The sequence below is a fragment of the Shewanella holmiensis genome, assembly GCF_025370255.1.
Classification (GTDB): Bacteria; Pseudomonadota; Gammaproteobacteria; order Enterobacterales; family Shewanellaceae; genus Shewanella; species Shewanella holmiensis.
The window spans coordinates 57,672-100,897 of sequence record NZ_JAMTCD010000017.1 but is presented as its reverse complement, the minus strand read 5'-3'; the positions used below and the strand labels follow the sequence as shown (position 1 = coordinate 100,897).

The 43,226-nt window shown below is 41.3% G+C and carries 35 protein-coding genes and 1 tRNA gene (1 of these 36 only partly in view); 13 read left to right on the top strand and 23 right to left on the bottom strand.

The annotated features are described in order from the left end of the window. Positions 1-339 precede the first annotated feature (339 nt). Positions 340-1,125, bottom strand: coding sequence for a CDP-diacylglycerol--serine O-phosphatidyltransferase (pssA, locus tag NE535_RS13315; RefSeq protein ID WP_261299114.1), 786 nt, complete (start codon positions 1,123-1,125; stop codon positions 340-342). A 108-nt stretch (positions 1,126-1,233) separates the two neighbouring features. Here pssA and NE535_RS13310 point away from each other — a divergent pair, with 108 nt between their 5' ends. Then, positions 1,234-1,668, top strand: a complete 435-nt coding sequence (locus NE535_RS13310; protein WP_261299113.1) for a DUF4124 domain-containing protein — start codon at positions 1,234-1,236, stop codon at positions 1,666-1,668. 79 nt (positions 1,669-1,747) lie between these two features. Here the strand turns inward: NE535_RS13310 and clpB are convergent, their stop codons facing one another. The 3 genes from clpB to rluD form a co-directional block, all read right to left on the bottom strand. Next, on the bottom strand, positions 1,748-4,321 hold the full coding sequence (gene clpB / locus NE535_RS13305) for an ATP-dependent chaperone ClpB (protein ID WP_261299112.1): 2,574 nt from the start codon (positions 4,319-4,321) through the stop codon (positions 1,748-1,750). Between the two features lie 146 nt (positions 4,322-4,467). After that, entirely contained in the window at positions 4,468-5,217 is a 750-nt protein-coding gene (gene pgeF, locus NE535_RS13300; protein ID WP_261299111.1) for a peptidoglycan editing factor PgeF, read from the bottom strand. Beyond that, positions 5,218-6,192 (bottom strand): 23S rRNA pseudouridine(1911/1915/1917) synthase RluD, encoded by a 975-nt coding sequence (gene rluD, locus NE535_RS13295; RefSeq protein ID WP_261299110.1) that lies wholly within the window; start codon positions 6,190-6,192, stop codon positions 5,218-5,220. It lies immediately after the preceding gene. Between the two features lie 124 nt (positions 6,193-6,316). Between rluD and NE535_RS13290 the strand changes: the two genes are divergently transcribed. Both NE535_RS13290 and NE535_RS13285 read left to right on the top strand, forming a co-directional pair. Beyond that, entirely contained in the window at positions 6,317-7,078 is a 762-nt protein-coding gene (locus NE535_RS13290; protein ID WP_261299109.1) for an outer membrane protein assembly factor BamD, read from the top strand. A gap of 512 nt (positions 7,079-7,590) precedes the next feature. Beyond that, a tRNA-Phe gene (locus NE535_RS13285) sits at positions 7,591-7,666 on the top strand. A 135-nt stretch (positions 7,667-7,801) separates the two neighbouring features. On the opposite strand, the gene recJ is transcribed toward NE535_RS13285, so the two are convergent. The 4 genes from recJ to brnQ all read right to left on the bottom strand — a co-directional run bounded on the left by recJ (position 7,802) and on the right by brnQ (position 12,948). Next, on the bottom strand, positions 7,802-9,526 hold the full coding sequence (gene recJ, locus NE535_RS13280; RefSeq protein ID WP_261299108.1) for a single-stranded-DNA-specific exonuclease RecJ: 1,725 nt from the start codon (positions 9,524-9,526) through the stop codon (positions 7,802-7,804). 250 nt (positions 9,527-9,776) lie between these two features. Beyond that, positions 9,777-10,499 carry a bifunctional protein-disulfide isomerase/oxidoreductase DsbC gene (gene dsbC / locus NE535_RS13275; RefSeq protein ID WP_261299107.1) on the bottom strand — a complete coding sequence of 241 codons (723 nt, stop codon included), beginning with the start codon at positions 10,497-10,499 and terminating at the stop codon, positions 9,777-9,779. A 124-nt stretch (positions 10,500-10,623) separates the two neighbouring features. Beyond that, positions 10,624-11,499 (bottom strand): site-specific tyrosine recombinase XerD, encoded by an 876-nt coding sequence (gene xerD, locus NE535_RS13270; RefSeq protein ID WP_261299116.1) that lies wholly within the window; start codon positions 11,497-11,499, stop codon positions 10,624-10,626. 117 nt (positions 11,500-11,616) lie between these two features. Further along, positions 11,617-12,948, bottom strand: a complete 1,332-nt coding sequence (brnQ, locus tag NE535_RS13265; protein WP_261299106.1) for a branched-chain amino acid transport system II carrier protein — start codon at positions 12,946-12,948, stop codon at positions 11,617-11,619. A 504-nt stretch (positions 12,949-13,452) separates the two neighbouring features. Between brnQ and NE535_RS13260 the strand changes: the two genes are divergently transcribed. The 6 genes from NE535_RS13260 (at position 13,453) to NE535_RS13235 (ending at position 23,342) form a co-directional block, all read left to right on the top strand. After that, complete coding sequence (locus NE535_RS13260; RefSeq protein WP_261299105.1) at positions 13,453-14,178, top strand: tRNA1(Val) (adenine(37)-N6)-methyltransferase; 726 nt, start codon at positions 13,453-13,455, stop codon at positions 14,176-14,178. Positions 14,179-14,233: 55 nt separating this feature from the next. Next, entirely contained in the window at positions 14,234-15,457 is a 1,224-nt protein-coding gene (gene srmB / locus NE535_RS13255) for an ATP-dependent RNA helicase SrmB (RefSeq protein ID WP_261299104.1), read from the top strand. 410 nt (positions 15,458-15,867) lie between these two features. After that, a complete protein-coding gene (locus NE535_RS13250; protein WP_261299103.1) occupies positions 15,868-17,070 on the top strand; it encodes an efflux RND transporter periplasmic adaptor subunit in 1,203 nt (400 codons plus the stop codon). Beyond that, the gene (locus tag NE535_RS13245) at positions 17,070-20,201 is read left to right on the top strand and encodes an efflux RND transporter permease subunit (RefSeq protein WP_261299102.1); all 3,132 of its coding nucleotides are present in this window, start codon (positions 17,070-17,072) and stop codon (positions 20,199-20,201) included. Before NE535_RS13250 ends, NE535_RS13245 begins: the two co-directional genes overlap by 1 nt. A gap of 129 nt (positions 20,202-20,330) precedes the next feature. Further along, on the top strand, positions 20,331-20,960 hold the full coding sequence (locus NE535_RS13240; RefSeq protein ID WP_261299101.1) for a TatD family nuclease-associated radical SAM protein: 630 nt from the start codon (positions 20,331-20,333) through the stop codon (positions 20,958-20,960). A gap of 129 nt (positions 20,961-21,089) precedes the next feature. Then, on the top strand, positions 21,090-23,342 hold the full coding sequence (locus NE535_RS13235) for a nucleotidyl cyclase domain-containing protein (protein ID WP_261299100.1): 2,253 nt from the start codon (positions 21,090-21,092) through the stop codon (positions 23,340-23,342). Between the two features lie 7 nt (positions 23,343-23,349). On the opposite strand, the gene NE535_RS13230 is transcribed toward NE535_RS13235, so the two are convergent. From NE535_RS13230 to NE535_RS13220, 3 genes are all read right to left on the bottom strand, one after another. Further along, a complete protein-coding gene (locus tag NE535_RS13230) occupies positions 23,350-24,750 on the bottom strand; it encodes a hypothetical protein (RefSeq protein ID WP_261299099.1) in 1,401 nt (466 codons plus the stop codon). A 110-nt stretch (positions 24,751-24,860) separates the two neighbouring features. After that, the gene (locus tag NE535_RS13225) at positions 24,861-25,277 is read right to left on the bottom strand and encodes a hypothetical protein (protein WP_261299098.1); all 417 of its coding nucleotides are present in this window, start codon (positions 25,275-25,277) and stop codon (positions 24,861-24,863) included. A 103-nt stretch (positions 25,278-25,380) separates the two neighbouring features. Further along, a complete protein-coding gene (locus tag NE535_RS13220) occupies positions 25,381-26,106 on the bottom strand; it encodes a hypothetical protein (RefSeq protein ID WP_261299097.1) in 726 nt (241 codons plus the stop codon). A 298-nt stretch (positions 26,107-26,404) separates the two neighbouring features. On the opposite strand from NE535_RS13220, the gene NE535_RS13215 reads away from it, so the two are divergent. Then, entirely contained in the window at positions 26,405-27,070 is a 666-nt protein-coding gene (locus NE535_RS13215) for a response regulator (RefSeq protein ID WP_261299096.1), read from the top strand. A gap of 100 nt (positions 27,071-27,170) precedes the next feature. Here NE535_RS13215 and NE535_RS13210 read toward each other — a convergent pair whose 3' ends face one another. The 6 genes from NE535_RS13210 to tkt all read right to left on the bottom strand — a co-directional run bounded on the left by NE535_RS13210 (position 27,171) and on the right by tkt (position 35,307). Further along, positions 27,171-27,911, bottom strand: a complete 741-nt coding sequence (locus NE535_RS13210) for a DUF481 domain-containing protein (protein ID WP_261299095.1) — start codon at positions 27,909-27,911, stop codon at positions 27,171-27,173. Positions 27,912-28,023: 112 nt separating this feature from the next. Continuing rightward, positions 28,024-29,373, bottom strand: coding sequence for an MATE family efflux transporter (locus NE535_RS13205; protein ID WP_261299094.1), 1,350 nt, complete (start codon positions 29,371-29,373; stop codon positions 28,024-28,026). 276 nt (positions 29,374-29,649) lie between these two features. Next, positions 29,650-30,717, bottom strand: coding sequence for a class II fructose-bisphosphate aldolase (gene fba / locus NE535_RS13200; RefSeq protein WP_261299093.1), 1,068 nt, complete (start codon positions 30,715-30,717; stop codon positions 29,650-29,652). Between the two features lie 132 nt (positions 30,718-30,849). Continuing rightward, positions 30,850-32,028, bottom strand: a complete 1,179-nt coding sequence (locus tag NE535_RS13195; protein WP_261299092.1) for a phosphoglycerate kinase — start codon at positions 32,026-32,028, stop codon at positions 30,850-30,852. Between the two features lie 122 nt (positions 32,029-32,150). Further along, positions 32,151-33,173 carry an erythrose-4-phosphate dehydrogenase gene (gene epd, locus NE535_RS13190; RefSeq protein ID WP_261299091.1) on the bottom strand — a complete coding sequence of 341 codons (1,023 nt, stop codon included), beginning with the start codon at positions 33,171-33,173 and terminating at the stop codon, positions 32,151-32,153. A 139-nt stretch (positions 33,174-33,312) separates the two neighbouring features. Further along, entirely contained in the window at positions 33,313-35,307 is a 1,995-nt protein-coding gene (gene tkt / locus NE535_RS13185) for a transketolase (RefSeq protein ID WP_261299090.1), read from the bottom strand. A 483-nt stretch (positions 35,308-35,790) separates the two neighbouring features. Here tkt and metK point away from each other — a divergent pair, with 483 nt between their 5' ends. Next, positions 35,791-36,942: a methionine adenosyltransferase gene (gene metK, locus NE535_RS13180; RefSeq protein WP_261299089.1), complete on the top strand. Its 1,152-nt coding sequence runs from the start codon at positions 35,791-35,793 to the stop codon at positions 36,940-36,942. 116 nt (positions 36,943-37,058) lie between these two features. On the opposite strand, the gene NE535_RS13175 is transcribed toward metK, so the two are convergent. Genes NE535_RS13175 through NE535_RS13165 form a run of 3 tightly spaced genes read right to left on the bottom strand, consistent with a single transcriptional unit; the run spans position 37,059 to position 38,272 of the window. Beyond that, complete coding sequence (locus NE535_RS13175) at positions 37,059-37,412, bottom strand: hypothetical protein (protein WP_261299088.1); 354 nt, start codon at positions 37,410-37,412, stop codon at positions 37,059-37,061. Between the two features lie 21 nt (positions 37,413-37,433). After that, on the bottom strand, positions 37,434-37,988 hold the full coding sequence (locus NE535_RS13170; RefSeq protein ID WP_261299087.1) for a GNAT family N-acetyltransferase: 555 nt from the start codon (positions 37,986-37,988) through the stop codon (positions 37,434-37,436). Beyond that, on the bottom strand, positions 37,985-38,272 hold the full coding sequence (locus NE535_RS13165; RefSeq protein WP_280925444.1) for a hypothetical protein: 288 nt from the start codon (positions 38,270-38,272) through the stop codon (positions 37,985-37,987). The genes NE535_RS13170 and NE535_RS13165 overlap by 4 nt, the downstream gene beginning before the upstream one ends. Positions 38,273-38,373: 101 nt before the next feature. Between NE535_RS13165 and NE535_RS13160 the strand changes: the two genes are divergently transcribed. Continuing rightward, entirely contained in the window at positions 38,374-38,787 is a 414-nt protein-coding gene (locus tag NE535_RS13160) for an META domain-containing protein (protein WP_261299086.1), read from the top strand. Between the two features lie 137 nt (positions 38,788-38,924). Beyond that, positions 38,925-39,395 carry a transcriptional regulator ArgR gene (gene argR / locus NE535_RS13155; protein ID WP_188840763.1) on the top strand — a complete coding sequence of 157 codons (471 nt, stop codon included), beginning with the start codon at positions 38,925-38,927 and terminating at the stop codon, positions 39,393-39,395. A gap of 130 nt (positions 39,396-39,525) precedes the next feature. On the opposite strand, the gene NE535_RS13150 is transcribed toward argR, so the two are convergent. The 3 genes from NE535_RS13150 to NE535_RS13140 form a co-directional block, all read right to left on the bottom strand. Continuing rightward, complete coding sequence (locus NE535_RS13150) at positions 39,526-40,464, bottom strand: Dyp-type peroxidase (RefSeq protein WP_261299085.1); 939 nt, start codon at positions 40,462-40,464, stop codon at positions 39,526-39,528. Between the two features lie 121 nt (positions 40,465-40,585). Further along, positions 40,586-41,614, bottom strand: a complete 1,029-nt coding sequence (locus tag NE535_RS13145) for an ABC transporter ATP-binding protein (RefSeq protein WP_261299084.1) — start codon at positions 41,612-41,614, stop codon at positions 40,586-40,588. A gap of 1 nt (position 41,615) precedes the next feature. Then, positions 41,616-43,226, bottom strand: partial view of an ABC transporter permease gene (locus NE535_RS13140; protein WP_261299083.1) — the 3' portion only. 21 nt of this gene lie beyond the right edge of the window; 1,611 of the gene's 1,632 nt are visible here — the last part of the coding sequence; its start codon lies off the right edge, out of view; the stop codon is at positions 41,616-41,618.

The window sequence follows — 43,226 nt, the reverse complement described above, 5'->3', positions numbered from 1 at the left end:
TTCAAATCAACCTGACTTCCTAAGTGATTAACTTCGGATGGCGCTTTGCTTTCGCGCTGTGCCGTGTCAGTGGATGCGCATTATAGGGAGCTAAGATTTTTGTGCAAGTGGCAATTTGCACTTTTTATAAAAAAGAGGTTTGTTCGATTACGAATTCATCAATTCGCTTTTATTTCGCGCAGCTTTAATGGTTTCATCTTAGATAATGGCATTTTTTAGTGAATTGGCAGCACTAAAACGACTTATATAGAGGGTCACTTTAACCCTAAATACCTTAAAATATTTAAGGGCTGCATATTATCCTTGCTTAAGGACGGATATTTAAGGTGATCTTGTTGGTTATTTTTTCTCATCAACGGTGGGGTCATCTGAAGGATCATCTCCCACAATATGGCCGACCTTTATCTTATCGACACTTTTTAAGGTAATGAAAGGACCTGATAATGCGTATAGATAGAAACCTATACAAAGGATAATTACTGGTTCAACCGATATAATGGCAAATACTGCAACAACTAGGATCATAACTAAAAAGTTAACCTTACCTTTCCAGTCTACATCTTTAAAAGAGTGATATTTAAAGTTACTAACCATCAGCAAACCAACAAGAGCTGTAATAAATGCTGCTAAGTAGCTTATTTTAGTAGGATCAACACCATAAGTTGAACCGCTCCAAATACTACCTGCAATAACGGCTGCGGCTGCTGGACTTGCTAACCCTTGGAAAAAGCGTTTATCGGCTGAACCTACTTGAGTATTAAATCTAGCAAGTCGTAGCGCTGCGGCTGCGCAGTAAATAAACGCAGCCATCCAACCTATTTTGCCTAAATCACTTAATGCCCAATTATAAGCAAGAATAGCTGGCGCCATTCCAAATGACACCATATCTGCCATGCTGTCATATTCGGCACCAAAATCACTTTGTGTATTTGTCATCCGTGCAACTCTACCATCCAAGCCATCACATATCATGGCAACAAAGATGGCAATCGCTGCAGATTCGAAATGCCCATTCATGGAAGATATGACCGCATAAAAGCCTGAAAACAGGCCAGCTGTGGTAAATAGGTTAGGTAATAAGTAGATACCTTTGTTTTTTGTTGTTTGATTTGCTGAATTTTGCATACACTAATGACTTAATGATAAATATAAGTTGGATTTTACCTAAAGATAACATATTTTTGTTTCATCAAGGATAGTCGTTTATTCCAGCTTTATACTTTGGATGCTTATATGAAACCGTTTCTTTTATTGGTAGCAAGCCTGTTTATTTTTCCATCGGCTTTGGCCACGACAATTTATACCTGGACCGACGGTGATGGTTTAGTGCATTACAGCCAGCAAGCGCCGATAGGTGTCGATGCGAAACAAATTAGCAGTGATGATATTGAACCCAGAAAAATTGGAACGGCTTCGGCTGTTCGCAAAACTGCAGAAAAAGAGCCAGAATCTGATTTAGCTAAGTCAGCTAAATTTATTAAAGAGAAAGATGCTAAGCAAGCTGAATCGATCTGCGAAAATGCCAAACACAGCATGAGCTTACTGGATACCTATAATAGGCTTACCAGAAAAGACCCTGTTACAGGTGAAGACGTCGCAATGACAGAAGAAGATAAGCAAGCTGCGCGAGCTGAAAATGCTGAACGAGTGAAACTGTTTTGTAATTAGTCGCGTTAATTATAGAACAACTCACTTGTTTAAAATTAAAAGGAGCCTTAGCTCCCTTTAATTCAACCTTAATTAAAGGTTATTGCAAAAACACCAACTGCCCCTCTTCAACATCCACTCGTATCGTTTGGCCAGGAATTAACTGCCCACGCAGTAATTTTTGCGCTAACGGATTTTCCACTTCCTGTTGTAATGCTCGTTTTAGCGGTCTTGCGCCATAGACGGGATCAAATCCTGCTTCTGCAATTAACGACAGTGCTTGGTCTGATACATATAGGTCGAAATCCTTCTCAGCTAAACGCTTGCGCAGCAATTCGATTTGGATACTGGCAATATGCTTGATGTTATTTGCATCCAGAGGATGAAAGACAACAGACTCATCAACCCGGTTTAAAAATTCAGGGCGGAAGTTTTGCATCACAACTTCCATGACACTTTGCTTCATTTCATCATAACTCACCATGCCGAAGCTTTCTTGAATACGATCTGAACCTAAGTTAGATGTCATGATGATGACTGTATTTTTGAAATCTACGGTACGACCTTGGCCATCGGTTAAGCGTCCGTCATCTAATACCTGCAGTAAAATATTAAAGACATCAGGATGTGCTTTCTCAACCTCATCTAATAGGATGACGGAGTATGGCTTACGGCGCACGGCTTCGGTTAAATAACCGCCCTCTTCATAACCAACATATCCTGGAGGGGCACCGACAAGTCTTGATACTGTATGTTTCTCCATGAACTCTGACATATCGATACGCACTAATGCTGACTCAGTATCAAACAAAAACTTAGCTAATGATTTACATAGCTCGGTTTTACCTACACCCGTTGGCCCTAGGAATAAAAACGAACCAATAGGACGCTGCGGATCGGCAAGTCCTGCTCTGCTTCTACGGATGGCATTTGACACAGCATCGACGGCTTCATTTTGCCCGATCACACGCTCATGTAATGCCTGCTCCATGTGCAACAGTTTTTCTCGCTCACCTTCAAGCATTTTTGACACAGGAATGCCTGTCGCTTTGGATAATACCTCGGCGATTTCAACATCGGTTACTTTATTGCGTAACAAGGTCATATCTTGCATTTCTGCTTGTGAGGCTAAATCTAACTGTTTTTCAAGCTCTGGAATTCGACCATATTGAAGCTCAGACATACGCGTTAAATCGCCTGCGCGGCGAGCAACATCCATATCCATTCTGGCTTGCTCTAAATCAGCTTTAATATGTTGAGTACCTGCTAAGGCAGCTTTTTCAGTGTGCCAAATTTCGTTTAGCTCTGATGCTTTTGACTCTACGTCTTTAAGTTCAAGCTGCAAATGGTCTAAACGTTTGCGGCTAGCATCATCGGTTTCTTTAGACAGAGCTTGCTCTTCAAGTTTTAATTGAATGGCACGGCGCTCAAGTCGGTCTAACGATTCAGGTTTTGAATCTATTTGCATACGGATGCTTGATGCGGCTTCATCAATTAAGTCGATGGCTTTATCAGGCAACTTTCGATCTGAAATATATCGATGCGACATGCTGGCGGCAGCGACAATTGCAGGGTCGGTAATTTCAACGTGGTGATGCAGTTCATAACGTTCTTTTAAACCACGTAAAATAGCAATGGTATCTTCAACGCTAGGCTCATCCACCAGCACCTTTTGAAAACGGCGCTCAAGCGCTGCATCTTTCTCAATATACTGACGATATTCATCTAAAGTGGTTGCACCAACGCAATGTAAATCACCACGGGCTAAGGCAGGCTTTAACATATTACCCGCATCCATAGCGCCTTCGCCTTTACCGGCACCAACCATAGTGTGTAATTCATCAATAAACAGAATAACCTGGCCTTCTTCTTGGGATAATTCGTTCAAAACAGCTTTTAAGCGCTCTTCGAATTCACCACGATATTTTGCTCCCGCGATTAATGAGCCCATATCTAAAGAAAGCACACGCTTGTTTTTGATCCCCTCAGGGACTTCACCATTCACAATACGTTGGGCCAAACCTTCCACAATTGCCGTTTTACCAACACCAGGCTCGCCAATTAGCACTGGATTGTTTTTACTCCGGCGTTGTAAAACCTGAATAGTGCGACGAATTTCATCATCTCGGCCAATTACAGGATCTAATTTTCCCTGCTCTGCTCGCTCAGTTAAATCAACCGTAAATTTCTTCAATGCCTGGCGTTGGTCTTCAGCATTTGGATCATCTACTTTTTGGCCACCACGAACTTGTTCGATGGTTTTATCCATCAACTCTTTTGATGCACCAGCATCTTTTAATGCTTTGGCTAGAGGGTCGTTCCCTTCGAGGGCTGCAAGGATAAATAATTCTGATGAAATGTATTTATCTTTGCGCTTTTGAGCCAACTTGTCACATAAGTTTAGTAGGCGAATAAGACCTTGCGATAATTGCACGTCACCGCCGGTGCCATCTACTTGTGGAAAACGCTCAAGCTCTTGACTTAATGACGAGCGCAACGCGCTGACACGAATACCCGCTTGGGTTAATAAAGGGTGAATTGAACCAGAATCTTGATTAAGCAGTGCCATCATTAAATGGATAGGTTCAATAAATTGATGATCCCGTCCTAATGCTAATGACTGCGCATCAGAAATGGCAATTTGAAACTTATTAGTCATACGATCGAGTCTCATACAACCTCCTACATCTGATACATAAAATGGATATCCATTATGGATATTCTGTTACCTAAAAGATGGGGGCGTTAGAAGACAATTTCAAGCGTATGAACCATTAACTCGTATAAAAAGTGCAACTTTTTTATACAATAAAAGCACAGTTAGGATTTAAGCCAGATTAATGAGGCCATTCTGCCGGTTTGTTTGTCTCGGCGATATGAAAAGTAATCGTGATTAGACATGGTGCATTGATCAACACTGTATATGCAACTGACACCAAGCCTTGCTAAACGCAATTTTGCTAAGCCAACAATGTCAGCTAAATATTTATCATCAGCACCTGCTTGTGCAATAAAACAGTTTGATGCCGTAAGTTGTTGCGCGACAAATGCGCTTTTCACTTCGCTACCAACTTCAAACATACTAGGGCCAATGGTCGGTCCAAGATAGGCTATTAACTCTGATGCTGGTACAGAGAAACGCTTAACCGCTTGTTCGATTATGCCTGCGCATAAGCCACGCCATCCAGCATGTACCGCAGCCACTTGTTGTCCTTGTTTATCACACAACAAAATTGGCAAGCAGTCTGCAGTCATTACCGCGCACACTTGCCCATATTGATTAGCATAACTCCCATCAGCAATTGGCACTTGTTGATCATTTTTAGGGATCTGATCAGTGTCTGAAAACGACACCACCTCAACACCATGCACCTGTTCTAACCATAATGGCTCGCTAGGTAAATTTAGCACTGAAACAAGTTTATCCCGATTTGCCTTTACCCTTAAAGGATCATCCCCTACGTGTTGCCCGAGGTTTAAACTGTCAAAAGGTGGCAAACTACAACCACCATGACGGTCAGTAAACGCAATAGCAACATTATTAGGTAAAGGCCAATCGGGTTTTAGCACCTATAGATACTCAACTGGATTTAACTCAGTATCAATGCGTAACGCCTTGGTTAACAATGCCATATCTTCAGGAATAGGCGCTTGCCAGCTCATGATTTCACAGGTAATGGGATGCGCAAGTTCTAAACGTACCGCATGTAGTGCTTGGCGTTTAAAGTTTTTCAATAGTTCGAAAAACTCTGGGCTTGCCGCTTTAGGTGGACGAGGACGACCGCCATAAACCGGATCACCAACCAATACATGACCAATATGCGCCATATGCACACGAATTTGGTGAGTACGACCAGTTTCAAGACGCAAGCGAAGACGTGTATGTGCACGGAATTTTTCCGCAACACGGTAATGGGTAACGGAAGGACGACCACCGTTAATCACTGCCATTTGAACGCGTTTAGTTGGATGGCGATCAATAGGTTCATCAACTGAGCCACCTGCGGTCATAGTGCCTTGTACGATAGCTTCATACTCGCGAACAATATCACGGGCTTGAAGCGCTGCAACTAAATGCGTTTGCGCTTCAACGGTTTTAGCTACCACCATTAAACCTGTCGTGTCTTTATCTAAACGGTGAATAATACCCGCTCTTGGTACGTGTTCAATATCTGGACAATGATGCAGTAATGCGTTCATAAGTGTGCCATCGGCATTACCCGCACCAGGATGAACAACTAACCCCGCAGGCTTGTTAATTACGATAATGTAGTCATCTTCGTAAACAATATTTAAATCGATGTCTTGAGCTAATGCGCGAACTTCTTCTTCAAGCGTTGCATTAATTTCAATTAGCTGAGATTCAAAAACCTTTTCCCGAGGCTTGTCGACTATGATACCGTCTACGGTAACTGCACCGGATAAAATCCATTCTTTGATGCGTGTGCGCGAGTAATCAGGAAAAAGAATCGCCAATGCTTGGTCAATTCTTTGCCCTGTTTGGGTTGCTGTTATCTCGCTTTTTAGATTAATCTCTTGTGTCATAGGAACCGTACCCCTTTTTTGGGGTCCAAAGTGAATGTAGTATCTGTTACAATCGGATGTTTTCTATTTTACCGTGAAATGGAAAAATTCTTAACCACAACTTATAAAAGAATTGAATTCAAGTATGTATAAATTAGCCAAAGGCGCCGCCCTAGTATTACTTTCAGTAGCCATAACGGCTTGTAGCAGCAGTCCCGAAGATGACGAGTTTACGAGTAAAGCTTCTCCAGAAGTACTTTATTCACAAGCTAGAACATCAATGGAGTTAGGAAACTACTCTAAAGCAGTTCGTACTTTAGAAGCGCTAGATTCGCGTTATCCTTTTGGCCCACATAAAACTCAAACTCAATTAGATCTGATTTTTGCTTATTACAAAATGGATGATGTCGCTTCTGGTTTAGCCAATATCGACCGTTTTTTACGTTTAAACCCAACTCACCCCAATGTTGATTACGTGTATTATATGCGTGGTTTAACAAATATGCAGGCAGATAGTTATTTATTTCACGATATGATGAATATTGATCGCACAGATCGTGATCCTAAAAACGCTGAAGATGCATTTAAAGACTTTGATCGCTTACTAAAAAGCTATCCAAATAGCAAATACGCGGCAGATGCTCAGCAACGTATGCAGTACCTAAAAAACCGTTTAGCGCGTTATTCAATTAATGTAGCAAGATACTATATCAAAATGAATGCTTGGAGTGCTGCTGCCGTCCGAGCACAAACGGTATTAGAAAAATTCCCAGGAACTCCTGAAGCTGAGTCAGCCCTTGAAATTATGGCAATAGCTTATGAAGAATTAGGTCAAGAACAGTTAAGAGCCAATACCTTAACCGTGATGAAAGCTAACTTTCCAAATAATGAATTAGTGAGTAACTAATCACTTCACTCGTTATTTTTATTGTAAAAGGTCTCTTTATGAGGCCTTTTTTGTACCTAATCTGCAGTCTGGTTACGAGTAAGCTATCTTGGTAAACCATGTGCTAAATAACAGATGAAGTGATTATTACTGTAAATTGTTGCACGGCTGCAAAAACGAATGTAGCCATAGCAACACACATCGTAAATCAAGTATTCCTTTATTATCGATGTAAATGCATAGCGATAGAAAAGCTAATGCACAAGCCTAATACTCAACAATCTGCTTCAGCGTAAATGAAAGTAAGCAGGATGCAATATTAAGGTGTATTTACAGACCCAAAAATATCTCCTCAGCTAAGTGGTAATAAACTCTTTATTATTTCTATAACCCAAGCATGACAATATTTACTCTCACAAATGTCGATTTGTTAGCCGAAACGTTGTTTTATCCAGCACACGCGTTCAAATATGAATTATTTTTGAAAAAATCGGTTGACTCAAACAACAGAAAACCTTAAATTGCATCCCGTCGCCCGAATAGCTCAGTCGGTAGAGCAGAGGATTGAAAATCCTCGTGTCCCTGGTTCGATTCCGGGTTCGGGCACCATATTTACATTGGTGGCTTGAAGCGACTAATAAAGTGATTGACAAAAAAGCCTCGCATTGCGAGGCTTTTTTGTTAATCACATTTATCATTTACTGAATCTAAGTACTTTGCTTAGGGCCTCAAATACCCATTAGGTTACATAGGTTCGATATGCTCCACCATCAGTTGCACCGTTTGATTCCCCCTAAATTCATTCACATCTAACTTGTAAACCACCCGAGCCTGTTTAATGGTCGCATCTGGCCAAGTTTGCATATCAACATTAAACGCAATGCCATCTAACATTAATTGACCACATTCAGTTTCAAGTAAAAGCTTAAGATGCTTTTCACCCACAATTCGTTGCTGAACTACATTAAAAAAACCATCGAACAAGGGCTCTTCAAATGATTGGCCCCAAGGCCCTGCATTGCGTAACATGAAGGCTGTATCTAATGTCATGTTAGCGGCAACTAACTCACCATCTGACATTAACTCTCCTGTAAGCTGCTCATAGTCTAAAATATCACGCACTACATCATCATAAACTTGTTTGAACGTATCTAAAGCACCAGCTTTTAATGACAATCCCGCCGCCATTGCATGGCCGCCAAACTTGATGATCATACCTGGATGCATAGTATTAATTCTCTCTAATACATCCCGCATGTGCAGACCTTTAATCGACCGTGCTGAACCTTTTATTTCTCCATTACCAGCATCGGCAAAAGCAATGACGGGGCGATGATATCGGTCTTTTATTCTTGATGCTAAAATACCGATAACACCTTGATGCCAGTCTGGCTGAAACAAGGCTAATCCCCAGGGCAATGTAGCTTCATCAAGCGCAATAGTTTGTAAACTTTTTAATGCTTCTTGTTGCATACCGGCTTCAATATCGCGTCGGTCTTGATTTAAACCGTCTAATTCAGCCGCCATTCGCCTTGCGCGCATGATGTCATCACACAATAAGGTTTCGACACCTAATGCCATTTCATCAAGACGCCCCGCAGCATTTAGTCTAGGTCCCACGGCAAAACCAAAATCTGCAGCCACAATTTTACTTGGATCACGCTTAGCCACTTCTAATAACGCCGTTATTCCTGGACGGCATCGCCCTGCACGCACTCGTTGAAGTCCGGCTTGTACTAAAATGCGATTATTCGGGTCTAAAGAGACAACGTCAGCCACTGTCCCTAGGGCGACAATATCTAACAACACCGCTAAGTTAGGCTGTTCTATACCTTGTAATTCATACCAATTACGCTGGCGGAGTTCAGCTCGAATGGCGGTCATTAGATAAAATGCTACCCCTACCCCTGCAATGGATTTACTGGCAAATTGGCAATCTGGTTGATTAGGGTTAACGATCGCGTCAGCATTAGGCAAAATGTGTCCAGGTAAGTGATGATCCGTAACCACCACTTGCATACCACAAGCCTTTGCCGCATTGACACCATCGATAGATGAAATGCCATTATCAACGGTGATAAGCAATTGTGCTTGTTTACTGTGAGCCACGGCAACAATTTCAGGACTTAAGCCATAACCATAATCAAAACGGTTAGGAATAAGATAATCAACCCGCGTAGCCCCCATCATTTTTAACGCTAGTAAACACACACTGGTTGAGGTGGCACCATCGGCATCAAAATCCCCGACGATTAGGATCTGATGCTGGTTCTGCATTGCATCTGCAACGATTTTGGCGGCAATGTCTAACCCTTTCATCGTATCTGGACGCAACAATTTTGCGAGTACCAGTTCACAATCATCCTGTCCCACTCCACGTCGAGCATACAACTGCTTCAATAGCGGTGGTAATGAAGATGGTAGATGTGAATCATCTACGTGAGGGCGACGAATAATTTTATGCGACAAAACGAACCTTAGATCCTATGAGGATGATTTGATAGAAAAGAAAGTAATAAAAAGGTGAGCCAGTGCTCACCTCGTATCCTTTAAACAACGAATGTTCACCTGCTTTTAGTCAAACTAATTTGCCTAAAAGCAAAGCAAATTTTCGCCCCAATAACTTACCAATGATAAGCCTTCACATATAAAGGAAACCGCAGCAAATATAAAGGGACGTTTCATTTGCATAGCTCTTAAGCTGAAGTAATTGAGCTTACTATTTAGATTCGATAGCCTGCAATAAATTTTCTGGAGGCTGATAACCCGGGATCATACTACCATCTTCCAGTATGATTGCTGGCGTCCCATTAATCCCAAAAGACATGCCTAAACGGTACTGCTTTGCGATATCAATATCACAGGAAGCCGCTTTAATATTCTTACCCGCTTTAGCATCTGTCATAGCTTGTAATGGATCTTTTGCACACCACACAGCTTGCATTTCATCAGCATTAGCAGACGGAATACCGGCACGAGGGTAAGCTAAATAACGCACGGTAATACCTAAATCATTATACTCTGCCATTTGATTATGTAACTTACGACAGTAACCACAATCAACGTCAGTAAACACAGTTACCACATGCTTTTCATTTTTTGCTTTATACACCAACATGTCTTTTTCAAGTGGCTTCAACATCTCGATACGAGGACCTGCTAATGCCGCTTCGGTTAAGTTTTTCATGCGATTATTTAAATCATAAACATTACCGTGAATAAGCTTAGAGCCATCTTCAGTGATATACAGTACACCACGGTCTGTTAGCACTTGCTGTAAACCGCTAATCGGTGAAGGCTGAATAGTGCTGACTTCAACACCTAACATATCGGATATTTTTTGTTTCAACTCATTGTCTATATTGTCAGAGCTTGATGCTGCTTGCGCCATTGCGGGCACAAGTAAACTGGCGACAAGAATGAATGCTTTTGATAACTTCATGATAATTCCTAATTACACGGGTGACATAACTAGACCCGATTTTAAGTGCAAAACTTACAGATTTACTCAGATTAACGCAACTATGAGATAGACTTTTTAATGTAACCAAAAACTACCTAGTAGATTAACCTCTTGGATGATGCTGTTGGTGCAACTGTTGTAACCTTGCTTTGGCTACATGGGTATATATTTGTGTGGTCGATAAATCACTGTGTCCTAATAACAACTGCACCACTCTTAAGTCTGCGCCATGGTTTAATAAATGGGTCGCAAACGCATGTCTTAACGTGTGCGGTGACAAATGTACGCTGATGCCCGCTCTGGAGGCATACAATTTAATTCGGTGCCAAAATGTTTGTCGAGTCATCATCTGAGCACGTTTAGATGGGAACAACACATCTGACTGTTTCATGTGCAGTAATTCTGGCCGGGCTGTTTTCAAATATTGCTCAATCTCATCAATTGCCAGCTCGCCTAATGGCACTAACCTTTCTTTGCCGCCCTTACCCATCACCCTTATCACGCCCTGACGTAAACTGATTTGGTCCATGGTTAAACTCACTAACTCTGTCACCCTTAGCCCTGTTGCATATAGCAGCTCTAACATGGCTTTATCACGGCTCTCTATAGGATCATCTGTATTGGGTTCACCAAGCAAGATATCTACTTGCGCTTCTGATAACGCATCAGGGAGTTTTCTTACCAGTTTGGGAGATTTAATTAATGCTGTCGGATCAACGCTGATTCGTTTAGTTATCACTAAAAATCCATAAAAACGTCTCAGGCTACTCATTAATCTTGCGGTACTGGTTTTGGCATACTTTTGTTCAAAGCGATAGGCGAGGTAATCTTTTAGCAGCAAGCCATCAGCTTCAAGCAATGAGGATTTTTGACTAAGGACAAAACGTTCAAAATGGGCTAAATCAGTGCGATAAGAAGCTAAGGTATTATCGCTTAACCCTTTAGTTGACCATAAGTCGTCAAGAAACTGATCAATCATAGGATCTGGAGAATAGTTGATAGAATTCAAGTCATACTCAGTTTAACACGCCGGATATACTGGCTGTAGATTAGCATATCCAGCGGTTAAATATCAGCTTACTCGGCGCTAAGCCTCTTAAGCAACTGAATCAGATTGTGAGCTTTTAGGTAAAAACAAACACACTAGGGTTACGATAGCCGTAGGTAATAGCCATGCCATACCTTCAGCGTGCAAAGGTAAAAGGTTAAACGCTGACATATCAACACCTGCGGTTTTCAAACCATCAAGAATACCAAAAGCTAACGCCACACTCAGTACTAACCGTTGCGAAAACTCTGGACGAGCAAACTTAGGCGTAATTAAAGTAATCAAAACCAGTGCGATGGCGACAGGATAAATCGTCATCAGCACCGGAATACTAATAGAAATTAATTGCGATAACCCAACGTTAGCTACGATGGCACAAACCACACTGAAAAAAACCACAAAACGTTGATATGAAATCTTTGGTAGCAGTTCATTAAAAAATTCAGAACACGCTGTTACTAAACCAATTGCAGTGGTTAGACACGCTAAGCCAACAACAGTCGACAACATTACAATGCCTAACGTGCCGAAGTGGTAATCAACATAATTTGTTAAGATTGCCCCGCCATTGGATGCACCTGTGGCTAAATCACCTGCTGAAGCACCTAAAAAGAACAGTGAAATGTACACAAAGGCTAAACCTGATGCAGCAATGATCCCTGCGCGAATAAGATACTTAGTTTGAACAGCCGCATTTTCAATGCCTTTTTTACGAAGCAAATCAATAATCAACATACCGAACATAATCGACGCCAACGTATCCATAGTGTTATACCCTTCAATAATGCCTTTCGATAAAGGGCTAGAGAGGTATTCACCGGTCGGCGCACCGACTTCAGAACCGGATAAAAATAACACACTCATTGCTAAGGCAACTAACAACGAGATTAAAATAGGAGTTAACACCTTACCGACGTTGTCTAATAATTTGCCTGGGAAGAGTGACATAAACATCACTATGGCAAAAAATACTAACGTAAAGATAAGCTGGGCAATATTGACTGACTGGCCTGCAATCATCACAACCGCATCAGCGTTAGCAATAAAAGGGAGAGCACCGATTTCAAATGCAACTAAGCTGGTTCTTGGGGCAGCAAACGCTGGGCCAATAATAATATAAATGGCAATAGCCAATGCCGTAGCGGCAAATGACGGCAAGTAAGCCATAATTTTACCGTTAGCTTTAGCAACCGCAATTAATCCGATCAGTGGCATGCCGACCGCGGTTAAAAGAAACCCAAACATCGCAAGCGACATGTTTTCGCCCGCTAAAAAGCCTGCAAAAGGCGGGAATATTAGGTTTCCGGCGCCTAAAAAGAATGCGAAAGCCATAAATCCTAGGCCAAAGGTATCGATAATCGATAATTTAGTTGTTTGCACTATGAGGTCTCATTTTATTGTATTTGTTTCTTACCAACTTAAGTGATCAAATTCTATTTAGCTACTGCTAATCTATAACAAAACACAAGCTGTAAAAATATATGTACACATTTATCGAGTAAAACCTACCAAAATCAGTATAGAAAAAGTACTTTCTTGGCTACGATGCTTGCTCAAAGGCCATTTAAAACCCTTAAAACAAATAGAACCGCTGTTTTACTATGACAAAACAGGCTGAAACTAATATCAAAGAACACTTCAGTACACAATAGCGGAGTAAGATAAACTGCAATTTTACATTTTTATGCTTAAACAACTCGCAAAATCACTAAACATAACTAAAACAGGCAACAAAAAACGATAACAATATTTAACAATTAAGTAATTAGAAACTAACCGTACAGTGCTCCCTATATTATTTAAAGCCGCCAGAAAAGACGTAGCAAATTAACAAAGCCAAATATTTTGCTACAATGCACCTTCTGCCCCTTATCCGTATACCGCATGCCATTTACATTTAAACAATTTCATATTGATGACAGCCGTTGTGGTATGTCCGTCAGCACCGATGGTGTGTTATTAGGTGCTTGGGCACCATTGGCCGAAGCTAAAAACATTCTGGATATTGGCGCGGGCAGTGGATTATTGAGTTTAATGGCGGCTCAACGTAGCCATTTTGATGCAAAGGTAACCGCCATTGAACTGGATTCCGCCGCGAGTGATGACTGCCAAGCAAATATTGATAGCAGCCCATGGCCAACAAAAGTCACTCTGTTACACACTAGCATTCAAAATTACTGCTTATCATTTTTACAGCATCCACAAGCACATTTTGACCATATTATTTGTAACCCTCCCTATTTTACTAATGGGCCACAAACGCAAAATGTTGCCAGAGCGACAGCAAGGCATACTGATCAACTCAGCTTTATTGAATTACTCAACGCAATTGCGCAGCTTTTACATTCACACGGCACAGCAAGCCTGATTATTCCAACTCAAAGCTGGTCTCAATTCCAACAGGCTTTGGCACAAGCACCATTACACATTTGTGAATATGTTGACGTCAGTAGTGTTGAGGGAAAACCTGCAAACCGCTTATTATTAGCAGTGAAACATGGCAAAGCTCTGCTGCCTATTGTTAATAGGCAGATGCATATTCGTAATAAACAGGGGCATTACTCCGCCCAAATGATAGATTTCTGTCGAGATTTCTACTTAAAACTTTAGCCTATGTGATTCGTCAGTTATAATGTTCGGCTACTTTTAAGCGAGACCCACGCGCATGTTATTTGAAGATTTCGATTTAGACCCAAGGTTATTAGATTCGTTGAAAGCCATGGGCCATAAAAGCCCAACCACAGTCCAGCAAGAAGCTATTCCTATGGCGATGGAGCAACGGGATATTCTTGCGCGTGCACCAACAGGAACGGGCAAAACAGCCAGTTTCTTATTACCAGCATTACAACACCTTATTGATTTTCCGCGTCGATTTGAAGGTCAAGCGCGTATATTAGTGTTAACGCCAACACGTGAGCTTGCTAGTCAAATTCACCGTTATGCTTGCCATTTAGCAACGGATTTGGATCTCGACATCGCCATTATTACCGGTGGTGTACCTTACGGCCCTCAAGAAGAAGCACTTGAAGGAAATGTAGACATTTTAATCGCCACTCCAGGTCGATTAATGGAATACCTAGATAAAAGAAAATTCGATGCTACTGAAGTTGATATTCTGATTATTGATGAAGCTGACCGCATGCTTGATATGGGTTTCTCTTCAGTCGTTCAAGCGATTGCAATTGAAGCACAGGGCCGTAAACAAAACATGCTATTTTCTGCCACATTAGAAGGTAGTGGTGTTGAGCGCTTTGCACGGGATCTGTTAAAAGACCCAATCACTATCGATGTTGAAGCACCGCGCAGCGAAAAAGCCAAGATACATCAATGGGCACATTTAGCTGATGACAAAGAGCATAAATTTGCCCTGCTATGTAATATTTTACGACAAGAGCAAGTCAAACGAACTATCGTGTTCGTCAAAACTCGTGAGGTTGTTGCTAGCCTTGAAGGGTTATTATTAAAAGCCAATATTCCTTGTGCTTTTATGCGTGGAGACATGGAACAGAAAAAACGTTTCCAAGCATTAGGTCGTTTTACTAAAGGCGAGGTCAATGTGTTGCTGGCTACCGATGTGGCCGCGAGAGGTATCGACGTAGATGATATTACCCATGTGATTAACTATGACATGCCACGTTCAGCTGACACCTATGTTCACCGCATTGGTCGAACCGGTCGTGCAGGTGCGAAAGGCACAGCAATCTCTTTAGTTGAAGCTCATGATATTCGTATTGTAGGTAAAATTGAGCGCTATATTGAGCAACCACTAAAGCGCCGGGTAATTGAAGAGCTGCGCCCTAAGCACAAAGAAGCCAAAGTGCCTGGCAAGAAAAAAGCCAACGCAAAAGACGCAAAAAAGCCGTCTAAAAAGTTTAAGAAAAAGAAATAAACCCTGCTTTTATATGATGTTAGCGGTATTCTAATCTAGCGAACCTAACTCTAGCGAACCTAACTCTAGCGAACCTAATCTTGGTTCGCTTTTTTATGCCTGCATCCTGCCATTATCAATGCGGTTCACCCCACTATTAAAATCCACTTACAGTAATAACTAACCCTGCTTTATAACCTTATCCCACTACAGTTCAGCGTTGTTATGATTGAGGTTGTCACAAAAAACCAACCATGTAACAAGCGTGATACACTTTATTTACTTAAAGCTGTTTAGGTAAACCAGAAATTCTGATAGTTTAGGCATAATACTGATAAGCATAAAAAAACAGTTAATTGATTGATGATAAAAACATCAATTACGACTTGCTAATATCATCAGTCACAATTCAGCATGGATACGCAAAAAGAATGATAACTATTTTAAGAAGACTCTCCCCCCTCTTTATCCTGATTGTATTTATTGGATTAGCTATGCTGCTTATGGGGACGCAAGAAACACCCGAGCAGAAAGAGGAAGCGGCAATATTGACCATCGTGGAGGTCATGACCGTTGAACAACAAACGGTGTCGTTAAACCTCCCCTCTTACGGCGTCGTCAACCCAAAATATAAAACCCAATTAGTCACTGAGGTTCAAGGGCGATTGCAAAGTATCGCACCAAACTTTGTCGCAGGCGGCATGGTTAAAAAAGGCGAACAACTTGCGCTAATAGAACCTTCAGATTATGAAGCTGACTTAATGCAAGCCGAGGCAAATGTCGCGCAAGCTACGGCAATGCTTAACGAAGAAATAGCCCGTGGCGAAGTGGCTAAAATTGAGTTTAAAGACTTTGATAACGGCGTCGCACCCGAGCTTGGTTTGCGTATTCCACAACTTAAAAAAGAACAAGCCAATGTTAAATCTGCACAAGCTGGGCTAGCAAGAGCACAACGAAATCTTGAGCGCACCGTAATACGTGCCCCATTTGACGGCATTATAAAAGCAAGAAAAGTCGATTTAGGCCAATACGTGACCCTAGGCACCAACCTAGGTGAGCTTTATGACACCAATACAGCAGAAGTACGTTTACCTCTTACCAATAGCGATTTAGCTTATTTAGAGTCAATCGACAACCCAGATACTCAAGTCACGTTAAATGCATCACTTGCTGGTCAGGATATCTCCTGGGAAGGCAACATTATCCGCAGTGAAAATGTCATCGATGAGCAAAACCGTATGGTGTATTTAGTGGCTGAAGTGACCGACCCTTATCTACTTCAATCAAGTACCTTGAATAAACTGCCATTAAAATACGGTAGTTTTGTTACTGCTGTGATTAAAGGCCGCACCGTAAGCGGAATCGTGTCACTGCCACGCCATGTCGTTAGAAACTCTCAAGTTGCCATCGTTAAGCCTGACAATATCATTGAAATGCGCTCGGTGAATATTGTCAAAAGTGATATCGACAAAGTGTATATCAAAGATAGTTTCACCGATGGTGAACGAATTTCAACCACCAATGTGGTTAATTTATCTGATGGCCAGAAAGTAAAAGTTTTAGGTGAAGGTGAGCAACCTAGCCCTGCTGATGATGTGTCAGATGATGAAATCAGCACAGCAGGAGCAAAATAATGCAAGATCAGTCAGGGATCATCGCTTGGTTTGCCCGTAATAACGTTGCCGCAAACTTATTAATGTTAGTGTTGATTGGCGGTGGCTTATTCAGTGCATTACTTATCAACAAAGAAGTTTTCCCAAGTTTTACCCTTAACCTTATCAACGTGAATGTGGCATACCCAGGTGCGGCGCCACAGGAAATTGAGGAAGGAATTAACATCAAGATTGAAGAAGCCATTCAAGATGTGTCAGGGATAAAAAAAATCACCTCAGTCGCCAGTGACGGCGTGGGCTCAGTGACCATTGAAGTCGATGATGGCTATGATGTTCAATCGGTATTGGATGAATCGAAGCTGCGTATTGATGCTATCGCTACTTTTCCAGACAATATTGAAAAACCGAATATTTTTCAGATAAAACCAGAAAATAATGTTATCTGGGTGTCGGTATACGGTGATATTTCTTTGCATGACATGAAAGAAATTGCCAAATCGATTCGAGAAGATATCACCGATCTTCCAGGGGTGACTCGTGCCAAATTAAACGGGGTACGTGACTACGAAATTGGCATTGAAGTGTCAGAAGATAAACTGCGAGAATACGGATTAAGCTTTAGCCAAGTTGCCCAAGCAGTACAGAACTCTTCAATAGATTTACCGGGGGGGTCTATTCGTGCCAGCGACGGTGATATTTTATTACGCACCAAAGGTCAAGCTTATACTGGTGAAGATTTTGCCAAAATTGCCGTATTAACTAATCCCGACGGCAGTCGAATTATGCTGCCACAGGTGGCAGAAATTAAAGATGACTTTGAAGAACGTCTTGGATATACCCGCTTTAATGGCAAACCCGCCGCCATTATTGAAATCACCAGTATTGATGACCAAAATGCACTGGCCATTTCAGAGCAAGTTAAAACCTATATTGCCGACCGCCAAAGCACCTTGCCGGCCAACGTGCAGTTAGATACCTGGGGAGATTTAACCCACTATCTCAAAGGCCGATTAAACATGATGTTATCTAACATGTTTTATGGCGCATTATTAGTCTTTATCATTCTGGCACTTTTCCTTGATCTTAAACTCGCATTTTGGGTGATGATGGGTCTGCCAGTATGCTTTTTAGGAGCCATGTTGCTCATGCCTATGGTAGGCATGTCAATTAACATGCTTACCCTGTTCGCCTTTATTTTGGTCCTTGGGATTGTCGTCGACGATGCCATTGTGATTGGAGAAAGTGCCTATAGCGAAGTCGAAGAGAATGGTCATTCTTTAAATAACGTCATTACCGGTGTACACAAAGTGGCGATGCCTGCCACCTTTGGTGTATTAACCACTATTGCAGCATTCGTGCCTATGATCATGGTTTCTGGCCCGATGGGGATCATTTGGAAGTCGATCGGCATGATTGTTATTTTATGCCTGGCGTTTTCATTGATTGAATCTAAATTCATTTTACCCGCTCATTTAGCGCACATGAAAGTACGTAAAAAAACCAAGCCAACAAATGTATTTTCGCGTTTCAAACTGGCGTTAAACGACAAGTTACAATTCTTTATTCACCACAAGTATCGTCACTTTTTAGAGGCTTGTATTAAGCAACGCTACAACGTTGTGGCGCTGTTTATTGGGGTATTGATTCTCTCTATCGCCTTAGTGGCAAGTGGTAAAGTGCGCTGGGTGTTTTTTCCTGATATTCCATCAGACTTTATCCAAGTTCAATTAGAGATGGATGAAGGCAGCTCAGAGCTCAACACCTTAACCACAGTGCAACAGGTTGAAGATGCCTTGTACAAAATGAATGTGGTAATGGAAGAGCAATATGGCTCTGCAGTGGTTAAACATAGCTTTGTGTCACTCAACTCTCGTACCTCAGCATTTATCTTCACTGAATTAACCAAAGGTGAAGATCGTGAAGTTGACGGCGTCACTATCGCTGAAGAGTGGCGTAAACAGTTACCTGAACTATTATCGGTCAAAAAACTCAATATTAATGCCAGCACCAATGATACCGGTGGTGATTTATCGTTTCGATTAACATCCAGCGATTTAGACCAATTAGCTGAAGCGTCGAAAGAAATCAAAGCTAAACTGGCCACCTACGAAGGTGTATATGACATTTCAGACAACTTTTCATCAGGTAGTCACGAAATAAGACTGAACATTTTACCTGAAGCTGAAGCTCAGGGGCTTACGCTATCAGATCTCGCTCGACAGGTGCGTTACGGATTTTACGGTTATGAAGCCCAACGTATTTTACGTAATAAAGAAGAAGTGAAGGTCATGGTGCGCTATCCATTAGAGCAGCGACGCACTATTGGTCACCTTGAAAATATGATGATACGCACCAAGAATGGGCAAACGGTTCCCTTCTCCAGTGTCGCGTCAGTTGAATTAGGTGACTCATATGCGTCAATTACTCGGGTTGATGGACGCCGCGCGATTACTATTCGTGCCAATGCGAATAAAAACAAAGTTGAACCGAGCAAAGTGGTTGATGAAGTGCAGTCAGAGTTTATTCCGTATCTAACAGCTAAATACCCGCACGTATCGGCATCACTTGATGGCAGTAGTTTGGATGAGCAAAATGCCATGATAGGCTTAATACAGGGCTTTTTCTTTGCCATGTTTACCATTTATGCATTAATGGCTATCCCGCTAAAATCGTACAGCCAACCATTAATCATCATGTCGGTGATCCCATTTGGTATGATTGGCGCCTTAGTGGGCCACTTTATGCTGGGATTGTCGATGAGCGTATTGAGCTTATGTGGCATCGTAGCGCTTGCCGGGGTGGTAGTGAATGACTCGTTAATCTTAGTTGATTTTGTCAACAAGGCTCGTGAGGAAGGAAAACCAATATTGCAATCGGCAATCGATGCTGGATGTTATCGATTTAGAGCGATTATTTTGACATCCTTAACGACCTTTGTAGGCTTAGCCCCGATCATTATGGAAAAAAGCTTACAGGCGAAGATTGTGATCCCAATGGCCACCTCATTAGCGTTTGGTATCTTATTTTCAACAGTAGTCACGCTGATTTTAGTGCCCGTGCTTTATATCATTTTAGATGACATAAAACGGATCATTAAACGTTTCTATTTGTGGTGGTGGCAACCTAAAAATACCGAAGCAGATTACCACTAACGTTAACTTCAACTTTAAAAACAGCGCTTAATTTAGCGCTGTTTTTGTTTTCAAGTTTTGAGATCTGACCAACATTCAATATACATCAAATACAGTATGATTAATCGTCACCCATTATTCTTGTATCTTATGAAATCGACTCAATCTACAGACTCAATTATTGATAACACCTTAGTGTATGATATTCGTCAAAGCCGCTATATTAACCTGACAAGCCGTTGCACATTACGCTGTCAGTTTTGCCCTAAACATAATGGCAGCAAACAGGTGGCAGAATATGATTTAACCTTGAGTAAAACCATTCATGCTGATGATATTTTACCGTTATTAGGTGATGTAGAGGCATTTGAAGAATACGTATTTTGTGGTTATGGTGAGCCGACACTCAACTTAGATACTTTGCTAACGGTCGCAACTGAGCTTAAGCAACGTGGCGCTAAAGTCAGACTTAACACCGATGGATTAGGCAATTTATTTCATCGACGTAATATTCTACCTGAGCTAGCAAAGTGTATTGATGCCATGTCAATTTCACTTAATGCCGATACAGAAGCGGCCTATATAAAACATTGCCAGCCTAAATTGCCAAACGCTTATGCTGCGGTACGTGACTTTATCAACCTTGCGCCCCAACACATCAAATCAGTCTCTGTGAGTGCAATTAATGGCTTAACTGAAGTCGACATAGAACACTGCCGCCAAATTGCGATGAATGCCGGATGTCACTTTACTGAGCGACAACTTGATGTGGTCGGGTAAACCCAGTTTAATTTGAATAACATCATAAACAAAAGGGGAGTATTATTTAGTTAAACAATTCATGCTAATATTAGCGTCCGCTTCACATAAGTGTAATTTGGCGAAATTTTTACAAACAAAGTTGGCGCAATGTTTAAACGAAAAAACACCATTTCAAGTGCAATACCGCTCATTGCTTCAGTCCAAGATATACATTGGTCTCGCACTCATATTTTATCGCTCGCAAGCCAAATCATATTACTGATTATTGGTCTGTTTATTGCGACTAATATGATTATTAATATGGGAGAGCGTAGACTACAAGAAGACTGGGCAGGTCAGCGTTATAGCGAGCTGCAAACGGTTGCGTCTTTAGCATCTGACAAAATGAGTTTTTTACAGTTTAGAACTCAAACCTTTGCCAACGGTGAATTACTGCGCCAATATTTATCAAGCCCAAGCGAAGAACAGAAACAAAAGCTGTTTCAAAGTTGGGACTCACTCACTAAGCATATTCCTGAACTACTCGGTTTAGCGCTTTACGATCCGCAAGGCAAACTTAAATTTGCTACCTCAAGTAATTTTGAAGGACTGACACTTCCTCCTAAATTATTAAAAGGGAGGAGTGCGATGGGCGGAGGTGAAATTTTCTCTTCTGATATGGCTTTTATTCCTATAGATGGCAAGTTGGAACCTTATATTTTTCAATTGGCCTGGTTAGAGAATCCTGATCAATCGATTAATGGCTATTTGGTCACCTACAACTCTGTTACGCGTTTATTGGACACGATTAAACCAGCGTTTTTTAATCCTAATTCACCGCTTTTACTCTTGGACCATCAAAGCTTTTTGTATGCAGGTGCGAACCAGTCAAATCCGCTCACCAACATGCCTGATACTTTAGGGGCAAGCTTAAAGCAGACTCATCCAGAGCTATGGCAATCAATGGCGATGAATAATTTTGGCCAATATCACAGTAAAAACTCCACTTTTGTATATTTAAAAGTTGAGCTAACAGGTCAAAATGAAACCAAGCGGGAGTATTTCTTCTTGTCGTATATTCGCCATCAAGATATCGCCACGCGTTTTGAACAATGGACCATTGTATTAGTGATCGCCAGCATTTTTATTGCCTTACTCGGGGTGGGATTAATCGTGTTCCGCTATCGCTACTTAATGGAGCGCAAAGCACGGCACAATAGTATTCGTTTATCCAATGGCTTATTCAATACCGAGCTGAGCTACGCGATTACGAACGACAGCGGAAGGATTTTAGGCATTAATGAAAGTGCAGCTAACTCTTTACATTACCAATTAAAAACCTTAACGGACCGCAGTTTACAGCGGGTATTAAATCTTACCGATGATAAATTTAATGAAATTACCAATATTCTCTATGAAAAACAGTGTTGGTCTGGCTGCATAGGCTTAGATGACGACAACCACCAAATTAATATTCATATTCATCGAGAGTCTTTATCGCCGTCTGAACATTACTGGATTGTGGTGTTTAACGACATCAGTGAATTAGTAGCGAGTCGTCAACTGGCATTTTTAAATCAATTGCTCAGTGATGGTGCTATCGCAGCAGCCTTGACAGATGCACAAGGTAAAATGATTAGCTGTAACCATTGTTTTGATGGATTAATGAAATTACATGGCGATCATCAACTTGATATAGTCGCACTACTGGGTCATGAAATTAGCAATGTCTGGGGAAATATCCTAACCCAAGTGACTCTTCAAGGTGAGTGGCAAGGTCAGGTGTCACCTTTTGAAGAAAGCCGATTCAATAAAAACTTAAAAGTCACCATTAACGGCCACCTTTCCTTAGAAGGCGATATTGAATACTTGATTTTTACGGTTGAAACCAACGCCCCAGCGCCTATGCATAGTCCGGCAATCATGTCATCAAAGAGCAATATGGTGATGAGAATGGTTGATTTAGAAAACCATTTTAATAATACCAGTGAAAATATTAAGTTCAGCTCAAGTTTGATGGTGATGGATATCAACCCAGAAGGTATTTTCAATAATATGGGTGATATTAGCCAGTTAGAAAAACGACAACAGGATATTGAAACTCAGTTGTTAATTGATTTGCCACCCAGTTATCAATTAGCCCATTTGCAGCTAGGTAAACTAGTGCTATTTTTACCCAAAACAGATGCCACTCATACACACTTATTTGCTATAAAAACCCTCCAAAATCTAGCCAGTCATCAGTTAGATGAAGGCATCAACATTGGGATTGCGGGTTATTTAGAAAAACAAAGTTTAGAGCAGTATCTAGCTAACGCGGATGTCGCCCTTAAACGTGCTAAGCAATCTGGCGATCAAAATATTTGTCAGGCATTTACCCGAACATCAACCTTCGATTTTGGCAATACAAGTATGTACTAAACGGCTATTAGTCCTGCTCAATCGTGAATGGATTTATGTTGTCGGGTAACTTGCTTTCGGTGATTTCGATAATGCTTGAGCGATTCATAGTCACTTTAAATCGAGCATATTCTGCAGGTGCTTTACCGTCTTTCAGTACCGCGACTAAATTGAGTTGATAGCGACGTTCAACCGACTCATTACTAATTTTCCCATCCGATTCGTGGTAAATCTTTGCTTTGCCACGCTCAAGGTGGCGAGCAAACGGCACAAGGTTAAAGTTAACTTGCTCCTGAATTTGCGAGTACCCCGCCTCAAAGGGTTTATTGGTTACTTTGGTGGCAATACGATAATGCAATACCGTTGTATCCACCTTGTTTTGGCTGTGACGATGTTTCATAATTTCTGCCACATTTTTAGGGATGTCCTGAGGGCGAAGAAACTCAAGCCAAACTAATTGCTTAGCCACTACGGCCTGAGTTGTTGTGTCACGTAAGATCCTGCTCCAACGTGGACGACCGCGCTGAACGATACGCCACATGACATTTCTAATGTCTTCTTTAAAGATTTCACGAAACCCATAAATGACTGCGAGTGTTAGCAATAACGTCAGGGTTAAACCATTAAAAAAGCCCTGAGCTTTGAATATCAAAGCGGATACCACCAACATAACTAAGCCAGTTGCCAAACCAGTAACAAACTTTTTTAAGCCTACACCGAGCGGCTTTAACTCTTCCTTTAACACCACCCCTTGTTGAATTAATCTTCGTAGCAACAGCATTTTATTTGAAATACGATTGGCATCTTGTCTAGTGCTTGTTGAATTGTAGCGTTTTTCCACTTCACGGTAATCATTTTCGCTACGGCATAGCGCAATGACTTTTTCAGAAATATCACTGTGTTCAGCGCTACGCGGTCCATGCGCCAAGGTTTTTAGCAGTTGTTGTTCGCAAAACCAGGACAGATAATTATCCGCATGTTCAAAGTAAGATTTCCACTTTTCTTCACTCGGTTCATTACGGCGGAATTTCTTCAATAACTGTGCGACTTGTTCACTTAAATCATTCAGTGCAGGGTAAAAATCCTGAGACTCTGATTTTTGACGTAACTCTTTAGCATCGGTCTCAATTGCTACTGCAAATTGGTAGGCAAATAAATTAAGGTATAAACGAAACTCTTCTAAAGTGCGTTTATTTAAGCTGGCAAAACGTGATTGCACTAGAGGTAAGTGCAGCCCTTTAGAGTAATATGAACGACGCCCCACAATTCCACTATGGTAATAGGCTTCTTCATCTAACGTCTTACTGTCAATCCACATCTCACTGGGCAAGAAAAAATATAAATCAAAAGAACGTTGATCACCCGTTTCCATTTGGTGACTAAATTTTACTGAAAGCGCTTCTTCCTGTTTAACTTTTACCTTTGCCACAAAGCTACTCTATTGCCAATTACGATAGCCTAATCTTACTATAGTTCTAATAATTCTTTTATAGGATTCAATGAATTTACGTTAACCCGCAACTATCTTCAGCCTGAGTATCAATACAATAAGTTGCAGGCCCACAATTGGTTGCTCGGAGAGAATTTGATCACCAAGAAGTGACGCGCTAAATCGGCATCTAATATTTGAATACTTTGAGGGAATAATTGGCCAATTTTCAAACTGTCTAGATTAAGTTCATGCAAAAGATATTCATTCAAGTGGCTAACGTCTGAAAATTTATAATCTGTCATATTCAAGGTGTAATCATAGGTAAGTGAACCAGTATGTAACGCCAATAATTCTCCTTCAAATACAGCATACTCACGAACATTGTCCTCAAATGCTGAATAATATGTCAAAGACAACCTGCCACCTTCTTCAACAAGATGCAGTAACATATCACCATGCTGTATTTCTGCTGTAGGTTGCTTTGATAAGTTAAATGCACTGGCCTGACATTGAACATCATACATGTGTATTTCCGTAAACCAGGTTAACTTTATCATTAGTAAAGTAAATAAAACTCCCACAATACAGAGTCCGCCTTTAAGACTAAATTGCTTAAATCGGCTGTGTTTAATCACAGATATGCACCTCTTTGAGCCATTCTGCGCTTAGCCACTTTTGATCTAAATATGCGCGGGACAATTTCACATTATGATAAAGCCAAGAAGCATCAGTTTGCTGTTTCATCACGAGACTAAAACTGAGTTTGTCACTGGATAAAGCTAAAGTAATAGATTGCCAAATTATCGCATCACAGCTTTTTATATGTTTGACAATAAAATCAATTTTTTCATTTAGTTTATGCTGCTCATCATCCGCTGCATAAACTAATAACTGGGTTAGTCCCCCCTGTTTTGACAGAATTTGTTCAGAATAATCGGCTTTAATATAACTTGTGGTTGATAAGCCAGAGTAAGCATAAACACAACCCGCTATTACCAATAGCATAACTATTAAATACTTGCTGTAGGACATAGGGCCTAGAGGAGACATCATTAAGCTTGAAGGTTGAGATGTGGCATTTTTATAAAGGATAATCCCCTGTTCGGGAATATACTCTAACAAACTAGCATGCTCTTTACCTAAAAACTGAATGAATGAATCAACAATTTTTATCATGGTAGTACGATTCATACTTGGCAACTCTAGCTGATGAATGGATACAACTTGGCCACGATGCAGAACAAGTTGTTCCAACACCCAATATTCTTGATCATTCAATGGCCACGAGATGTCTTTTGATTGATCAATTAATTGTTTGTTCTGTCGGTCAAACCAACAGCAGCCAATTTGCATATCATGATCTCTAAAAGGGTTAACCAACAAAAGTCAGTTTTTCGGTTATTTAATACAAGTAAAGAGCGCTAGCACACGGTTTAACAATTTCAGAATGACTGCCTTTATCGAATGCGCTCTCCCTTAACGTAAACAACATTGTGCACCTATTTAAAATTAAAAATCGTGAACTTAAGCGCGAAAAATAAATAACTTAAGCAACAAAATGTATCGCTTCTGTCTTATGTTAGCGCGACATTGATAGTTCAATCGTTTTTCTATCTCTTCCCACCTTTTCGCTTAAGGGCACGCAATAACGATGCTTACTCCTAAAGAAGCAAATTGTTTAAAAGCGATATTGGTTGGCTCTATTAACCAACAACGAGCGCTTATTACTAAAAGCAGTAATTTGGATGCAACAGAAGAACTTGAAACCAAGCTTATTACTCGTGTATCTGCCCACAATAAAATAAAAGTAATACTGAATAAATTTCAAAATACTCCGCAGTCAGTGACTATGCCTCGAGTGTTGGTTGTTGATGATGCTGAATCTATGATTGGGATAACCTGCCCCATTTTATCGGAAATGGGGTTTAGAAAAGTCGACAGCGCCAATAGTGCTGAAAAAGCGTTAACGAAACTTATTGAAGCCGCAGATGAGGAATCGCCTTTTCACTTAGTATTAACCGATTGGGAAATGGAAGATGAATCTGGATTAGATTTATTAAAAAACATTCGAATTCATGAAAAGCTGTTAGAAACCGATGTCTTTATTGTCAGCTCTCATGGGGAACAAGCCATTATTCTTAAAGCAATTCAAGCTGGAGTTACAGGCTATATGTTAAAACCTATCAATTACAACGTACTGGCTAAAAAGCTATCGGGATACTTGCCTGAACAAGATGATGCTGCTGACAAGAATAATGACATCACCCCCAAAATTAGTGCATCGGGACAAGCAGTCGTGCCAAGCAAGAGCAAATAACACTTACTCTGCAGTAATTAAGGTGACTATGAAAGTGGCTTGCTGTTGTTAAAACAATAAAACCAGCTTTCGCTGGCTTTATCAATTGACTCAAACCACACTAGAATGAATATAGCAGTGTCATGTTGGTTTCAGTATCAGTGCTTTCTTTGCCTTCTAATGGCTCACTGTTATAACGAACAACCACAGCAAACTTCATTGCCAACGCGCCGACAATACTCGCTGTTAACGAGGTTTCAGAACGCGCATCTAATTTATCACCCCAGTCGGCAACAAAACGCTGTTGAAACTTTGATGAATCACTGATTTTAGTCTCAAAGTTTACCACGCCGTGGGCAACCACGCTGTCGGTAGACTCATAGCCTTCAATCAGGGCGGTTTCAGTGTCTAAACGCTGATAGATATAACCTGGACCGATTTCCGCTTTTAAAGAAGTATCTGCATTATCAATGAATCGATGACCATAACCCGCTGAAGTCGTCGAGGTAAAATCGTAACCCGTAAAAGGATCTAATTCGTAGTTGGTATTAGCAAACAGGTAGCTGCGATCATTAATTTGATAATCACCCTGAACACCAACAAAGAAACGCTTAGCGGTGACTTCATCAGTGTCTTCTTTATAAAGTCCTTCAAATAGGTATTGGTTTTCCCAATTACCTAGCTCATGCTTCATGTCCAAACGCGCTTTATAAGATGAAGTATCCGTATTACCGGTTGTTAAGGTTGCCCCTAATTCAGCATCTGCAGCAAATGTTTTATTACCCTCGACAAAATCAGCACCGGCGAAGGCGGTACATGGCATAACCAATGATATTGCAGCAGTTAATAGCAACTTTCTCATGTTATCTGATCCTTTATTTAACAATTAATCCCCTCAAAATCGCGGTCATGTTAACACTTTAGTGGCCAAAATGAAAAACTCACTACCAAGAAAACGAATATTCTTTAGGGGGTTAAGGATGGTCCAGAACTAAACTTTTAGTTTGCCAACGACCACTGCGCCAACGCCAAAGCATAGCAAGGCCTCTCACCCACTCATCAATAGCTAAAGCAGTCCACACTCCGACGAGTCCGTACTCTAAATGCACCCCTAACCAATATGCTCCCGGAACAGCAATACACCACATGGAAAATACGCCAACAAAAAATGGGAATTTCGCATCACCGCTAGCGCGTAAAGCATTTATTACCACAAGGTTAAAGGTTCTACCGGGCTCCATAAATAAAGTTAAAATGAACAAAGGCGCAACCAGTTGTAGTACGTCTCTCTCGTCAGTAAACCATGATACTAAGTATTCTCCATATATCGCTGCTAACGCCGCAACGGAAGTGGTGACTATCAAGCCAATTTTTAAGGCTCGATATAATTGCGCCTCAGCAGCCTTAATCGCTTTGGCTCCAACTAAATGACCAATGATAATTTCGTTGCCGATCCCGATAGACAAACCAAATAACAAAATGAACATGCAGATTTGAAAATACAAAGATTGCGCGGCTAACGCTTTATCGCCCATCAAACCGACAAAAGAAGTCACCACCAAAAATTGCAACATCCAAGACAAGTTTTCGCCGGCTGCAGGCAGACCAATATGGAACACTTTTTTAAGCATTTTCCATTGAGGCTTAACAATTGAAGGAATATGTAGGCGTATGCTGGTATAGCGAACAAACAAGAATAACATAATGCACATGCCAATAACTCGGCCAGTAACAGTGCTAATAGCCACCCCTGCAACGCCCATTTGAGGTAAACCAAACCAGCCATATAAAAGCAATAAATTTCCACTGAAAGTAATGATATTCATCGCCAATGTAACCCACATAGCCTGCTGCGTATGCCCATGGGCGCGCATCGCTCCTGCAATGCACATAGCAACGGCTTCAGGTACCAAGCACAAGCCAACAATTTGCAAATACAACTTACCGTCGACCAATAGATGCTCAGGTAAATTCATTAAGGACAACATGGTACTTGCGCCGGTAATGATCCCTAATGCAGCAACAACACCCACCCCTAAATTAAATCCAATCGATGAGTAAACTACATCTCTGGCAGCTTGTTTATTCTTAGCCCCTAAGTATTGTGTAATAACCACGCTGGCACCTATGCTGACAAAACTGAATAGGGTAATAGCCAACTCAAATACCATATTACCAACAGATAATGCCGCTACGCCTTGGTAAGACACGTGGCTGATCATAAATGTGTTTAACGCAGCGGTCAGAAAATGCAACGCAAAATCAATGAACAATGGCCATGTAAGGGCAAAAAGTTTGAGGGGTTTATCTGTCGTTGTTTGCATAACAAAGTCACTTTAACGATATAAAAAAGAAATTTAACTACATTGTGCCAAAGCCACTAGCACGATATCACGCCATAACGGTTGAGCGATTAGCCTATTTGGGACGATATTTTGAAGGCGGCGATGATGCGCCATTTTGTATAAAAATACAACAGACTTGGTAGTGAACTTTCATGTAAATTAACCCAACAAAAAGCCCGTTTAACTCACGTTAAACGGGCTTTAACATCAACTAATACTGAGTATATAAACACTTAACCAATCATTAGCTGAAGATTAGTTATTGATTTTTGGGTCTAACTCGCCTGATTGATAGGCTTTATACATAGCTTGTAAAGACTTAGGCTTAATTTTTGAAGCCATACCCGCACAACCAAATGCTTCATAGCGTGTAGTACAGATGTCAGCCATTGCTTCCATAGACGCTTTTAAGAATTTACGAGGGTCAAATTCTGCTGGGTTTTCTGCTAAGAATTTACGCACTGCACCTGTTGATGCTAAGCGTAAATCAGTATCAATGTTCACTTTACGCACGCCATGCTTAATACCCTCAACAATTTCCTCTAAAGGAACACCGTAAGTTTCAGGGATAGCACCACCGTACTGGTTGATAATCTGCAGCCATTCTTGTGGGACCGAAGATGAACCATGCATAACCAAGTGAGTGTTCGGAATGCGCGCATGGATTTCTTTAATGCGGTCAATACGTAATACATCGCCAGTAGGTTTACGGCTGAACTTGTAAGCGCCATGGCTAGTGCCGATTGCAATCGCAAGAGCATCAACATGGGTATCGGCCACAAACCGTGCCGCTTCTTCAGGTGTGGTTAACAGTTGATCATGGCTTAAAATACCTTCTGCACCAACACCATCTTCTTCGCCAGCCATACCTGTTTCTAAGCTACCTAAACAGCCAATTTCACCTTCTACTGACACACCACAAGCATGAGCAAAAGCGACAGTACGACGAGTCACATCAACGTTGTACTCATAAGATGCTGGGGTTTTACCATCTGCCATTAATGAGCCGTCCATCATAACTGATGACATACCCAACTGAATAGAACGCTGACAAATATCGGGATCTGTACCGTGATCTTGGTGAATACACACTGGAATATCTGGATACTGCTCAAGCGCAGCAGCCATCAAATATTTTAAAAACTGAGGGCGAGCATACTTACGCGCACCCGCTGATGCTTGTACGATAACAGGGCTATCTGTCGCTTCAGCAGCTTGCATAATCGCACGCATTTGCTCAAGGTTGTTTACGTTGAAAGCAGGAACACCATAACCATGCTCTGCAGCATGGTCTAGCATTTGTCGTAGAGAGATAAGAGCCATTTTGTTCTCCAATTATAGGGTGATTACTCACCTAGGTCGCTATGTTTTGGATGGATTTTTATATTCCTTAAACTGCAAAATGCAGTTTAAGGAACGGTTTTTTCTAATAATTATTATTTTATCGCTTAACGCTTATTTTGCGCCACGTTGCTCTAGCATTTCAACAGCAGGTAGCTTTTTACCTTCAAGAAACTCAAGGAAAGCGCCACCGCCAGTTGAAATATAGGAAACTTTATCTGCGATATTGTATTTATCCACTGCCGCTAACGTGTCACCGCCGCCTGCAATAGAAAAGGCTTTTGATTCTGCAATCGCCATCGCGATGCGCTCTGTACCTTTACCAAATTGATCAAACTCAAACACGCCAACCGGGCCATTCCACACAATGGTGCCAGCCTGTTCAATAATTTTAGCTAAGGCTTCTGCGCTATCTGGACCAATATCAAAAATCATATCGGTATCAGATACATCACTTACCGCTTTTAGCGTTGCGGTTGCTGTTGGGCTAAACTCACTCGCGACAACGACATCCGTAGGCACAGGAATATCTGCACCACGGCTTTGCGCATTGGCAACCAGACGTTTTGCTTCATCAAGTAAATCGGCTTCGTATAATGATTTACCCACATTGTGACCCGCTGCAGCGATAAAAGTATTAGCAATACCGCCACCGACAACAAGCTGATCAACGATAGTAGATAAACTTTCAAGTACCGTTAACTTAGTGGATACTTTTGAGCCACCAACAATCGCCACTAATGGACGAGCAGGATTATCCATGGCTTTAGCTAATGCATCTAACTCTTGAGCCAATAACGGGCCTGCACATGCGATTGGCGCATATACACCCACACCATGGGTTGAAGCTTGGGCACGATGAGCTGTACCGAAGGCATCCATGACATATACATCACATAAAGCAGCCATTTTCTTTGCTAAGGCTTCGTCGTTTTTCTTTTCCCCAGGATTGAAGCGTACGTTTTCAAAAACAACAACTTCACCTACTTTAGCATCAACACCATCAAGGTATTCATTAGCCAAACGCACTGGGCAATCAAGTGCTTTCACCAGGTAATCCACTACTGGTTGTAATGAAAACTCAGCATTAAACTCGCCTTCAGTTGGGCGACCTAAATGAGACATCACCATTACAGCAGCACCTTTTTCAAGTGCAAGTTTAATTGTTGGTAATGCTGCACGTAAACGAGCATCACTAGTGACTACGCCATCTTTAACGGGTACGTTTAAATCTTCACGAATAAGCACACGCTTATTTTGTAGATCTAAATCCACCATATTGATAATTGCCATAATTAGCCTTTCCTCATAAATGTAAAAATAAAAACAAAATGGGTGTAAACCGCCGATAACTATCCACGGTTAATCAATCGTTGCCGCCTTCACGTTTTAGGCATCAAAATAACTGCAATATGTTATTGCCCTGAATGTTTAGCTTGAATCATCGCCAAGCTGGTGTCGAGCATGCGGTTGGCAAAACCCCACTCGTTGTCACACCATAAGAGTAATTTAACCAAATGACCAGCACTCACACGGGTTTGGGTTCCATCGACAATACTCGAACGCGGATCATGGTTAAAATCACATGATACAAGCGGCTCATCCGTATAGCCTAAAATGCCATTAAAACTGCCGTTAGAGGCCAATGCTAACATGTGATTGACCTGTTCAATATCAACCTTTTTATCCAAGGTAACGGACAAGTCGATGGCGGTCACATTAATGGTGGGCACACGTACTGAAATAGCTTCAAACATATCTTTCATATGTGGCAATATGCGCTCAATTCCTCGGGCAAGCTTGGTATCAACCGGAATAATTGACTGACCCGCTGCGCGAGTACGACGTAAATCATCGTGATAAGCATCAATGACTTGTTGATCGTTCATTGCTGAATGAATAGTAGTAATAGCACCACTTTTAACACCAAAATGCTTATCTAACACCGCTATCACCGGCACGATACAATTAGTGGTACATGACGCGTTCGACACAACTGTATGCTCTGGACGCAATAAATCATGATTAACACCATACACAATGGTGCCATCAACATCTGCAGAAGAAGGATGAGAAATGAGTACTTGCTTAGCACCTGCTTGAATATGTACTTCACATTCTTGACGATCATTTAAGCTACCTGTCGCTTCGTAAACGATATCAATATCCAACTCACCCCATGGCAATAAACTCGGATCGGGTTGATTTAGCAATAAAATCGCATCATCACCAACGATAAGGTAATTGTCTTTCAAACTGACTTGATGTTGGAAGCGACCATGGGTGGTATCGTACTGGGTGAGGTGGCAAATGGCTGCTGGTTTTGCAAGCTCATTGATTGCAACAATTTGAATCTGCTGGCGTTTACCTGATTCATACAGGGCTCTAAGAATAGACCGACCAATACGACCATAACCATTTATTGCAACTCGAATCATTCTATTCCCAGCATAAAAAGATAAGTTAATAAGGCAGAAAAATAAAAACGACCCACACTGAAAGTGTAGGCCGCTTTATTATACACAATTAAGCACTTAACATATAAGTGATAATTTGAGTAAGTGACACAACTGCTTATTATGCTAATGCGTTAACTTTGTTAACCACATTTTCAACAGTAAAGCCAAAGTGCTTCATTAAATCGCCACCAGGTGCTGACTCGCCGAAAGTTGTCATACCAACAACGTCACCACCAAAGCCAACATACTTGTACCAGTAATCAACGTGTGCTGCTTCAATTGCTACACGCTTAGTCACAGCTTTTGGTAATACTGACTCTTTATAAGCAGCATCTTGCTTGTCAAACACGTTAGTTGAAGGCATAGAAACTACGCGAACTTTTTTACCTTCATTTGTCAATGCTGCCGCTGAATCTAGCGCGAGCTGCACTTCGCTACCGGTTGCAATTAAAATCACATCTGCAGTACCTTCACAATCAGAAAGTACATAACCACCTTTAGCCACGTTTGCTAATTGCTCAGCGCTACGTGCTTGTGCTTTTAAGCCCTGACGGCTAAAGATTAGCGAGGTTGGCGACTTACGAGTTTCAATTGCAGACTTCCACGATACTGCGGTTTCAGCAGCATCACATGGACGCCATACCGTCATGTTTGGTGTCATACGTAAGTTAGCTAGCTGCTCAACCGGTTGGTGAGTTGGACCATCTTCACCTTGACCAATTGAATCATGGGTGTAAACGAAAATGTTTTGAATACCCATTAATGCCGACATACGTACCGCATTACGCGCGTATTCCATAAACATCATGAACGTTGCACCATAATTGATGAAACCACCGTGAAGTGATGCACCATTCATAATACCGCTCATACCAAATTCACGTACACCGTAATAGATGTAGTTACCCGCTGGATCGTCTTGAATACCTTTAGAACCAGACCATAGCGTCAGGTTTGAACCCGCTAAGTCAGCGCTGCCGCCTAAAAGTTCTGGTAACATTTCACCGAAGAAACCAATCGAGTTTTGTGAGGCTTTACGGCTAGCAATCCCTTCAGCTTTGTCTTGGCATTGCTGAATAAATGCTTGTGCTTTAGCTTCAAAATCTGCTGGTAAATCACCGTTTAATACACGACGTTCAAATTCAGCTGCCAATTCAGGTTCAGCAACTTTATAGGCTGCAAATTTTTCATTCCATGCATTTTCATTGGTATTGCCAGCGTCTTTAGCATCCCAACCTTTGTACACATCGGCAGGGATTTCAAATGGTGCATGCGGCCAACCGAGAAATTCACGTGCAGCTGCAATTTCAGCATCACCTAATGGTGCACCGTGACAATCGTGGCTACCAGACTTGTTTGGCGAACCAAAACCAATAATGGTTTTACAACAAATCATTGTTGGCTTATCAGTTACCGACTTAGCTTCTTCAATGGCAGCGCGAATTGCGTCGCTATCATGGCCATCAACATTAGCAATAACGTGCCAGCCATATGATTCGAAACGCTTCGGGGTATCATCGGTAAACCAGCCTTCAACATGACCATCGATAGAAATACCGTTGTCATCCCAAAATGCAATAAGCTTACCTAAACCTAAAGTACCTGCTAATGAACAAGCCTCATGTGAAATGCCTTCCATTAAACAACCGTCACCTAAGAAACAATAAGTGAAGTGATCAACGATATCAAAACCAGGGCGGTTAAATTGTGCCGCTAGGGTTTTCTCTGCAATAGCCATACCAACTGCATTACTGATACCTGCGCCCAATGGGCCTGTGGTCGTTTCAACACCTGGTGTATAACCATATTCTGGGTGACCCGGTGTTTTTGAATGTAATTGACGGAAGTTTTTAAGCTCTTCGATAGGCAATTCATAACCAGAAAGATGCAGTAGAGAGTAGATAAGCATTGAGCCATGGCCGTTAGACAAAATAAAACGGTCACGATCAGCCCAATTAGGGTTATTCGGGTTGTGCTTTAAAAAATCATTCCATAACACTTCAGCAATATCTGCCATACCCATAGGTGCGCCTGGGTGTCCTGAATTGGCTTTTTGAACGGCATCCATACTTAACGCACGAATTGCGTTTGCGAGTTCTTTACGAGATGACATGCTCTCTCCTGCTTGTTGATGAGGTCTAGCGGGCAATTGTGAGGGGATATTTTCCCCTACTAGGCGACTGGACGCAAATTAAAATTTACACGGCAACTCCGCTATTAACAGTAATCGCATTTAGAGAGCGATTAATGTTCAAAAAACACGCTAAATTACCATGTATAAGAAAATATATTGAAGCCATTGAATTGATTATGGCAGCTAAAGATGCATTTTTATTATATTGATATTGTTTCGTTATCTATCCATCCCCTTATTTTAAAATGACATAAAATATAATGAAGTCTTTAAATTTCAGATTGTTAATTGCGCAATATATAAAACAGGTAAATTTCACTTAATATTATTTTTTGCTGCATTGCACAATTCTGAGCATTAATTCGTATAGAGGGGTGTTATCAGATTAAATTTCGACTAGAATAGACGTCTAGACGTATAAAACTTTTATTTTTTATCAGCAAACGACGAGATTTTCCCACTATGGCAAAGCACTTGTTCACTTCTGAATCAGTTTCAGAAGGTCATCCAGATAAAATCGCCGATCAGATTTCTGATGCGGTATTAGACGCAATCCTTGAGCAAGACCCGAAAGCTCGTGTTGCGTGCGAAACCTATGTTAAAACAGGCATGGTATTAGTGGGCGGCGAAGTGACCACCTCTGCTTGGGTTGATATTGAAGAAATTACCCGTAAAACGGTTCGTGAGATTGGTTATACGCACTCAGATATGGGCTTTGATGCCGATTCTTGTGCAATCTTAAATGCGATTGGCAAACAGTCTCCAGACATCAACCAAGGTGTTGACCGTAGCGATCCTGCTGAGCAAGGCGCTGGTGATCAGGGATTAATGTTTGGTTATGCAAGCAATGAAACTGATGTATTGATGCCAGCTCCAATCACGTATGCACACAAATTAGTGAAGCGTCAATCAGAAGTGCGTAAAGACGGTACTTTACCTTGGTTACGCCCTGATGCAAAAAGCCAGGTTACCTTTGCTTATAACGAAGGTAAAATCGTTGGTATTGATGCAGTTGTGTTATCAACCCAACACAAAGAAGAAATCAAACAAGCTGACTTAATTGAAGCTGTGATGGAAACCATCATCAAGCCAGTATTACCTTCACAATGGTTAAATAAAGAGACTAAATTCTTTATTAACCCCACAGGTCGTTTTGTTATTGGTGGCCCTGTTGGTGACTGTGGATTAACCGGTCGTAAGATCATTGTTGATACCTACGGCGGCATGGCACGCCATGGCGGCGGTGCCTTCTCTGGTAAAGATCCTTCAAAAGTTGACCGCAGCGCGGCTTATGCTGCTCGTTATGTTGCTAAAAACATCGTTGCTGCTGGCTTAGCCGATCGTTGTGAAATTCAAGTATCTTACGCTATTGGTGTGGCAGAACCGACGTCAATCAGCATTGAGACATTTGGTACCGGCAAAGTATCTGAAGAAGTGTTAATCAAACTAGTGCGTCAACACTTCGAACTGCGTCCTTATGGTTTAACAGCAATGCTAGATTTGGCTCGTCCTATCTATCAGCAAACCGCTGCATATGGACACTTCGGTCGAGAAGGCTTCCCATGGGAAGCGACTGACAAAGCAGAAATATTACGCGCAGACGCCGGACTATAATTCTTGGTATTTGCATCATAAAAAAACCGCTATTATGGCGGTTTTTTTATGAATAAAATTTAGCGGCAGTAACCTTTCGAATGTCATGTTGATCATAAAAGATCTACAGCTTCACACTAACAATGATCGAAGTGCGCACTTTCAATACACATAAATCCAACCTGTTGCATGCTCATCACAGGAACGTTTATTTCATTTATCATTTCAAGTGACTTCTTATTACACTCGTCCACCAAGCTTAAACCCACCTGATATTGATTTAATTTACCGCAATCAATCCAGTAGTCTAACCATTTAACTCCATAGTGCTTAACTGATCTTGCCTCATCGCCAGTCAGCAAAATAATTTCTGCCGCTTGAAACTGTTGCCCATGGGCGGCTAACACCGACACCACTAACTTGGCATTATCAAACGCGCTCAAGCGAAGTCCAAGATAAGGTTCGAATAAAGTTTCGAATTGGTCTGACATATTCAACCCCATCATCTAAAGTTAAGGCAACTTTCGCAACAACAGATAAAAATCTCGTTGCTGAAAACCAAAATAATCCACAACTTGCATATCTGCATATTGGGTGTGAGCCTTAAAAGAACGCCCATTGTCCTCGGCAATGTAAGCCACTAAATAGCGGCTTTTATTTTTGGTAGCAAGGACAAGTTGGTTAACTAACTGCGCAAATATGCCTTGGCCACGATAAGGCTCAGCAATCCAAATCGGCCCATATTGAAGGCTATTCTCTTGATTTATCCTCAGTGGCAAACCATCTTGATCTGTTTCAAGTGAAGGCAATTTTTGAATTATTTTTTGATACAAAGCTTGCTTAGCAAAAAATCGCCATTGAGCCGCTATCACATAGCCAATAATATTAGCCCCATCTAATGCCAAAATAATCCAGTGCTGATTAATCAATTGCGTTAATTGGATTGGTGTTAACCCCTGCCCTTGAAGACTTGGATCATGCCGAGATAATTCAGCATTAACGTGTTGACGTTCCAGTTCAACTAACTGAGGCACATCTGTTAAATTGGCTTTGCGATATTGAATCACTGTTTATCCTGAGGTTTTTCTGCTGGCTGATCTGTTGATTTTTCCGGTGATGGTTGAGCATCAGCATCTGATGATGGCAATGATTGGCTATCTTGATTTTTTGCCCACTGGATCATTAATGCCACAGGGAAAGGCGCCATCATCACTAAGCCGATACCGATACAGCTGGCGACAATCAGCATGCCTTGTGCTCGAAGACTGGTATCGGTGAAAAGATGCAAATAACATCCGAGCATTAATAGCATGGAACCGAGATAATGAAGTAACTTTAACGCTTTAATCATGCTGGTTTCTCACTAATAGACTGAAGACGAGTTATCACTTTGCCACAGTATCAAGTAGAATAGCCTCAATTTGAATAATCTAGGCAAAAAAAGAAGTAAACATGATAAAGCATTTTTTAGGCGCAGCTGCAGTTATTTTCTCATTAAGCGCATGTCAAAGTCATACAGCAATCGATAATTCAACTTCATTAATTGGTTCGTGGCACATTGAATCAGTGTTGTCTGAACCAACCATAGATTACAGTCCGGCGAAATTAATTTTTAGTGAAAATGGCCAACTCAATGGCAATACCAGTTGCAATCCTTTTATGGGCAGTTACACATTCGAAAACAATGTCCTCACACTCACACCTGCGGGGACGACACGTAAAGCCTGTATTGAAGCACTCATGACCCAAGAGCAAAAAGTCATGCTAGCCATGCCGTTAGTCATATCAGCGTCAATTGCGCAGGGGAAATTACGCTTAGTTGATCAAAATAAAAAAACAATTATGGTATTAAGTAAGTTGACCTAGTAAACCATTTGCTACACTGTTAAAACGATTGATATTGAATTTTTATTCAGAAAAAGTGGGTTTTTCTTGACAAAAAAACCACTAGTATTCAAAATAAAGCGTTTTTCTGAATAACAACTATAAGATGAAAATACTATATGCCAACCACTAAAAATCAGGATGATCTGGTCAAAACCTTCAAAGCTATCTTAAAAGAAGAACGTTTTGGCAGCCAAAGTGAAATTGTTAATGCACTTCAAGCCGAAGGATTCGGTAACATTAACCAATCAAAAGTATCAAGAATGCTCAGTAAGTTTGGCGCGGTCAGAACCCGCAACGCCAAACAAGAAATGGTCTATTGTTTACCTGCTGAGTTAGGGGTGCCGACTGCAGGCAGCCCGCTTAAAAACCTTGTACTTGATGTTGACCATAACCAAGCGATGATTGTGGTAAGAACTAGCCCAGGTGCGGCACAATTAATTGCACGTCTATTAGATTCTATAGGTAAACCTGAAGGTATTTTGGGGACTATTGCCGGTGATGATACGATTTTCATCTGCCCTTCAAGTATCAAAACCATCGACGATACGCTTGAAACGGTTAAGTCATTATTTAACTTTAGTGAGTAATTGCTGCTAAAAATACCAATAAAAAAGCAATGCCTAGGCATTGCTTTTTTATTGGTAATACGCACATTGACTGTAATTAAACATTCCAAAAACCAGTACGTTAACTCACATTTTGCTACAAGCCCTATATTTACGCTTCATCCCACTGCATCAAAAAGTCCAATGATGGCGCAAAAAATGATGACCCCGTCAGCGCCTTAGTAAACTGCATTAAATGATCGTGATTACCATGTCCATCACCATAAATCATGCTGCGTAACATTTGCTCAAAATTATCGGGTGTTTTACAACTAGAGATAAACATGAGTCCCTGCTCTTTTACTGAGCCATAAGGCATACTTTGACGTAAAATTTCCATTGATGCACCATTAGCATCTTTTAAATTAACCCGCTTAATATGACTGGTTAGTGGCTTATCTTCGGATTCATATTCAATGTCATCTTGCTTGGTTCTACCAATGATATCTTCTTGTTTTTTAACTGGTAAACGATGCCATTTACTTAAATTGTGCGCATATTTTTGCACATGAATATAACTACCAGATTTAAACTCTGGATCTTCTTCAGCAACTAATGCCACTTGCTGACGATGACGCCCTTTGGGATTTTCAGTGCCGTCCACAAAACCGGTTAAATCGCGATTATCCATAAAGCGGAAACCACGCTCCTCTTCCACTAGCTCAACCAAGTCTTCAAACATTTGGTTAATTTCGTTGGCGACTAAATGTAAAATATCAAAGCGATCACAGCGAATATGCACAAACAAATCGTATTCAATCGCTGGCGCATCACGATTACCTTCATTCATTGAAGGAAAAGGCTTTAACAAGGCTGGACGGGCTTCTGGGTAATAGGTATCCCAAAAGTTAGCACCAATAGCCACAAAACCATTAAAAGCACTGTCAGCATACTGGTCGGTCAGTTCATAGATATATTGCGCGACACTGGCAATAGAAGGACGCAGTTGATCTTCAACGCCATCATTGGCATTAAACATTAAATAAATACTGTGTAAATTACCTTCGGCACAAATCCCTAATTGCTCGCGCGGCATAACCTGATTATCCATATTGAAACAAACCACCTACATTGTTATCGGTTTAAAAAATGAAAACTAAACACACAAGTCCAGTTACCGCTCAGTTGAATATTCTAAACCCATCATAATTTAACTTTTTGATCTGACACAATCAAAAAATAACCAAGGGGTGCGCTGGTGCAAATAAATTGACCTTTTGACCTGGTGACAGTTGTAACAGCTGGCTTCGAACTTCCAAACAATGCTCTTCAACTTTTACCCAATAATGGCATACTGTTCCAAGAAAACGTCGTTCGACAATCACGGCTAGCCCTTGTTCGTCAGCAACCAATTCAACTTGTTGAGGCCTGAGTAATAACTGCCCTTGATAATCAACAGGATAGTTTATAGACGCACTACTTTGCAACACGCCTATTGGGGATGATACTTCCATGCAACTATTTACAGTAACAGGTAAGTAATTACCTGCCCCTAAAAACTCAGCCACATATCTATCGTTTGGATGAGCATATAATTCTTCGGCTAAACCATGCTGAATAATACTCCCCTCTTTGAACAATGCCAGTTTATCAGCAAAAACAAAAGCTTCATCCTTACTGTGGGTTACAAATACCGCACTGACATTGCGTTGTTTGAGGATATTGCGGATTTCAAGCATCATCTCATTACGCACTTGCGCATCGATATTTGAAAATGGTTCATCGAGTAACAATAACTGTGGCTGATAAGCTAACGCACGAGCAATAGAGACACGTTGTTGCTGACCGCCAGACAGTTCATGCGGGTAACGCTGACTTAAGCCCGCCAATTTAACCAATTCGAGCATTTCATCTAAACGGGCTTGTCGCTCAATTTTATTCAAGCCTTTTACACCAAAAAGGATGTTATCAGCCACGGTAAGGTGCGGGAATAAGGCGTAATCTTGAAATATCATCCCAACACCACGTTGTTCACTTGGGATAAACACGTTATCACTGCTTAGCGCATCGCCATTTATCTTAATAGTCCCCTGACTGATCGGCTGTAAACCTGCAATAGCACGTAATAAAGTGGTTTTCCCACAACCACTTGGGCCGAGTAAGGCAACAATCTCACCTTGCTGTAAAGTTAAATTGAGTCCGTTTAAAATAACCTGTCCTTGGTAATCACTAAAGACATTTTCAATCGTAAGAGTCGACATATTAGCTCGTGTGCTCCAATGAACGGTTGAGATAAATTAACGGGATTAGTCCTACAAAAACAATCACAATAGCCGCTAATGCGCCATGTTCTAGTTTTTCATCGGACACAAACTGGAAAACATAGGTTGCTAGGTTTTCAAATCCTATTGGACGTAATAATAATGCTGCGGGTAGCTCTTTCATGCTTTCAATGAAAACAAGCAACGCGCCAGCCAATAATCCTTTGCGAAGTAAAGGTAAATGTACGCGCATTAGTAATTGTTTAGGCGTTTGCCCCATAGTGATACTTGCCATGTCTAATGAAGGTGAAATCCGTTTGTAACTGTTTTCAAGGCTACCAATCGCAATGGCTAAAAACCGCACAGTAAATGCAAAAACGATTGCTATTGCACTTCCAGTAAACACTAAACCTGGGCCTCTCGCCCCAAACCAATCATAAACATCGTTAATCGCAAAATCTAAATAGGTCAGCGGCACTAACACGCCAATGGCTAACACTGTGCCCGGTAACGCATAACCGGTACTGCTTAAGCGTGATGGCAATGAATCTGTTGAACGTGGGCTAACTCGGCGAACAAACATTAAAATGAGTGCTAACAATAAACAAATACCACTGACGACTATAGCAATATACAAGCTGTTCCAACTGTATTGCCAAAAACGGTCATCCCAGCTTTGATCGAAATATTCAATCGCATAACCTGTGAGCACAATAAAGGGCAATAAAAATGCTAGGAACAATAAGGCTGAACAATAAAACCAGGCACCAGCAGCTTTTAACCCATCAAGGCGATAGCGTTCAGCATCATTAAGCGCACTTTGTTTTTGGAATAATTCCTGTTTACGTCGAGCAAATCGTTCAACACCCACTAAGGTAAAAATCACTAACAACATGATTGCTGATAACTTAGCTGCTGCCGTTAAACTGCCATAACCTAACCAAGTATCGTAAACGGCAGTGGTTAAGGTTGGCACTGCAAAATAGCTAACCGTAGCGTAGTCGGCAGCGGTTTCCATCGCCACTAACGCAACCCCAACAGCTAATGCTGGACGCGACATAGGTAAGGCTAAACGCCAAAAACTGCGCCAGGGGCTACATCCCATGATACGTGAAGCATGTAATAAACTAGAAGATTGCTCCATGAAAGCTGTACGAGCAAGTAGATAGATATAAGGAAATAACACCAGTGACAGCATAATTGCTGCACCACCTAGACTGCGAATTGCAGGGAAATAATAATCATGTGGAGAGCTCCATTGAAACGCAGCTCTTAATGCACGTTGTACTGGACCTGCATAATCCAACATATCAGTGTAAACATAAGCGACAATGTAAGCAGGCATGGCTAGTGGCAATAGTAATAGCCATTGAAAATAACGCCGACCGGGAAATTCACATCTAGCGACAAACCAAGCGGCTGGCACAGCAATCAGTAATGAGCCGATTCCGACCAACAACATCAATAATAGGCTGTTAGCGATATAAGTGGGGAGTACCGTATCAAACAGGTGGCTAAAAACTGCTTCATCGGGAAATGCGGCTTGCACAATTAATGCAATAAGCGGCAGTATGACCACTGCCGCAATTGAGTAACCAGCAAGCGACCAGCT

Excerpts from the sequence above, each read along its gene's own strand:
- NE535_RS13220 (WP_261299097.1), bottom strand. The coding sequence starts at position 26,106 with ATGCAAATTGGCTGCTGTTGGTTTGACCGACAGAACAAACAATTAATT.
- epd (WP_261299091.1), bottom strand. The coding sequence starts at position 33,173 with ATGATTCGAGTTGCAATAAATGGTTATGGTCGTATTGGTCGGTCTATT.
- NE535_RS13235 (WP_261299100.1), top strand. The coding sequence starts at position 21,090 with ATGTTTAAACGAAAAAACACCATTTCAAGTGCAATACCGCTCATTGCT.
- argR (WP_188840763.1), top strand. The coding sequence starts at position 38,925 with ATGCCAACCACTAAAAATCAGGATGATCTGGTCAAAACCTTCAAAGCT.
- NE535_RS13145 (WP_261299084.1), bottom strand. The coding sequence starts at position 41,614 with ATGTCGACTCTTACGATTGAAAATGTCTTTAGTGATTACCAAGGACAG.
- NE535_RS13260 (WP_261299105.1), top strand. The coding sequence starts at position 13,453 with ATGCCATTTACATTTAAACAATTTCATATTGATGACAGCCGTTGTGGT.
- dsbC (WP_261299107.1), bottom strand. The coding sequence starts at position 10,499 with ATGAAGTTATCAAAAGCATTCATTCTTGTCGCCAGTTTACTTGTGCCC.
- tkt (WP_261299090.1), bottom strand. The coding sequence starts at position 35,307 with ATGTCATCTCGTAAAGAACTCGCAAACGCAATTCGTGCGTTAAGTATG.
- NE535_RS13290 (WP_261299109.1), top strand. The coding sequence starts at position 6,317 with ATGTATAAATTAGCCAAAGGCGCCGCCCTAGTATTACTTTCAGTAGCC.
- NE535_RS13310 (WP_261299113.1), top strand. The coding sequence starts at position 1,234 with ATGAAACCGTTTCTTTTATTGGTAGCAAGCCTGTTTATTTTTCCATCG.
- metK (WP_261299089.1), top strand. The coding sequence starts at position 35,791 with ATGGCAAAGCACTTGTTCACTTCTGAATCAGTTTCAGAAGGTCATCCA.
- NE535_RS13175 (WP_261299088.1), bottom strand. The coding sequence starts at position 37,412 with ATGTCAGACCAATTCGAAACTTTATTCGAACCTTATCTTGGACTTCGC.
- NE535_RS13240 (WP_261299101.1), top strand. The coding sequence starts at position 20,331 with ATGAAATCGACTCAATCTACAGACTCAATTATTGATAACACCTTAGTG.
- clpB (WP_261299112.1), bottom strand. The coding sequence starts at position 4,321 with ATGAGACTCGATCGTATGACTAATAAGTTTCAAATTGCCATTTCTGAT.
- NE535_RS13225 (WP_261299098.1), bottom strand. The coding sequence starts at position 25,277 with ATGTATGATGTTCAATGTCAGGCCAGTGCATTTAACTTATCAAAGCAA.
- NE535_RS13205 (WP_261299094.1), bottom strand. The coding sequence starts at position 29,373 with ATGCAAACAACGACAGATAAACCCCTCAAACTTTTTGCCCTTACATGG.
- NE535_RS13210 (WP_261299095.1), bottom strand. The coding sequence starts at position 27,911 with ATGAGAAAGTTGCTATTAACTGCTGCAATATCATTGGTTATGCCATGT.
- NE535_RS13150 (WP_261299085.1), bottom strand. The coding sequence starts at position 40,464 with ATGGATAATCAGGTTATGCCGCGCGAGCAATTAGGGATTTGTGCCGAA.
- NE535_RS13165 (WP_280925444.1), bottom strand. The coding sequence starts at position 38,272 with ATGATTAAAGCGTTAAAGTTACTTCATTATCTCGGTTCCATGCTATTA.
- rluD (WP_261299110.1), bottom strand. The coding sequence starts at position 6,192 with ATGACACAAGAGATTAATCTAAAAAGCGAGATAACAGCAACCCAAACA.
- NE535_RS13215 (WP_261299096.1), top strand. The coding sequence starts at position 26,405 with ATGCTTACTCCTAAAGAAGCAAATTGTTTAAAAGCGATATTGGTTGGC.
- pssA (WP_261299114.1), bottom strand. The coding sequence starts at position 1,125 with ATGCAAAATTCAGCAAATCAAACAACAAAAAACAAAGGTATCTACTTA.
- NE535_RS13160 (WP_261299086.1), top strand. The coding sequence starts at position 38,374 with ATGATAAAGCATTTTTTAGGCGCAGCTGCAGTTATTTTCTCATTAAGC.
- xerD (WP_261299116.1), bottom strand. The coding sequence starts at position 11,499 with ATGATTGATCAGTTTCTTGACGACTTATGGTCAACTAAAGGGTTAAGC.
- srmB (WP_261299104.1), top strand. The coding sequence starts at position 14,234 with ATGTTATTTGAAGATTTCGATTTAGACCCAAGGTTATTAGATTCGTTG.
- NE535_RS13195 (WP_261299092.1), bottom strand. The coding sequence starts at position 32,028 with ATGGCAATTATCAATATGGTGGATTTAGATCTACAAAATAAGCGTGTG.
- fba (WP_261299093.1), bottom strand. The coding sequence starts at position 30,717 with ATGGCTCTTATCTCTCTACGACAAATGCTAGACCATGCTGCAGAGCAT.
- NE535_RS13245 (WP_261299102.1), top strand. The coding sequence starts at position 17,070 with ATGCAAGATCAGTCAGGGATCATCGCTTGGTTTGCCCGTAATAACGTT.
- NE535_RS13250 (WP_261299103.1), top strand. The coding sequence starts at position 15,868 with ATGATAACTATTTTAAGAAGACTCTCCCCCCTCTTTATCCTGATTGTA.